A 57,671-nucleotide genomic window follows, 5' to 3' on the forward strand; every position below is an offset into this window, starting at 1 on the left:
TTCCAGCGGCAAACCCTCTCTTCCCCCTCCTTCGACCGAGGCCATGTTTTACCTCACAGCAGCCCCCGAGGACCCGGAAAATCGTGAGCAAGTCCTCGCACTCGGCGTCGAAGGTCGTCTCTGTTTCGATGGCCCCGGCTACCCTGTCGATCCGAAAGTCCACAAGGCCAACCTCAAGCAAGCCATGGACCGGGCCTACCGCCCCGATGGTGTCGCACGCCAGCTCGCAGCAATCGCCGCCGATACGGATCGATGCGAACAACTGGCCAGAATCCGTGTACCGACAATGGTGATCCATGGAACCGATGATTCCCTGATCCCCCTGGCGCACGGCCTCGATACAGCAAAATCAATCCCGAATGCACGCATGGAGGTCGTCGAGGGAATGGGCCACGCCCTGCCCGACAGCCTGGCCCCCTTGATCGCCGAGCTGATTCGTTCGCATACCGGAGACGTCGAGAGCCGAACAGCCTCTTAGTCGCTCGCAGTTTCCTGCAAAATTCGGGGGGATCTTTTTGCGTTCGCTCAACTCTCGGAATGATCTCGAGTGCCAATCTTGCGGGCGGGTGCGCCGGCCACGATCGAATAGGGCTCGGTCGAGGCCGTGACCACGGAACCCGCACCGACTACCGTCCCCTGAGCCAGTGAAACGCCTGGCGTGACCACCGCATTCGCTCCGATCCAGCAATCGTCGCCGATCTCGATTTTCGCCTTGCGGTGGCCTTGTTCGATGATTGGCAACGTTGTGCTCAGGTCCCATCGGTGCTGCGAACTTACGACAACGACATTCGGTCCGAACAAGACGTTATCGCCGATGACCAGTCCCCCTCGGCCATCGAAGGTACACCCTGTATTGATATGGTGATTTCGCCCCATCGAGATTCCGTAACTATGGATGAACTGGATTCCTCGCATCATGTAGCCAAAGCCACCGAGGCGCTGAAAAAGAACTTTGTAAAACAGGTAACGAAGAATGAATCCCAGCAAACTGGGGATCGGCCGCAGCAAAGACCCGAGCCATTCCTCGGCGTAGACCGTGACCACCTGACGCGGGGTCATGCTCCCGAGCAGCCTCTGAAACTGCCCGACCACCGTCGGCTTGTGCGGGCTTGTCATCAGCGGGCTCGCCTTGCGGTGACCAGGATCTCGCCGATCGGAAGAGGCCAGGCGTAACCGGCAAGTCGGCGAGGAAGAATCCGTGCGAGGCCACCCACGACCGGGGCCATCGCCGGCAGAAAGTGTCCCAATTGCTCGGCAGCGTAATCCATCGTCAAAGGCTTGTAGGACGGCTGAATCGAAATTTCCTCAAGTGAGGTCTCGGCCAAGAGGCGTCCGATCGTCGCCGGGGTGAAATAATGGATATGGTCCGGCGGCGCGTAGAAGAACCAACGGGGCCCCAGAATTCGTGCAGCAAAACTGGCGATATTCGGCACGGTGATCGCCATCAAGCCGCCTGGTTGCAGCCACTCGCTCATGCGGCGCACGAAAGGAACTGGATCGACCAAATGCTCGACCAGATCGAATGCCGTCACAACCGCGTAGTCCTTGTCTGGTTGGAAATCTTCGACGGCCGATCGGTGGACACGAAGCCCACGCGATTGCGCTTGCGCGACGGCCACGCGAGAAATCTCCAAACCTTCCGCATCGAGACCAACGGCGGAGGCTTCCGCAACAAATGCCCCGGTCGACGCGCCCACATCCAACCATGCCCCCGCGGGTGCTTGCGGCTGCACCATCGAGAATCGACTTGCAGCAATGCCTTGTCGGACTTCATGCGCCGAGGCAAAAGCCGCATATTCGCCGTCTGCGTAGCTCTCATCATGATTGGACTCGACCTCTGATGCGGTCGGCATCGGATCGATAGTGACGAGGCCACAATTGGCACAACGAAGAAAATCCCAGCCCTGCTTGGCAAAGAGCTTCTCGTCCTGAAGCTCCGCGCAAAGTTTGCAGGTCGCCGAGCCGACCGGAGTTTCGGAACAAAGCATCGGCAGCACCTTACCCGCGTTTCTCCGAGAAATCACTGCGAATTCTTTCAGAATCCCAAAACTTGATCGCCCCGGTCAAAATTCAGTCACCAACGTCGCTCCCACCCGGAGGGCGGACGGATCCGCCCCACAGGGATTCAACTATAGCGAATCGGCTTCCCTTTGGATTTCCCATGGTGCGCTACCGCATCGCGGAGGTCGGCCAGAAAGGGTTCGATGATCTTCTCATGCTCGGGGGAGACCATCATATGAAGCGCATCCGGGTCTTTTTGCCGATCCAAATGCCAACCTCGTTCATCCATGACGTCTCCAATCGCCATGATATCGAACACATCAGAGCGGAAGGCTTGGATACTGACCGGAGGGTCACCGACCATCGATAATTCGTCGATCGCCTCGATACCCGCGCGTAGTGCCTGCGCATTTCGGAGAGTTTTCCCCGCGAGGCGCATATACCCCTCCTCGCCCAGATAGTTCATGACCGCCCAAGCGGCCGCGATGGGTGCCGCAGGTCGCGCGCCGGCAAGTGCCGGCGAGCCGTAGAGCCCGCCAGGCCATTGATCAAACAAGAATATCTGGTGTCGCAACATGGATTTGTCACGATGCGAGATCACCGAAGCTCCCTTGGTCGAAAACCCGTATTTATGGACATCCGCCGAGATCGTGGTCACTCCCTCGACTCGAAAATCCCAGGGCGGCACGTCATGGCCGAGTTTCTCCAAAAACGGCAGCAGAAACCCCCCGACGCAGGCATCCGTATGAAAAGAAGCATCCGCATCCATTGCGATAGCTGCGAGCTCCGGAATCGGATCGATCATCCCGTGCGGATAGTTCGGGGCCGACCCCACGATCAGGATTGTCCGCGGCGAGACCAACCCACGAACGGCCTCGACATCGACCCGCAGATCTTCGGCCAAAGGTGCTTGTCGGAGTTGCACGCCAAGATACTCGGCCGCCTTGGCGAATGCCGGATGCGCCGACACCGGGGTGATCATCTCCGGATCCTCTACCCCTCGCTCCTCCCGCGCGCGATTCCTCGCGGCCTTCACCGACATGAGGATACTTTCAGTCCCCCCCGAAGTCAGAGTGCCCCCTGCCTCTTCCGGAGCGTGGAGAAGATCACGTGTCATCCCGCAAATCTCCTTCTCCATATTCGCCAGACTGGGGAAGCGAAATGGATTCAAAGCATTCTCGTAGACATAGAGTTCATTGGCCGCGCGGAGAACGGCATCCACATCTTCACCTGCCGGGTAGACAAGACTCCAGGTTCGGCCGCCCCGCCAATCCGCATCTTCGCGCTTGCGCGCCCGCATGCGATCGAAAATTTCCTCTGGATCAGAGCCCTGTATCGGTAACTTCATTTTCTACTCCTTGGTCAGAATGCCCGGCACGAATCTTCTGGAGATTATAGCCATGCTCGGCCGCCTCGAAAAAGGATCTCGAACCCGGTAGTTTCGAAAGCATGCGACTCATACCCTTTCTGCTCGCCTTGTCCCTCTCTTTCGCTCGACCTGCCGTGGCTGCTCCTGACTTCGCGGCTGCCGGGCTCACGGTGCGGGAACTACTGGGAGAACTCGTGGCCGCGGATACCACCAACCCGCCCGGCAATGAGGCCCGGATCGCAAGAATCGGGGAAAATCGACTCCTGGCGGCCGGGATCCCCGCGCGGCGGACAGAATTTGCCCCGGGGCGCGAAAATCTCGTCGCGCGACTCAAGGGAAATGGATCGGAAGAGCCCCTCCTGCTGATTGCCCATATCGATGTCGTAGGTGCCCGAGCCGAGGCCTGGGCGACCTCACCCCACGAAATGGTAGAAAAAGACGGATACCTCTATGGGCGCGGCGTTGCCGACGATCTGGGGATGGCCGCTGTCGAACTGGTGGTCCTCGAACTTCTGAAGACCAATCAGGTCAAACTGCGACGGGACGTGATCATGGCCTGGACCGGCGATGAAGAAAGCGGTGGCGCCGGCATTCAATGGCTTTTCAAAAACGAGCCGGACAGTATCCGTGCCGCCGGCGCCCTTAACGAAGGAGGTGGCCTGCGCCTCAACACAGCCGGCGTGCCGGCTCGAATCGATCTCCAAACCGCCGAGAAAATCTACGAAGATTTCACCCTCACCGTCGAGGGACCCTCGGGGCATTCCTCGGTGCCTTTGCCGGAGAATGCGATCTATCGGTTGGCTCGCGCACTGGTTCGCCTCGAGGCACATTCCTTCCCGCCACAGCTGTTGCCGGTGACGCGCGCCTGGCTTCAGGCCCGCGCATCGATTGAGGATGCCCCGACGGCCACGGCGATGCGAACGCTGGCAGAAGCCGAAGGTACCTTACCTCAGGAACCTCTGGATATGCTGATGAGCGATCCGCTCATCGCAGCGAGCCTGCAAACGACCTGCGTCGCGACCCTCCTGCAGGCTGGCAGTCGCGTCAATGCACTACCCGGACAGGCGTCGGCCAACCTCAACTGCCGTATCCTCCCCGATAGCTCACCCACCGCTGTACAGCAGGAACTGACCGCCGTGATCGATGACCCGAAAGTGAAGATCGAGGCGACTGGCAACTTCGGTTCCGGAGCCCCCTCACCCTTGGCCGGAGAGATTCCGGAAGCGATTATCCGCGTCAGCAAGGCCACCTGGCCTGACATCCAACTGGTTCCTTTCATGTCGCGCGGTGCGACCGACTCGCGCTTTCTTCGCGCAGCCGGGATTCCGTCCTACGGAATCAGTCCAATTCTGATCTCCGATGAAGATGGTAGCCGGATGCACGGCGTCGATGAGCGAATCCCGGCAAAAAGCCTCCAGCCAGCGGTGGAATTCCTGTACGCTCTGGTCGTTGATCTCGCCGGAGCGAAGGAGCCCTAGGCCCCTATTTTCAGGCTCTCGCCCGGAAGCGCGGTGCCCCTTGCCGGCCCCCCGGTCGACGCGCCTCGATCGCTCCACTCTCGTCGAGAAGGGCTCGATATTGCTCCAAAGTCCCTTTGGCTGAATGTTCCCAGGTCCAACGTTCCAACACGCGACGACGGCCGGCATGACGGATTTTCTCACGCAACTCGGGTTGGTCCATAGCAACACCGATTCGCTCCGCGAGCGCCAGGCTATTTCCCGGCTCGACCAGAAGAGCGGTCTCACCATCGGGGCCAACCACTTCGGGCAACGCGCCACCGGTAGTCGCCACCAGGGGCACCCCACAGCACATCAACTCTACAGCGGGCAGAGAGAACCCTTCGTAAAGCGAAGGGACGACACCCACCTCTGCTTCATTGAAAATTTCGATGAGGCGCTCGTCACTGACCCCTTTGATGAAAGTGACAGCATCCTGAATTCCCAGCTTCTCGATCGTGCGAGCCGCGGGACCGTCCGGCCTCAACTTGCCGATCACCACGAGGTCAACATCGCGGTCACGGCGCAACATTGCCAAGGCTTCCAGCAGGAACTTCAGCCCCTTCATCGCGGCATCAGCACTCGCGGTTGTCACCAGGCGACCCTTTTTCGGGGCTATATTCGGCAACGGTCGAAACAACTCCTGATCCACACCGACCGGAACCACATGCATCCGATCCATGGGAATCTTGTGGTCGCGATGGATATCGGCAAGCGAATTCTCCGAGACGGTGACCAGGCGCGAGATATCTCGAGCAACTCTCGTCTGCATATCCGTAAACGAGTACCAGCGGTCTTTGAAAAATCGCTCACGCCAGTTGCTCGCAGCCTCCCATTCCAGGCGACGGTCGACGGTGGTCGGGTGGTGAATCGTCCCAAGCACCGGGAGGCCGGCCCGCTGGAGGCCCAGCAGCCCCGAACCCAAAGATTGATTATCCTGCGCCAGATCGAATTCATTGATTCGAGGAATCAGGGCCTGACGAGCGCGCACACTGAAAGCCAGAGGCTCCGGAAATTGTCCGGTCAGGAACTTTCCGAACTCTACCCAGTCCCCCCAGGACTTCATCTGATGCGGTCGGGGCAGGCGCAGAGGGTGCTTTTCATTATAAAAGTCGAGGCTGGGCAATGCGTGCAGGGGCACACGCGGGTCAGTCTCCGGCCATTCCGGGCCAGAAAAAACCTCGACCGAGTGACCGAGATCCGTCATCGCACGCGTGAGCTGCCGGGTATAAACCCCCTGCCCGCCAACCGTTTTCTTGCCCCGATAGGTCAGAAAGGCAATGCGCAGGGGAAGATCCGTATCCATTCTCTGACTGTCGGGGTTAGCGAGGCTGCGGGCAACCCCGCGACCTCAGCGCCGCCGCGTGAGCCAGGCCACGAGAATGACGCCTGCACCGCCGATTCCGCACATGACGAGAAAGCGCGGCCATGGCCAGGAGCGGGCACCCGGCACCCGGGGCACCGAAGGCGCCTCGATCATATCCCCAACCAAAGTCGCCGTTGCCTGATCCTCAACCCGGGCCAGATCCTCCAAGGCCCAGGCCAGTCCCTCGCCGGAGCTCACTCCGACCATTGAAGACACCACCACATCCGGAGCGGGTGGTGTTTTCAGCAAACCGTCGACATACCCCGCACTGCCCATGCCTCCCGGAACCACAATACGAGACATGGTGGGGAAAACCGATTCGTCCGCGCGAACCATCAGGGGCAGCCCGGCGCGGGATCGGATCAGCTTGTCTCGATCCCCGACCGTCGCGACTTCTGCTGTCAATGAGCGTGGATAAGTCTCCAACAAGGCCGCCAAATGAAGATCGTCAGCACCCTCGGGAACCGCGATTGCCATCGGCGTCGCGGATGTAAGAAAGCAACCATTAAGCAAAAGGATGCCGATCTCGGTCAGAGAAATGACCGGCATGGGCCATTCCTTCGGTAGGGATTCGATCCCCAGATTTTCTCTGGCACGAGTCTCGGCGGGCAATCCTCCAAAACGGCGGACCGCCGCGAGGGTCCCCTCCAGTGCGGCTGTCACACCAGCCGTGCTGATCAATCCCTCCTCCTCGAGGTAGCGAGTGCCTGCCACCCAACGGGTATTCGGGTAGTTCCGGGCGAGACTCGACATCGACCAAAAATGGGTTGTCGAGCGCTGTCCCTCCAGAAGCCCCGCCGCGGCCAACGTCCGGGCCGCCTCGCTGATCGATACCAGCGGTGTTCCCTGATCGACTCGCGCACGGATCCACTCGATCAAAACCTCGGATTGCGCATCGAGAAAAAATGGCACCACTAGAAAGTCCGGGGCTTCCGGGTGAATTTCGGCCCAGCTTTCAAAGGAATAATCAGGCAGGACGTCCAGTCCACCTGTCAGAGGGGATATACGCCGCTCGGGCGCGACCGTCACCACCTCAAACGCCTCGGATGCCTGCAAAACCGCGTAGGGCAACAAGACATCCGCGGCCTCAGTGCCTCGGTTGCTGAGAAGAATCACCGCGACCGGACGATCCCCAATCGCAGGCGACTCGGTGAATTCAACAACCGGCGGAGGTGCGCCAGGGTACTGCACCATCCGCTGCATCGCCCCGAAGCTGCGCCAACCAGCGACGACAAGGATGGGCAGGATAAATCCCAGCACCAACAAAATCGGGCGAGCGAGTCGATTCATACTTCAACGTTGCGCGTGGCTGCTGCCGGCGCAAGTCCTCGGGTACCGCGGGAAAGCGGAAGAAGACTCGCACCGCGACCGTCCTCAATCCGTAGCGAGCAGCTCATCTCGGTTTCGGTAGCCGCGAAGCATGGGATCCTCGGCAAGCACAAAGCGAACCCGCCTTCTCTCCAGCGATGCATCAACAGCTTCCACGCGCAGAGAGTCGCCCAGTCGAAAGCGCCTGCCACCGCGTATCGAGGTGAGAATCTTCAATCGCTCATCGAAGCGAAACTGCCCGGGCAAATCGTCGAGAGCGATCAAGCCCTCGACGGGGTAGGAATTCAGCTCCACAAAAATCCCGAACTTCTCAACGCCGACGATCGTCGCCGACTCTTCTTCCAGCAGATGGTCGAGCATCAGTTCTGCCTTCTTCAAATCGACCATCGCACGCTCGGCGTCCATGGAGCGACGCTCGGCGTCCGAATTTTCACCGCAAAGCCTCTCCAGCTCCTCCGCACAGCTTTGGGCGGCCGAGATTTCTCCATCGAGGATACGGCCGATCTGACGGTGGACAAGAAGGTCCGGGTAGCGCCGAATCGGCGAGGTAAAATGACAATAGGAGGAGAATGCCAGACCGAAATGGCCTTCATTTTTCGTGGTATAGCGGGCCTGCTTCAGGCTCCGCAGAACCTGTCGCGAGAGGACGCGCGAGAGTCGATGCTCCGCCAGATCGTGAAGGGCGCGCTGGATATCCTTTGGCTGAATCTCGCCACTGTAGTGAATGCGGAGGCCCAGAGGTGCGAGAAGTTGGTTGAGGTCATCGATCGAGCTCGCATCCGGCGACTCATGAACCCGATAGGGCTGTGGAACACGCTTCGCTTCGAGGAACTCGGCAACTGCACAATTCGCCTCGAGCATCATTTCTTCGATCATCCGGTGCGCATCGTTTCGGGGTGCAAGCCGGGCGCCCACAGCTCGGCCCTCTTCCGAAAGATCCAGCAGAGCTTCGGGCAAGTCCAGATCGAGGGAACCCGCGTTAACGCGGCGTTGGTGCAAGCGCCGCATGAGCTCTCGCATCGATTGCAACATCGGCAGGATCGCCGCCAGTTGCTCCCGCTCTGCCTCGATTTCCGGCGTCGTTACTTCGGACAAGAGAGTCGCAACCTGAGTGTAGGTGAGGCGGGCCGCGCTACGGATCACGGCCCGATAGACCTGGACATCGAGTCGACCGCCGCGGCCGTCGTGCACCATTTCAGCAACCAGAACCAGTCGGTCACGATTCGGCATCAGAGAGCATAGCTCCGTCGAAAGCCGCTCCGGCAACATCGGGATCGCGCGGTCGGGGAAGTAAGTGCTGGTGCCGCGCGCAACCGCCTCCTGATCCAGCAACGAACCCGGGCGCACGTAATGCGAGACATCCGCGATAGCTACGCTGAGACGCGAAAGGCCTTCCGGCAGTTGCTCCAGATGAACCGCATCATCGAAATCTCGCGCGCTCTCGCCGTCGATCGTGACAAACGGAACGTTGCGCAAATCTCGACGACCCGGGAATTCCTTGGGGTCGGGATCACTGGGCAGCTCCGCGGCGGCTTGCTGCAAAGCTTCATCAAACTCCAACCTCAACCCGGCTTCGAGTGCGATATGCAGGACCTGCACCTCGGGGTCGGCGAGATCGCCGAGAATCCGAACGACTTCCCCCTTGGCACCTGTTCGAGCTGACGGCACCTCGGTCAAACGGACCAAAGCGTTGGAGCCTTCGGCCGCGGCGTCCAACTCGCGGCCGCCGACAATTTCCAGCATCGGTAAACGATCATCGTGAGGAACAACCCGAAACTTCGGAGCCCCCGAGCCATCCCTGCGAAAAACGCTTTCGACGCGACCAAGAATATGTTGGTTCGCCTGCTCCAGAACGGCGACGATCTGACCTGTGGAACGTCCGGTTTCCGGATCGAAGCGACGGACCTCGACGCGAACCTTGTCCCCGTGCAGAGCGCCGGCCTCCCCGCCGCGGGGCACGAAGACATCGCCGCCGATTTTCTCCCTGTCTTCGCCTGTCGTTGCCACGAAACCAAACCCGGCACGTGCGCGACTATAGCGCCCCTGCATGACCATCGGCTCGGACGACCCAGTCTCGCTGCGGGATCGGCTGCGGCGGCGCGGCACGCGCTTTCGAGCGACTTCCGTTGCCGCACGCCAGCGATTTTTACCAATCCGTGTCAGCTTTCCCTGAACCGCAGCTTTCGCCAATATGGATTCGAATTCCCGACGATCCCAGCGATCCATCCCCAGTTGGCGCGCCATTTCCTTCATCGTCAGAGATCGAGGAGCCTCGCGTGCAAGCACGTTCTGAAGGTCTTCTGACAGATTCCGGGGGGTTTTCGAGCGAGCCACCCTGCCATCTTAGCCTGCCACCGCGCATTCTGCTGCCCGCTCGCATCGCCAAGGCTCTGCGGGCTATAAAGCCTGCAATATGCACGTTTTGCTGCTCCTTTTTTTGCTCCTCCCGCAGGCGGCCTCCGGTGAGATCAGCCCGAAGGGCGACCCCGCGAGCGGAGGCTCGCTCACTCCGGTCGAAATCACTCGGATCGAGAAAGTCATTACCCTCAACCAGGAGCTCCTCGGCGCGCAGGATCGGGAGTATTGCCCCCGAGGTAAAGAGGCCTGCCTGCAGACTTTGCGAGGGGAGGTCCCCCGGCGGCTGATCCGCCCGTTTCGGATTGAGAGTCTTTGGCCCGAATCGAAAGCCGGCAGTGAATGGCCGACCCGCATCAGACCTCGCGACCCCCGGCGTTTACAGGTTCGGGTCCATTGGCAGCGTGGTGCGGGAACTGCTTCCCGGAGCGTGCCACTTCTGATCTTCAGCCGATCTCTGGCAGAGGGAACAGAAAGCTGCGTCTTTCCCATCGAGCACTGGGAATGGTCCGCCATGGATCGACCCGAACGCTTCGCGATGGCACCACAAGGAATCTGCGGCGAGAAGCAACTCAATGTGGTCGAGCTACTTTTGAGCCTGGATCCCGATCGACCGATCTGGGCGATTCGCTTTCTATCACCCGAAGAAGGTCAGAAATGGATCGACGGCTCCAGCCAGGACCTGCGACGGGAAGGGACCTGGACCGCCGGCTACCCCTACGCAAAATTCTTCTTTCTGGAATCCATGCGATGGTGGCGCGGCGGAGACGGCAAACCCTCAACCCGCTATAACGCCGCGGTTCGATTTCCCGACCTGCCGCTGCGCGACCTCCAACGCCTGTCCCGAAGCGGAGAGGCCTTCCTTGACCTCTATGAAGAAGGCGCTCAGGTCGAGTTGACCATCGTGAACCGCAAAGGATTGGAGGAGGCGCTTCGCTGGCCGATAGAGTTTCTGATCGACCAGGCGCCGGCTCACGCGACCCGCCCCGATCTGCAACCAGCACCCCCGCCGTCCCGAAGCAGGACAGATCCCGGCTGCTTGAATCGTGACCCGCACCTATGCAAAACCGGGAGCCCAAACTTCTAGCGCATCATCGACCAGAACGGGGACGCCGAGCTCTTTATGAGTTGGCGCTTTCATTGGATTCTCCCTTAGCTGGCCCAGCCGATATATTTCGTTTCCGTATAGGTATCGAGAGCAAACCGGCCGCCATCGCGTCCCTGCCCGCTCATCTTGAAACCGCCAAAAGGTGCTTGCGGGTTCGGCGGTGCACCATTGATCTGAACGGTACCGGTGCGCAAGGCACGTGCCACGCGCATCCCGCGGAGGGGGTCCTTCGTCCACACATAGCCGTAGAGGCCGAAATCGGAATCATTGGCAATCGCGATTGCTTCCGCTTCGTCCTTGAAAGGAATGGCGATAACGACGGGACCGAAAATCTCCTCGCGCGCCACCTTCATCTGATTATGCGCGTCGGTAATCAAAGTCGGTTCGAAATAATAACCCTTTTCCATGGAGGCAGGACGACCACCACCGCAAGCAATCGTCGCCCCTTCGGCGCGTGCCGATTCGACATAAGCCTCGATCCGTTCGAGTTGCGCTCTCGAGATGACCGGCCCGACCTGAATACCCTCTTCATAGGGCGATCCGATCTTGAGTTGACTGGCCGCGCCAGCCAACTTCGCCGTGAAATCGTCGTAAAGACTCTCTTGCACCAGAACCCGCGTACCGGCGATACAAATCTGCCCTGCGTGAAAGGCAAAGACGCTCATGGCGCCGCGCAAGGCGCCGGCGATATCACAATCGTCGAACACGATATTGGCAGACTTTCCGCCCAGCTCCTGCAAGGTGCGCTTCATGGTCCGCCCCGAAACCTCCTCGATCCGAGCCCCCACAGCGGTTGATCCGGTGAAGGAAACCATGTCGACATCCGGGGAGGTGGTCAGCGCCTCGCCCAGCTCCGGGGCAGGTCCGGAGATGAAATTGACGACACCCGGTGGCAGGTGTTCGGCCACAATCCTCGCCAGTTCGGTCATCCCGAGAGGATCCTGCGGGGGGGGCTTGATAACGACGGTATTACCGCAGGCCAAGGCAGGCCCGATTTTGCCCGCGCAATTGGTCATGGGGAAATTATAAGGGCTGATGCACGCCACCACCCCGAGAGGCTCGCGCACCACAATCCCTGCAGCCAATGAGGCGCTGGAACCCGCGACGGGCTCGCGACAAATCGGAGGCAGGCCTGTCGTATCCTCTTCCCGAGCGTGCTGGGCGTACATTTCGAAACGCTCGGCAACGTGCAGAATCTGCAGATGGAGAGCGTAGCTCTTCAGAGCACCCGTCTCCGCAATCGTCATTTCTTCCAGCGACGGCGCGGCCTTCCGGAAGGCTGCCGCGACGTTGGCCAACGCTTCACCTCTCTCGGCACCACTCATCCGGGGCCAGGGCCCCTCGTCAAACGCATGTCTCGCCGCGGCAGCCGCCGCCTCAACCTGCGCCACCGAGCAATTCGGGGCTTTCCCCGCGAGCTCTTCGGTTGCCGGGTTCAGGATATCGTAGGTACCGCCATCGGCCGGGATCCAGTCCCCGCCGACAAGAATATTGCTGAAATTTGGTGTCGCCATGCTTTTTCTCATAGCCTCGAGTCTCTTTTCGGGCAAAGGGTTCGATCAGTCGAATTAACGAATTGCGATTCGGAAAATCAATTTGCCAATTCCCAAGCAGCTGTTGTAATTCTGTGGCTCAAAGATTGGCTCCATGAATACACGCGCTGAACCAAAAGACCTGGAAACCGAGCACCCCCGAGAAGCCGCGCGGGAGGCCAAGGCGGCCCTCTATCGCGAACATATCCTGGCAATGGCGGAACAAGTCTTCGGCGAACAGGGCTACCAGCGCGCGAAGGTCCAGGATATTTCGCAACGGGCCGGCCTGTCGATGGGCTCGATCTACGCCCTTTTCCCGGGAAAGCAGCAGATATTCGATGACATCATGGAAAAGCGGCGTCTCGAATTTCTCGAAATCATTCGGGAACATACCGCGAAATACGAAGCTCCCCTTGAATGCCTCGAGGCGCTGTCGCGAGCATTTATAGGATATTTTCACGAACATCGTGATTTTCTCCGGATGCAACTCCAGCTTGGCGCTGCCTGGGCGGACGGAGCCATTCCGGCCAAGGCACGTCATCACTCGGAAGTGGCGGCTGAAATTCACGATCTACAGTTGCGTATCTTTCAAAAGGGCGTCGCAACCGGTGCCTTCATCGAGGAAGACCCCGCCTATCTGGAAACTCTTTTCAGCGGCATCGACCAGATCCACCTTGGTCATTGGCTTTCGCATGGCGGCACAGAAACTGTCGAGGAGCTCACCGAGCGCTTCCTGCGCATTCTGCGTCGTACTTTCGTCCGCACAGACAATTAGGAGAGAAAAATGGAATTTGGAATTTTTGTTCAGGGCTATGCCCCGGGAGAAAAGGCACACGATTCAGAGGCCGAACATGCGGCCATTCACGATGAAGCGGCCTACGCCCGCGCGGCGGACGAAAACAACTGGAAGTATTGCTGGGTCACCGAACATCATGGCCTGACCGAATACAGTCATATTTCCGCCAACGACGTCTATCTGGGCTTTCTTGCCGCCCAGACCAAAAACATCCACATCGGCTCGGGGATCTTCAACCTGAGCCCGCGCGCCAACCACCCGGTCCGCAATGCCGAGCGCGCGGCCATGTTGGACCACCTCTCGAACCGTCGCTTCGAATTCGGTACCGGCCGTGGCGCGGGCTCTCATGAGGTCGGCACCTTCAACATTGAGGACACATCGTCCACCAAATCCGAGTGGGACGAAGTCGCGCCGCAACTCATCCGGATGTTCAAGGAAAAGGACTACACCTTCAAAGGCGAACATTTCCAGATGGACAAGCCGCATAATATCCTCCCCAAGCCCTACCGGGGCACCCATCCGGCCATGTGGATGGCGTGCGGCAACCCTGCCACCTACGCCAAGGCAGGCAGCTTGGGCCTGGGCGCTCTCGGTTTCAACTTCTCGTCTGTGAGCCAGATGAAGCCGCAGATCGACGCCTACAAGGAAGCGGCCGAAAAATGCACGAATCCGATGGGGGAATACCAGAATAATAATGTGATGATCACCAATGCGGTGATCTGCTTCAAGGATCGCGATCGTGCGATCGCGTCGGCGTGCCAGCCCAACCGTAGCTACCTCACGAGCCTGGTCGGCCTCTATCACGATACCTTCCCCAAACCCGACGGCTTCCCCGTCTGGCCGGAGAAACCCATGCAGATGACGCCGGAGATGGCCGAGATGGCCATGGCGAACGGCGATATGCTCTGCGGCACCCCCGAAGATATCTGCGAACAGCTCTCCAAGGGCTATGCCAATGTCGGCTTTGACCAGCTGGTCTTCGGCATGCCCAATCACCTCAGCAAGGAAGAGACGCTGGAATGTATCGAGCTCTTTGGCAAGGAAGTCATCCCGAACTTCGACAAGGACCCGGTGCACCGCACCACACGCTTCCGGGAAGAAGCCGAGTCCCGGCTGGCGGCGGCCTGAAGCGAAGCCGCCCCCCCGGCAAGAGCCACTCACGAGCGCCGCGCCCTGAACCGCCCCGAAAGTGCCTGAGGGCGGACCGCGCCAGGTCAGGCAGGGTCAGAAAATAAAAAGGGCCACCGGAAAATCCGGTGGCCCTTTTGTCTGGTCTGATCCCGAAAGGATCAGAACGTCCAATCAGAACTGCGCGTTGTCGAGGAACGCACCACTCGGAGATGGCGGAGGACCGTCGCACTGCGCAGGATCGACCGCAGTGGCCGGATCACAACAGTTGCCTGTCGTCGTGTTACAGGAGCCACTATTGCAATCGGTATAATCCGTGCAGGTCTGGATCTCGCAATTGCCAGCGTTGCAGATCAGAGTATCCGAGCCACCCGCGACGCACTCGGCATCCGTAGAGCAGGAAGGATTACTGTCGATACCCCAAACAAATCCGGCGACGGCGATCTCGCCTCCGATACAGTCGGTTTTACCGATGAGCGTCGGCGATCCGTCACAACCCGACACAGGATTATCAGGATCGGGGCCGAGGTTGTTCAAGGTCGCGAAACCGAAGCTGACCGAGGTGCCGTAGAGAACCGAAGCCGAAGCATTCGTGCTCGCATTGGCCTTGTTCTTACCCGAGGACTGGAAGACAATCTTGCCCTTTTCCACCAGAATACGCTGCGTGACTTCGACAGGAATGACGCCCAGAACGTTCCAATTCTGGACAGCAACGGCTGTTACCGGCGAGCCTTTCGGACCGCACACACCTTTTTCGTCGTTCGGCGGGCAAGTCAGCTTGGCGTTACCCGCGATCTGCGTCACATAGCCACCTTCGCCGTCCTTGGTCGACGGGCCAGCCTTGACCTTCAACTTGCCGTTGCGATCGTCGGGGAACTCAATGGCGCCACTCGGCAGGGCCGAACGGACAAAGGTAGACTGCACCTTACCTGCAGGGTCTGCGGCACTCGCCACAGATGGCGCGGCAAAACCAGCTGCGGCGAGGCAAGCTAGTGAAATTTTCCAACTGGAATTCTTCATATCAATTCTCTCCTTAAGGGGGGTTGGACAGAAACATGTTCCGAACGGCCGCCTGCGAGAGGCTGCAGGCGCCCTGTTCCTCTCGATAGGTTGTCGCGCGGAAGAAGGGTTGTGGTCAACCATCAATGTCCCAAAAAATATCGCGACTCCATATCTCTTGCTCGATCATCCCACATAGCGAGACAAACCATCCCGCAGCGCGTCGCGTCATAGATTTCTCGGATCGCCCACCGTCAGCGTCCACCGTGCTGGCGCCCCCACCCCACCCCCAAGGACAAAAAAAGAGGCCCCCAGATTTCTCTGGCGGCCTCTTTGGTTAGGCCCGGAGTTCGCACCGGGCGTGTCTCAAATCAGAACTGCACGGTGTCCAGGAACGCACCGCTCGGGGACGGATCGGGACATGCGCCCGCGGCACCCGAAGCCGCATTCGGATCACAGCAGTTACCGGTGGTGGTGTTGCACTCACCCGAGTTGCAATCGCCATCGGTCGTGCAAGTCTGAATGGCGCAGTACCCGGTCGCGGTGTTACAGTACAAGGTCGGTCCAGCCAGCTCGCACTCGGCGTCTGTCGTACACGAGTTGCTCAAGTCGAAGCCGTAAATGAAGCCGGCCGACATGGCGTCGATCGCGCTGTAGCAGTCGGTCTTGTAGACTGTCGGGGCGCCAAGACAACCTGTGATCGGGTCCTCGTAGCCAGCGGCACGGTCGTTGATCGTGACATAACCGGTCGCAATCGGCGTGTTGTACACGGTGCTGGCAGCAACGTTGCCTGCGGCATTCGACTTGTTCTTGCCGGTGTTCAGGAAGACAATCTTACCGCCGGTGATGCGCAACTCCGAGACGTTTTCGATCTCGATGTTGGCCAGAACCTTCCAAAGCAGGACCAGCACGGCGGGCTGCGGGTTATCCTTGGGGCCGCAGAGACCTTTGCTGTCCGGGTTCGACGCACAAGTCAGCTTGGCGTTACCAGCAACCTGAACCTCGTAACCACCGAGACCATCCTTGTCGGCGCCGCCGAACTTGATCTTCAGCTTACCGGCACGATCCGCCGGCATCTGAATGTCCGAAAGTGAAGACAGCTGTCCGGGGACAAACGTAATTTGGCCCTTACCTGCGGGCTTCGCCATGGCCGGGGCCACAAGCGCGACGGACACCAAAGCGCCCAAAGCAATTTTTCCGATTTGCTTGTACATATTTGTTCTCCTTAAGGGGATAGGGGGACGATAACGTTGTCGTTCTGTGATGTGGCCCGCCCCCGGGCCTGACTGAGTCGATCACCGTTTTCGCCCGAAACGGACCCCGCGGTCAATCAATTAAGTTGTCTTCCTGTGCTCTGAATTCCGGAAAAATGAATTTCGGCCCACCGAGTGAGACAAACCGCTCATGCCGCATTGCGTTACGGGAAAGTGGCTGAGGCCAGAGGGACGGCTTGATTTCCAGAGATCTTTTTTCCTCCTTCATTCGAGACAGACTCTACGATAAAGGATCTCCAACATGCAGAGTTTCAGAAATAATTTTTCCGCACTTCGTTCCACCAGCTGGCTTGTCGGCCTGCTGATCCTCCTGGCTGGCTGTCAGAATAGCGAGACGCCCTCCGAGCAAGCCCCTGCAGCGAAATTGAGGCAGGGACCCGTCGACCGCCTGACCCTCGCGCTCATGGGAGACCCTGAAGACGAGGTCAGCCAGATGGGCCTGATCGCGCTTCAGGGCGATAGTCTTCCGGGCGTGCAAAAACTTCTCGCCAGCAATGATCCGGCTGTTCGGTTTGCGGGCGTCGAAATCCTCGAACAGATCGTCGCACCAGGTGCGATCGAGGTGCTGATCGCCTCGCTGGAAGATCCTGACGAATCCGTACGTCTGGAAGTCGTGGAAGCACTTGGCACATGGCAAAACGCAAAGGCGACCGACCCCCTTCTCGCTCTCTACCCGCATGAGACAGACAATCAGGTGAAGTACGAGATCCTGACCTCGCTGGGAGCTATCGGTTCGACCGAAGCAATTCCGGTCCTGCAGGCTGCAACCAAGGCCGATGACCCTTATCTGCGCATGTGGGGCATGGACGCGCTCTGCACCATGCGAGCGCCCCGGGCCACCCAACGCGCGCTCGAGCTGATCCGGGACCCCAACCGTTACACTCGGCTTCAAGTCCTGAAGTCCTGCAAGAATCTGATCGGGCAGAATACGCCGACCGGAGAACTTCTCGAGACGGTCCTTGTTGCCGATTCGTTCACGGAAGCCAGCTTGGGGCGCGCCATTCTCACCCAACAGATGGCAGGCACTTATGGTGCCCCCAACCGGGCGATTGTTCGCGAGGCAACACGCAAGCGACTCAGCGCAGAAGACAATATCATCGCCGCACTTCTTCTTGCCCAGATCGGAGACCCAGCGGCCATTCCCAGACTTCTGCAGAGCGCCGACGACCCGGACCCGCAACTCCGCCACAATATCGCCTACCGTTTGGGCCAACTCGGTGACCCGGAAACAATCCCTGACCTGATTGTGCTACTCGGGGACCAGAGCGATCTCGTGTCGGGAACTGCGGCCGGAGCCCTCCAGCAATGGGACAATACCTCATTCCCGGCCGCACAAACGGCGTTGCAAAACTATGCAGGACCTAAATTGCCACCGCCAACAGGCCCGCGTTTGCCGGCTGAATAGCTGGCGTTCGAGCTAGCGCAGAGTGAGAAACGAGGCGCGGGCCAGGTCCAGCGCCGAGTCCGGGAAGACTCCGAAATAAATCGTGCCGACAAGTGCAACCAGCAATGCGCCCACAAGATAAGGCTTCGGTTCGATCGCGGGAGGTTCGGTGACCGGGTCGCGCATGAACATCTCCACGATCACCCGCAAATAATAATATCCGGAGATGACGCTGGTCAGAATGAGAATAACAGCCAGCGGGATATAGCCGACCTGCACCAGGGCCTCGATGATGTAGAGCTTGCCGATAAATCCGGCCATCGGCGGGATCCCCATCAGGGACAGCAGGAAGATCACCATCACACCGGCGAGAATCGGTCGGCTCTCGGCCAGACCCGCATAGTCCGATATGGACTCCCTGCGGTTTCCGGGAACAGCCATGGAGGCCACCACCGCAAAAGCGCCGAGATTCATGAACGCGTACACGATCAGATAGAAGAGGATCGCCGCGCCACCACGAGGCGTTCCCGCAACCAACGCGGCCAGCACATAGCCTGCGTGGGCGACGCTGGAATAGGCCAACATTCGCTTGATATTATTCTGCGAGATCGCCGTAATATTGCCAACCACCATGGTCGCGGCAGAAAGCACCCACAAGGCGATCGACCAGTCAGCATGCATCGGAGCCAGAGCGGTGAGAAAAAGTCTCGCCATTCCGACGGCAGCGCCCGCCTTGATTCCCACGGCCATCAAGGCGGTGATCGAGGTCGGTGCCCCCTGATACACGTCCGGGGCCCAGAAATGGAAGGGCACCACTCCGACCTTGAACCCCAATCCGACAATCAGCAGTGCGATGCCGCCAAGGACGAGACCGCGGTCTGCCGCAGGCAAAGCCGCGGCAATTTCCGTGTAGGAGAAGGAACCGGTGGCCCCGTAGATCAGAGCAATCCCGTAGAGCAGGAAGGAGGAAGCCAAGGCACCGAGAATGAAATATTTCAACGCGGCTTCCGAGGAACGCTCGTCTCGCCGGTGCAATCCGGCGAGGACATAGGCCGGGATCGACATGATCTCAACGCCGATGAACAAGACGATGAGATCCTCCGCCCCGCCCATGATCATCATGCCGGCGACGGTGAACAAGACCAGAGGGTAGACTTCGCGGGCCTTGATGCCGAGATCTTCCAGATGGCTCAAGGCCATCGCCAGACTCACTCCCCCCGCCAGGCAAGCAATCAGGTTGGTCATCATGGCAACGCCATCGTTGGTAAAGACACCGCCGAAAGCGCTGCTGCCGTCTTCCCAGACATAAATGGAGACCGCGCTGGCAGCCGCCAAACCGGCTATCGAGAACCAGAATGGCGTTTGCGCGTCATGCTTCTCCCCGTTGAAGGCCTCGTTGAGGAGAATCCCCATGGCAAACAGGACCAGCGTCCCGACCGGAGCAATCGACTGCCACTCGGCAGCGCCATAAACGATTTCGATCATCGGACAGCCACCTTCGCTTCAGAGAGAAGATCCAGCTTCGGTGCCTCAATATATTTGGTCGCACCCGCCTGATGCAGGCGAGCCAGAAAAACATCCACCGTAGGCTCAATCCTGGAGAGGAACGGCTTGGGGTAAATGCCGATCCAGAACACGAAGAGCAGGATCGGCAGCAGGCTGAGAACCTCACGCGGACTGAAATCGCGCAGAGTCTCTTCCGCGTCGGTGACCACGCGTCCCAAAGAGCCGAAGACCACCTTCTTGTACATCGTCAGCATATACGCACCGCCGAGGACGACGCCCGACGTCGCAATCGCGGCGGCCCAGGGATGGGTTCGGAAAGAACCGAGCAGAATCAGAAACTCGCCAACAAAACTATTGGTCCCCGGCAGTCCGATCGAAGCAAAGGTCAGGATCAAAAAGATCACCGAAAAAGTCGGCGCTACAGACCACAACCCGCCATATTCGGCGATCTGACGCGTATGAGTTCGGTCGTAGATGAAGCCGATGGCGAGAAAGAGTCCGCCGGTCACCAATCCGTGGTTGACCATCTGGAGAACGCCGCCCGTAACGCCCATCGCATCAAACGAATAGATCCCGAGGATCACAAAACCCATATGACTGACCGAGGAATAAGCGATCAGCCGCTTCATATCTTTTTGCGGGTAGGCCACCATCGCGCCATAGACGATCCCGAAAACCGCCAGGCCGATCACCACCGGGAAGGCGTCCTCTGCCGCGAGAGGGAAGAGCGGGATCGCAAAGCGCAGGAATGCGTAGGCGCCCATTTTCAGGAGGATCCCTGCGAGATCGACCGAGCCACCCGTGGGCGCCTCGGTATGGGCATCCGGCAACCAGGTATGCAGCGGAAAGAGCGGCACCTTGATGAAAAAGGCGATCGCGAAGGCCCAGAAAAGCCACATCTGCTCGGTGTAGCTCAACTCGGTTCCGTAAAGGCTCATGATATCGAATGTCAGTTCACCCGATTCGCCGTGGACGAGGACCAGATAGAGAAGCGCCACCAGCATCAGCGCACTTCCGGTCATCGTATAAAGCACGAATTTGACCAACGCGTAGTGTCGACGTGGCCCGCCCCAAATGCCGAGAACGAAAGCCATCGGGAAGAGCATCAACTCCCAGAACAAAAAGAACAGGAAGAGATCGATCGCGACCAATGCTCCCAGCATTCCCCACTCGAGGACGAGGATGAAGAACATGAATTCCTTCGCTCGGTGTCGTATATCGGTCCACGAGCCGAGCAAGACAATCGGGGTAAGCATCGTGGTCAGCAGGATCAGCCAGATCGAGAACCCGTCGACGCCGACGGAGTAGGTAATTCCCAGGGAAGGCATCCAGGGAACACTTTCCACCATCTGCAAATGTCCGTTTGAACCATCAAACTGGGAAAGCAGAACGAGAGACAGCGCTAACGGCACAAGCGAAAACACGAATGCTGTCCGCTGCGCGATCTCGCGCGGTTCCGTGGGGAGAAAAAGAAGCACGAACCCGAGGAGAAGGGGCGAAAAAACAATCCAGGTCAGAATCGGGAAATCCATTATCATCAACCCCCGACCACCAGGTAGGTCCCGAGAAGGAATGCGGCGCCGAAGAGCAACCCCAGTGCGTAATGTTGCACATTGCCTGTTTGCACCCGCCGGATCACTCCCGAGAGAAGCGTTACGGTTGTCGCGACGCCATTCACGATGCCGTCCACGATGACCACATCGATCGCGGACCAGAGGAACCGAGAGGTTCTTTTATAAGGAGCCACGATCAAACCATCATAGATCTCATCGAGCCAATACTTGTTCCAGAGAACGGGATAGATCGGACGCGTCACGCCGTAAACGGTATCGAGAAGCGCAGGTCGCTTCACATAGAGCAACCAGGCCCAGAACATTCCGAAGAGGCCTACCCCGGTTGCGATTGCCATGAGAATCAAAACCTCGCCGGTGTGGTGACCTCCCCCGTGCATAAAGGGGTTGGAAGCCAGCGCTGGTGCCAGATAGTGACCGATCGCATCGCCCCAGAGAAGATGGAGCGGCATGCCGATCCAACCACCGAAGGTGGCCAAAACGGCGAGAATGATCATGGGCACCGTCATTTGCCAGCCCATCTCGTGCAGGTGCTCGGCTTTTTCCGGGTCGACATGACTCTCACCGGTAAAGGTGCGAAAGAAGGCCCGGAAGATATAGAAGGCCGTAAATCCGGCCGCGATGGTACCGAGCGCCCATGGTCCGACGAAACCTCCCATGTATGCGTTCTCGAGAACCATATCCTTGGAGAAGAAGGCAGCGAATCCGGGGAAGCCTGCGATTGCCAGACTTGCGATGAAAAAGGTTCCCGCCGTCTTTGGCATCTGCTTTCGGAGCCCCCCCATATGGGACATCCGCAATTCTCCATGCAGGGCATGCATCACAGCGCCCGCCCCGAGGAAGAGGAGACCTTTGAAGAACGCGTGCATCATGACGTGGAAGATACCGGCAGCAAAAGCGCCGACGCCGACGCCGAGCACCATGTAGCCAATCTGCGACACGGTCGAGTAAGCCAGAACCTTCTTCAGATCCTCCTGAACGATCGCCATGGTCGCGGCGAACAGGCAGGTGAATCCGCCAATCCAGGCAACCACATGAAGAGCGTCCGGAGAAAGGACGTAGAGGAAAGACAACCGGGCGATCAGATAGACGCCTGCAGTCACCATGGTTGCCGCGTGAATCAGCGCCGAAACCGGCGTGGGGCCGGCCATGGCATCGGGCAGCCAGACAAAAAGAGGTACCTGAGCGGACTTTCCGGTCGCGCCGAAAAGCATCAACAAGCAGACGGCCGTCGGCATCCACGGTATCGCCTGCGCCAGTGCTCCGGCATTCTGGTTGATGCTCTGAAGGTTCAAAGTCGGGACACCGATCTCGTAGAGTCCCCAGAAAAGCACGAACATGCCGATCAGAAACGCCGCATCGCCAATGCGGTTCACGATCATGGCCTTCTGGCCAGCATCCGCGTTCCCCATTTCCTTATGCCAGAAGCCGATCAGCAAATAGGAGCAGAGGCCCACGCCTTCCCAGCCGATGAAGAGAACCACCAGCGAGTCGCCCAGGACCAGAATCAGCATCGCGGCGACGAAAAGGTTCAAATAGGCAAAGAAACGCGAAACATCCGGATCGTCTTCCATGTAGCCGACCGCGTAGAGGTGGATCAGGGAGCCTACCCCGGTGATCAGGAAAAGCATCACACTGGTCAGGGCATCCAGCCTGAGAGTAAAATCGACAGTCAGCGGCCCCGCAGCAATCCATGTAAATACCGGGTCGATCAGAGCGCCCTCGCCCAGATGCTCGACCGGGAGGCTCCAGAGCATCCCGACGCCCGTCATGGCGATCGCAAACGCCGTGAACAGAACGCCCGGACCGATGAACTTGGAAGCGAGCGGCTTGTCGAGCTTCGCGCAGATGACATTGGCGACGAAGCCGGCGAGCGGCAACAGCACGATCCAGCGGAGCAGGGATGTTTCGAGTTCGGGCATTCTTCGATCTCTCCCCTATCCTTGCATGACGCGGATTTCGTCCGCGTTCAAAGTCTTGCGGCCCGCGAAGTTCACCAGGAAAATCGCAAGGCCCACAGCTGCCTCTGCCGCAGCGACCGTCATCACGAAAAAGACGACGACCTGCCCGTCGAGGTCCCACATCTTTCTGGCCAAGGCAACGAAGGTGATGTTCACACCGTTGAGCATCAGCTCGACAGACATCAGCATCACGATCACGTTGCGGCGAAAAAGAACGCCAAAAACGCCGATCGAAAAAACGACCGCAGCGAGCACAAGATAATGATCGACTGGTACATCCATGTTCAGGAAGCCTTGCGTCGCGCCATGACCACCGCGCCGACCACGGCGACGAGAAGCAAAACGCTGGTTAGTTCAAAAGGGAGCATATACGCCGAGAAAAGCTGACGAGCGACAGCGGCTGTTTGCCCGAAGCCCTCGGGCATCGGCTCGGCCATATTCGAGATTCCGGGTAATGTGCTCAGGGTGGCCAGCTCGATGACGAGAAGAAGGCAAAGAATTCCTGCCGAAATCCGGAGCGGCAATTGCCCGGCGAGAGGTTCTTCAGGTTCCACGGCCAGAAGCATGATCACGAAGAGAAAGAGGACAACGATCGCACCTGCGTAGACAATGACCTGCAAAAAGGCGACGAGAAATGCGTCAAGTGCGAGAAAGATGATCGCAACCTGAAAAAGCGTGAATACAAGGGCGAGTGCCGAGTAGACGGGGTTACGGTGCAGGACCGTTGTCAGCGCCCCTGCGATCGTCAGTACAGCGAGGATCCAGAACAAAACCATCAGACTGTGAACCCTTGCAGCGCGAGGATGAGAATCGCCGTGATGACCACATTCGCGAGGCCGAGCGGCAGCAAACGCTTCCAACCCAAATCCATCAACTGGTCATAACGCACCCGCGGGAGGGACCAGCGCACCAAAATCTGCACCCAGCAGAAGAAAAACAGCTTCAGCAGGAAGGCAACGATCTGCATCAGGGTCACCATCAGGGATGGTACATACACCTGCCAGCCACCAGGGAACTGGAAACCGTCCTGATAGAGATAGGGGACTTGCCAGCCTCCGAAGAAGAATGTCGTGACCAAAGCCGCGACAATGGCGATCTCCACGAAGTCCGCCATCATGAAAACCAATTGCTTGGAGCCGGAATATTCCGTGTAGAAACCGGCAACCAGTTCCGACTCGGCTTCGGGCAGGTCGAAAGGCGCCCGCTTGGATTCCGCCATCCCGGCAATGAAGAGGATCACCAGAGCCAGAGGCTGATAGAAAACACCCCAGGCCGGAATGACCCCCCACATCAGTTCGCCCTGCGCGCGAGCGATTTCCTGCATATCGAGGGTGCCGTAGGTCAGGACGACGGCGACGATCGCCAATCCCATCGAGACCTCGTAGGAGATCATCTGGGCTGTTCCGCGCACGCCGCCCAACATTGAATACCGGGAGTTGGAAGCCCAACCGCCGAGCACGACGCCGTAAACGCCCATCGAGACCATTGCGAGGATCAGCAGAATGCCGACACCTGTCTCTGCGGCTTGCAGATTAATCGTATAATCACCGAGAATCAGCACATCGCCGAACGGGACCACTGCGAATGTGAGGAAGAGCGGGATGATCCCGACGATCGGGGCCAGCCAGTGGAGGAATTTATCCGCGTCGGCCGGCACGATATCTTCCTTGTGGAAACCCTTGAGTGGGTCGGCCATGAAGGTGTTCACAATTCCCAAATTGAAGGGCAACAAACCTCCAAAGATATTCGCTCGATTGGCGCCAACTCGATCCTGAATCAGAGCCGAACCCTTCCGCTCGACCCACAAGAGGACCAGCACCATCTGCAGCATGATGACGAAGGCGACAATTACCTTCACCAGCGTGAAAATCACTTCCATAGCGATCGCGACCTCAGCTCATTCCCAAGCCAGCGCTCCGACGCGCCAGACGTAGGCCAAACCCACAGTAAGAATGCCGACAAACACTCCCATTTCGGCCAGACCGAACCACCCCAGATCGCGAAAAATCACCGCCCAAGGGTACATGAAGACCACCTCTATATCGAAAACGATAAAGAGAATGGCAACGAGATAAAATTTGATCGGGAAACGCATGCCACGGAGGGTTCCCACCGGCGGGTTGCCAGCTTCGAAAACCTCGAGCTTGGTTTCACTTGGATTTTGCGGTCCGATGATCCGGCTCGCAAAAACCATAATTATGGCGACCAGCGAGCAGAGCGCCGCGCTCATCAGCAATGCAACGTACGGGTTGATCAATGGCTCCTCCCGGCGTGTCGTCGTGCGGAAAAACCCCCCGATAATCCACGCCGAACGCTCCCGGTGAGGCTAGGGTTTGAACCCGGCCCTGTCAACGGTCTGCCTCCGGGGACTCGCGGCGGTCAAACCGAATACAGGTGGTCGGTAGGTGAATTTCGGGCGCATCCGCGCTAGCTCTGCGGCGGTGAGCAATCAAGTTCTGAAGGATCTGGCCGCAGCCTGCTGGCCGGGCGTGGAGATTTTGGCCGAAAGGCCCCTGACCGGCGACGCGGGCACGCGCAGCTACGTGCGCCTCCGCCTGCGTGGGACGCAGGCTCCCGCAACCGCCCTTGCCATGCTTTTTTCTGCCGACGGGTCGGCCCGAGCACCCGAGGAAGGAGACGGCCCCCCGCAAAGCGAGCTCCCATTCGTCAACATGCAGCGGTTTCTCCGGGAGCACGAGGTCCCGGTGCCCGAGATCTATTGGGTCGCCGAATCGGAAGGTTGCCTTTTACTCGAGGACCTCGGCGACCTACCCCTTGCCCAAGCTGCTGAAAAAGCTGAGGATTCAGAGAGGGAAGTGCTGATGAAGCAGGCGGTCTCGCTGCTCGCCAAACTCGCGACCGCCGATTCTCGGGCAAAGTCTGCCTGCTTCGCTCTGGAACAGACTTACGGAGCTGATGCGATTGCCCGGGAACTCCAAATTACCGCGACTCATGGCCTGGGCCATGCGCAGGGAGTGGGAATTCGGCCGGCGGGCGCCGACCCCGAGCTCGAGAGCGCTCTCGCTGCTCTCGGCAAGCGTCTGGAGAAGCAACCCCTCGGCCTGATGCACCGCGACTATCATGCCTGGAATCTCCATATCGACCCCACAGACCAGCTGCGCGTGATCGATTTTCAGGATGCCACGCGCGGCCCCCTGCTTTACGACCTTGCAAGCCTGCTCACCGACCGGGATACCGATCGGTTCGTCAATCCCGAGCTGGAGTCCGATCTGCTCGTTTATTGGCATGAGGAAATGGGCCGCTGCGGCCAACATCCATACCCTGACGGGAACGAGCTGAGAGAAGCCTATTTTGTGGCGGTCGCCTACCGAACCCTGCGAGTCATCGGTCGTTTTGGCGTTCTGGCACTGGAGCTCGAGAAACCGGGCTATTTCGAGCGTTATGCGCCGCGTATGGCCCAGCAGACCATGCGGGCTCTCGACAATCTGGGCGAGGAAGAACTCGCCGACCTCCTTTTCCAGAGGAGCCCGATTTTCTCATGAGCCATCCGCCCGCGCGTGCAATCATTCTCGCGGCCGGTCGGGGTTCCCGACTCCGGCCATTGACCGACACCGTGCCCAAGCCGCTGGTGCCGGCGGGCGGCAAGCCTCTGATCGAGCACGGATTGGCTCTCCTCAAAGCCCACGGAATTACCGACGTCGTCATCAATGTTCATCATTTGCGCGAGAAAATCATTGCGGAATTAGGTGACGGGGCGCGGCTGGGCATGCATCTGCAATACTCCGTCGAGGAGAAATTGCTCGATAGCGGAGGTGGCATCCGCCAGGCCGCACAGTTCATGGACCGCAACCAGACGGAGGCAGACAAGGATACGCCGCTGTTGGTCCTGAACGCGGACGTCGTCACCGATGTGTCCCTGACCCGGCTTCTGGCCGAACACCACCGAAGCGAGGCCAGTATTTCTCTCGTGTTACGAAACGACCCGAAAGCGGAGGCGTACGGACTCTTCGGAACCGACAAGGAAGGTCGGATCCGCCGCTTTCTCGGCAAGGGAGCCCCTGCAGCCGGCCTGGACGAATATATGTTCGCCTCGGTGCAGGTCCTCAAACCGGCGATCCTGCGAGAAATGCCTCCCGAGGGGGCCTTCAGCACCATGCGTGGCCTCTATCCCCAACTTTTCGCTGCCGGAGTTCCGTTTCAGGGATTTATCCACCACGGGCGTTGGTATACCTCGGATACCGCAGAAGACCTGCGGGCTCTCGAAGAGGGGCTAGGCCGCGAAGGCCCGATGATTTTCGATCCCACCTGAGCCCAACGAGGCTATTGCCCGGCTGAAGACTTTCGGGAAACCTGCCGAAGGTCCCTCGAGCGGGGCCCCTCGCCATGGGAATCACCTTCATCCAGAAAAGTACGCCGGAAAACCTGCCCGAGGACCCTCAAATCGCTCTCGTGCTCGCCGGGGGAGCGGTTACCGGAGGCGCCTTCAAATTGGGGGGACTGGTCGCGCTGGATGACCTTTTGAGCCGACGCAAGATTATCGACTTCGATATCTACGTCGGCCTCTCCGGAGGTGCATTGCTCGCCGCACCTTTGGCGGCAGGGATACCCCCGGCACAATTAATGGCAGCACTCGGCGGCGAGGGAGAGCTGGCCGAGTTCCGGTTGCGCGATTTCTATCGGCCCAATCTGGCCGAGATGTTGACCAAGCCGGTAGAATTCGTGACCGACTTCTTCAGCTATCTGCCGGGTGCATTTGCCGAAGTCCTGCTTCGCAGCCCGACGACATACCGCCGCTTGCAGGAACCCCTGCGAGCCTGCACAAGCGCCCCCAGTCGTGATGCTCTCGAGCGGCTGGCCTCCGAGGTCGTGCGTGGCTTGCAGACCAATCGAAGTTTCCCCTTCCCGCTCGACTACCTGCCTGCCGGAGCGTTCGACAACGCGGGGATCGAGCGCTTTGTGCGTCGCGGCTTCGCCGCTCGCGGCATCAGCAATAACTTCGAGACCCTCAGGCGCGAGCGCGGCAAGAGGCTCTACGTTGCCGCGGTAAATCTCGACTCGGCCCAACGAGTCGTCTTCGGGCCCGAAGAAGAGGAGCGTCTATCGATCTCCGAGGCGATTCAAGCGTCCACCGCCATGCCGGGCTTCTATAAACCGGCTCGACTGCGCGGGGTCGACTATGTTGACGGTGGCGTTCGCCGCACAGCCAACATCGATGTCGCGATCGAAAACGGAGCGAATCTGATTCTTGCGTATAATCCGTTTCGCCCCTTCAACAATCGTCCGCAAATGCGCGGAGGACGAATCGCCGACGGAAGCACTCTGAGCGATCGAGGCTTGTTCGTCGTGATGAATCAGGTCTTCCGAGCGCTCCTCCACTCGCGACTCCATCTCGGGCTCCAGCAGTACCGGGAGGACCCGGAGTTTCGCGGAGATATCCTGCTCATCGAACCGGGCGATAGCGACGAGACGTTTTTTCGGATGTTCCCCCTCGACTTCAGCGCGCGTCGCCGGGCCGCGGAACATGGCTATTCTTCCGTGGCGCGTTCGATCGAGGCGCACCGCGACTCCCTGACGAAAATCCTCAAACCCTATAGGGTCGAGCTGCATACAACCCCGACTGGCGAAGGTTTCTCCCGCATTCTGGGAGAGGAAGCTTTTGGCGCCACGGCGTCGGAATGGTGATTCCCGGGGGCTACGGGCGTGAAAACTAAGAAATTGCCGCAATTCGGCACCTATGGTAATTCTAATCGCGAGTCACCGGAGCCAAAGCCTTGGATCTGAAAATACAGAACGAGATTGCCGAAACCCAGACCCCCGAAGAAATCCTTCGGGGGGTGGCGGATACCTACGCTCCCGATGCGGTTTTGACGATGTCTTTCCAGCATGAGGGCGTCGTGATCGCCCATATGCTCAGAGAAATCGCACCCGAGACGCCGGTATTGTTCATCGACACCGGATATCATTTTGCGGAAACTTTGGCCTACCGCGACGAATTGGTCGACAAGTTCGGCCTCGAAATTCGAAATCTGACCTCAGCCATGCCGAGGGGCGAATTCCTCGCGACTCACGGCGACACATTGTACGAGACCGACCCGGACCTTTGCTGCAAGATCAACAAGGTCGATCCGATGCAGCTGGCTCTCAATGGCGTGTCGGCCTGGATCAACGGTCGTCGTCGAGATCAAGCCACAACACGAGCGGGCATGTCCATTCTCGAACGACTCGGCGGCGGGATTGTGAAGATCAATCCGCTGGCGAATTGGAAAGCCAAAGACACCTGGGAATACATGCAGAAGCATGAGATCCCGACGCATGCCCTTTTCGATCAAGGCTATGCCAGTATCGGCTGCGCGCCTTGCACGCGCCCCGTCCTCGCCGGCGAGGATGAACGAGCCGGCCGCTGGGCCGGGCGCGGCAAAACCGAATGCGGTTTGCACACCATCGGAATGGCGGAAGAAGAAACCGAAACTGCGGCTGCACCCGTCACTGAAGACAAGGCGACGCCTTCCTGAGCTTCCGCTCCGGCGAGACGGATCTCGCCAGGACCAGCACGCCGTAAGGATCGGCTCGGCGACACCGAAATCTCAAGACCTGCCTGAGAGGACCCGACGGAGGTAGGCCTCTGCCTTCTCGCGGCCTTCCGGATCCCGCAGCCCTGCCACCAAAAGATCCGCGTCGAGAAGCGATCCGGGCAGCCCGACCATCCCCGCGGTAATCGCCCTTGTTTGCCGCTTTGTGGACAGCAATGCGTATTGCGCCTTGTCGAGCAGTTCATCCGCCAGCTCCGAAACGGAGGCTTCGAGTTCACTGTCCGGGACAACCCGGTTCAGAAAACCGATATCCTTTGCCTCACTCGCGGTAAATTTACGGCACGTGAGGACCAACTCGCGAGTCATCACGGGACCGATATCCCGCACCAAACGGGGCATCCCACCCCAAGCCAGGGGGATTCCCAAATCGACTTCCGGGATGCGAAAGGAGGCCGTCGATGCGGCCACACGAAGGTCACATGCACTCGCGAGAACCACCCCACCCCCAATACAATGACCGTGAATGCTCGCGATGGTAACCGCACGGATCCCTTCAATTGCATCGGCCATCTCGCGACCGAGATCAGCCATCGCCCGCGGACCCGGCGCTCCCGGCGCCGCGTCGGATCCCACCAGCTGAACGTCGGCGCCCGCGCAGAAAGCCCTGCCGCGACCTGCCACAACAACCACTTTGAGCTGCGGTTGTTCATCAAGCCAGGCGGATGCCGCGATCAGGGATCGCAGTGTCGTCTCGCGCAGCGGATTCAAGTTTCCGGGTTCGTTCAGGAAAATGGTCGCTCGCGCGCCGTCGACGACGACTTCCAGATTTTCAAAGTTCCGCATGCCCGACTTGTAACAGATCGATCAGCGATCCCGGCATCCACACCGTCAGGAATCACAAGCGTCAGCAGGCCAGAAACCGGCGAAAGGACCCGCGGCAAGACCGGCTGCATTAAAGAGGTTCGCCCAACGAGGATTTACCTTCCATGCATAATTGACATACGCGGGTTTGGAGATCTCCGGATGAGAGACGACCAGAACATCACCGTCGACCATCGCATTCGCCCACACCCGACTTTCGGTGTCGGCCCCGACCTGGACACCCCGAACATCGGCGGCAGGCGAACCTCCGCGAAGAAGTCCTCCGGGCTTGAGGCCCTCCCCGGTCGAACCCTTGAAATGAATGCGGAGAACATCGCCTGTGCGCTCCGGGCAATCAAACACCGGCCCCGAGTAGGCAAAATCTTCCCCGTATACATCGTGACGCACCAAATCGACCAAGCGCTGCGCATAAACCTCACGGTCCGAAGGATGCGTGCCGCCAGGCAGATCTTTCGTCAGGGCCAGCCCCAACAAGGGGAGTTCCCGGGCCGCTGACAAATACGCGTCGTACATCAAACCCGCGGCGCGGGCTTCCGGCGGACGCGATCGCGGATACCCACGGACCAGTTCGTCCGAGGCGACACACTTTCCGTTGGGCAGCATCACGGCCGCAAAAAACAAGTCCTGATTCTCGAAGTCGATACGCCACGATTCGACAAGGTCCCGGAAGCGTTGCGCATACTGCGTGGAGCCTGACCCCTGATGGTCGGACTCCCCTTGCCACCAAAAGACACCCCGCGCGGCATAGGGCAGACAAGGCAAAATCCAGGCCTGATAATAGTCACCGATATCCTCCGGGAATTCCCCCGGGATACCGGTTCCGCTGCCGGCCCAGCGGCGAATCGCCGATCCCGGCACTGCGAGATTCACGATGCCAACCGGGACAGGCGCTCCTTCTTGTCGGGCGAGCGATTCCGCCAGACCTGTCGCAAGCCAGCCCGCCGTGTCGCCCGGCAGCGACTGCCAGCCCGCTCCATCTCGCTCATAACCATTGGCAAAGGCTCGAACCCGGGAACCAGCGACCGGGCCTGCGGGATCCGCGAATTCTTCATTCCAGGAGACGTCCGCCACGAATCGACCCGGGGCAAAGTTCGACTGTCCAGCGGCGGCAAATCGACCCGCCACCTCTCGCCATCCACGCGCGTGAAAGCGCTCGCCACGATACGTCCCGAAAGAGGATCACGAAGCTCCAGGCCCACCCGGCTGTCCGCTACGCCTTCCCCCCAAATCGGCAGGATCTGATCTCGTTGCAAAACCATATGATCGGATAAAATCGGCATCGAGAGGCGCCCCTGATCGCTCGATGCCAACCGAAGGTCCGCGGCCATCGCCGCGCTCGCCAAAGCGAGCAGGCAAAGAATCGTCAAGGAAGAAAACAACGTCCGGGCACAGCGCAGAAGTGGAGTCTTTTGTGTCATCGAAGCAACCTCCGGCCCGCGCCCGAATCGGCATAGATTCTGGCGTCAGGCCTGGCACTACGACGGCCGGGAGACCTCGGAATTCAACCCCTCCGACCTTGCTGAGCAGTTGCCATGTCGGGTGCCCGCGCAGAAAGAGCGCGCTACTACCGCATGACCAATGGCGAAGCCGCGTCAGCTATCCTTCAGCAACTGCAGGATAAGATCGCGAACCGCGACCTCTGCCTCCGGAAAACTGAGGGACTGTGCCTCGCGAAAGCGATCCCACGTCTCCGGGGCGGCCAGCAACTCCACTCCGGCGACCACATGCGGAGCCGCGGCAAGCAGTTCGGGGATTGCCTGCCGCAAATCCTTGCGGAGTTCCAGATTGTTCTCTGCCTCGAAAGTTCTCAGGACCGAGGATCGCCACAAATTCGATGTATTGGCGCGACGAAAGGGTGCCAGGTCCTCGAACAAACGCGAGCGCCGAGCCACCAGTTCCCGGACACGCTCCTGCACCGGAAGTCCCTCCCATGCCGGCATTCGACCCTTGCGGGCTTCCTCGCGAACCTGAGTCGCCAGCGCCGCAAACAAACTCTCCAGATCGTCAAAGTGGCGAAAAACCGTCCGACGCCCAACGCCGGCGCGCTCGGCCACCTGATCCGCCGTCGGTCGGCAATAGCCTTCGCGCACGAGTGCGAATAGAGCTTCGACCACGCGTTCGCGGTTACGGACGCGTCGTTGCGTGCGGCCGTCACTTGACGTGGATTTCGTTTCGATGGGCAGAGGCATCGGAGGGTGGGCCTGAAGTTTCCTGTCGAGCGAGGAAGAAGTCAAATAGGCGCAGCGACAGCTCGGAACTCAGATCAGTGCGTCCGGGTCCAGGTCCTCATCCCCGCGCAGTACCAGCAAATCCGTGCCGGCGCGTCTCACCAACCAACGCTGCACGGCGCTCGACCAGACGTCGTAGGGCTCTTCCAGCATCCCGTAGTGACCGCCCGATCGCTTCTGGTATTCCGCCTCAATTCCCTGTGCCGTAATCGCGACAAGATGCTCCGGGACCACGGGATCATCGGGCGAGGCCATGAGCAAGGTGGGTACCGCAGGCCGACCGGGTCGAATCGCCCGCCCGACCAGAGACCCCACCAGGCGAGCCCCTTCATTAGTCAAGGCATTCAGGAGTCGTGCGACGCCGGCATTCGATCCCACGTGAGCCATCGGGTTGGTGGGGGCAGGCGGCGGCAACTCTGCGTTACGCCAACGAGCGATCATATTCGCCAGACGCGGCTGGAGCTGCGGCGGTCCTACGAGGAGGGGGGCATCGGCCACCACCGCGCGCGGCAAGGAGCGTTCGGCCAAAGCGAGCGCAACCAGAGCACCAGCGTCGTGCCCGACCACAATCGGCGGAGTCTCGCAGTCCGAGAGAAAGTCCGCTGCCGACTGACACCATTGTTCGATTTCAAAGTCGCGCCCCTGCTCACCCGAACGCATATCCAGCAGATGACACCGCCAACCGCGGTGCGCCAGCCCCAAAGCTGCGGGCTGCCAGATATCCGGTGTCGTCCACAGGCCATGAAGAAAAACCAGATCCGCGCGATAGCGTCCGTTTTCCGGTTCGATGCATACGGTATCGCTCATTCCGAGATTTCCTGTTGGTCAAAGCGACACGTCGCATGGTCCTCGAGGCTCGATAATTCTCCACAAAGAAAACGGGCAGCGCCCGGTTCTTTCGCTGCCGCTCCCGGCACAACCGCGTGATGAGGTATCGCAAGCAACCGAATCGCCATGTTCATTTCTCCGCAGCGGGAGCCGTAGCGTCAAGCTCCGGTTGACCGACCAGGTATTGGTGGCTGCAAAAATCACAAACGACCTCCTCCACACGCCCCCCCCGAACTTCCTCCAGTTCTTCGGGCGACAGCGTGCGCACCGCTCCGACTGCCCGCTCGAGAGAGCAGCGGCATTGATAAAGAAGAGGGTCGTGTCCGAGCACATGAAGATCCATGCGATCAAGGAGCGCCATCGTCGCATCCGCCGGTGCCTCACCGGCTCGCACCAGAGCGGCGAAATCTGCCTGCTCCAGACACGCCGTGACACCCGCCAGATGCTCCGGCTCACAATCCGGCATCGCCTGAACGATCATCCCCCCGGCGCGGCTGATTCGACCGTCCGCTTCGGTCACTGTCGCCAGCGAGAAAAGGGTCAGTGTCTGCTCGGACTCGAGGCAAAATTGCTGCAAAGCGCCAGCTATACTCCCTCCGGATACAGGCAGTCGACTCTGGTAAACCTGCCCGCCACGGAATCCGTGGCGTGAGATCCGCAGCTCGCCATCCGTACCGATCAGAGGTTCGGCACTTGCCTGAGGATTCTTCACGCGCCCACGCACCTCCGGTCCCGGCCAGACATCAGCGACCAACTGGCCTGCACTGCCGTCATGATCAAAAGAGCACTGCACTCTTTCGACCGGACTCTGCGCCAGTTCCAGTAAGGCGACACCCGTGAGGAGATCGCCCAACGCCTCGGAAACAGCAGGTGCCGAGCCGGCAACACGAGCGGCCTCCTGCGCCATCGCGGTGCTGGTGGCGGTCAAAATCCGCACCGTGCCTTCGCCTGTCATCCAACGATCAATTCGATCCCTCATGCCGGACGGTCTTCGCAGACCTGAGGACAGATCGCCAGTGCCCACCACTTGCACCCCGCCACCGTTAATGATCGGAGAAGCAGATACCTATGCCAAGGAGGACATTATGGGACTGCTCGATGGGAAAGTAGCTATCATTACCGGCGCCGGAGGCGGCCTCGGTCGAACCCACGCATTATTGCTGGCCAGCGAAGGCGCCAAAATCGTCGTAAATGATCTGGGTGGCGCGCGTGACGGCACCGGCGACGGACTGGCCATGGCCGATCAAGTGGTTCGGGAGATCACGGACGCTGGAGGAGCGGCCGTCGCCAATCATGACTCCGTGGCCACTATGGCCGGAGGCGAGAATATTTGCCGCACAGCACTCGATGCATTTGGCCGGGTAGATATTCTTGTCAATAATGCCGGCATCCTGCGCGATCGTACCTTGGTCAAGACAGAGGAAGACGATTGGGACCTGGTGATCGCCGTCCACCTCAAGGGCACCTACTGCGTCACAAAGCCTGTCTTCCAGCATATGAAGGATCGCGGTGGCCCGGGCGTGATCATCAACACCACCTCCACTTCAGGCCTCCTCGGAAACTTCGGACAGTGCAACTACGGAGCTGCCAAGGCAGGGATTGCCGGCTTCACGCGAACTCTGGCGCAAGAAGGTGCAAAATACGGCATTCGCGCCTGGGGACTCGCGCCGGTGGCGTTTACCCGACTGACCTCCGACTTGATGGGCGGAGAAGAATCCGCAATGGCCGAAGCTCTCGATCCAGCAAAGATCTCGCAGGCAGTTCTCTACATGGCGAGTGATTTATCGGGCGACAAAACAGGGAAATTTCTGTTCGTGAGCGGCGCACGCGTAGCTGAGATGAAAATCACCGGCCCCACCGGCCTCCAGAAAGATGGCTTCTCGGCCCGGGATATCGCCGCAGCCGAAGACGATGTCTTCCTCCCCGAGGATCAGGGTTTCAACATGCGCGCCTGAGCCGCGAGGATCCGGCCCAAGGGCGCACTCCTGTTTGGAGTGCGCCCTTTTTTGTTTGACTTCACGATCGAAGCTTCCGGCGGTTCACTCCCCCGTTTCGGGATTCCGGAACGGCATCAGGCCCCATATCAGGTGCCCCCGCATCTCTATTGCGTGATGCGTAGGGGGTTACCGCCCCTTCCCAAAGCTCCAAAAATAGGATCGAATGAGGCTTCCGCTACACCAGCACCTTTCAAAACCCCCTCCAAGTTTTCGGCGGACACGGAACAACCAAAAACCAAGGGGAATTCGAATGTGGCAAAAAAAACGTGGAACCTCTGCCGTCAGGCATGGATTACTCGCCATTTGCCTGGCGCTGGTCTCGGCATGCGAGGGCCAACGCCCATGCCACGTCGATTATGAGATCACGGCCACATGGCCTTCAGGCTTTATTGCCAATGTTGAAATTTACAACGAGGGCGTGAGGGACCTGGAGTTGGAATCCGGCTGGAAGCTGAGCTTCGAGCGCATCGAGCGACTGGAAATTGTCAATCTCTGGAATGGTCTCCTGCAGGACGACACGGCCAAATTTCTAGTAACGAACGAGCACTGGAACTCGAAGATCCCCGCTGGCGGCTCGGTCGATTTCGGCTTTGAGGCCAATTTCGCCGGCGATCCTCCCGCCGACCCGCAGAACTTCCGCTTGAATGGACGTGCCTGCAGTTCCAATACGGCCCCGGAGCCAACAGGAAATCCGGGCGACAACCCCACCGCCACCCCCCCGACCAACGATCCGATAGCAACTCCGACCCCGACGAGTGCACCCATCCAAACGCCGGCGGCCACGGCCACGCCCCCGGCAGCGACGCCGGTTCCGACACCGGTTCCGACGCCTCCGTTCGTCCCGCCAACACCTGCCCCGACAAATTCGCCAGCGCCCACCCCACCGATAGCGGCAACGCCGTCGCCCACGCCGGCACCCACGCCGGCACCCACTCCCTCGCCAACGCCTTCACCGTCGCCAACGCCTTCACCCTCGCCAACGCCGTCGCCGACACCAACACCCGCAGCGACGCCAGACGGATTCACTGGACGAGAATTATACGAGATACACGCGTGCAATCTTTGCCACGGGGATGACGGTGCGGGAACGACGATCGCTCCGACTCTGGCAAATTGGTCCTCGCTCGAAACCTTGACCCAAAAAATCGACGCTTCGATGCCTCTGGGCAACCCCGGCGCTTGCGAAGGTAATTGTGCGAGCCGAATTGCGTCTTATATTCTGGGCGAATTACAACGAGCGACGGGAACGCTGGAGTGCAGCAGCGGCCCGACCGCTCTACCGAGGCGATTGCGACCGTTGACCCGGCGGGAATACATCGCCACCGTTAACGATCTATTGGGGCTGACCACTACCAACCCTCTGAATGATTTCCCGGTAGAAATTCGGATCGACGGCTACGACAATATGCCGGCGGCTTTCGAAATGACCGATCGGCACATCGACGCCTACCTGGGCGAAGCCGAAAGCCTCGCGGCGCGAGCCGTGATCGAGCGCAGGTCTGCCATCCTGCCCTGCGAACCGGCCAATGATCGCGAGGCGTGCGCTCGCGAGTTTGTCGAGGAGTTTGGGCAACGGGCCTATCGAAGACCTCTCGCGACAAGCGAAGTAAATTCCCTGTTGGCACTTTTTGCCGACGAGGACGAGCCCTTCGACATCGGTCTGCAGGATGCGCTTTGGGCGATGTTGATCTCGCCCCACTTCCTCCAACGCTCGGAGTTGGGCGTGCCCGATGGAGAAGGCAACTTTGCCCTGGACGGTTATGAAATCGCCAGCGCCATTTCGTATTTACTGATCGGCTCGATGCCCGACGATCTGCTCTTCGCAGCAGCGGCAAACGGTAGCCTGCAGACGACCGAGGGCCGCCGAGCTCAGGCCGAGCGCCTTCTCGCCGACCCACGTGCACGGGAGCAGTTGGGAATTTTCGCCGCCCAATGGCTCGGCGCGGATCCCCTTCTGGCCGGCGAGAAAAATTCCACGGCCTTCCCCAACTTCAACGAGGGAATTCAGGAACGACAATTCGAGGAACTCAACCGCTTCCTGTCACACGTCGTCTTTGATGCCTCGGGTTCCTTCGCCGAACTTTTCGACACCGAGACCGTCATGGCCGACCCGCTGCTGGCCGCGTACTATGGGGTCCCCATGCCCGCCGGTGAAACATTCGGGCCGATTCAGGTCGCAGACGGGTCACGCGGCGGGATCCTGACCCTTGGTAGTGTCCTTGCAGCTCACGCGCACTCGAACGATACCTCGCCCGTCCGACGAGGCGTCTTCGTTCGACGCCGACTCCTGTGCCAGGATCTGCCACCACCGCCACCCGAGGTCGATAATACCCCACCGGGGCTGGACCCGACCCTCAGCACGCGGGAGCGCTTTGCAGCTCATAGTACCGACCCCTCCTGCCAGTCCTGCCATCAATATATCGACGGTGTCGGATTCGGGTTTCTGAAGTTCGACGGTGCGGGTGGACCGATCGCCTTCGAGGGAGGTGCGCCGATCGACGACCAGGGCGAGATCCTGGGATTACGCAGTCTGGACGACCCCGAGATTTTGAGCTTCTCGGGCGCAACGCAACTCGGCGACCTGCTTGCCGGGAGTGAAACAGCCGAGAGATGTCTGGCTACGCAAGTATGGCGATGGTCGAGAGGCCAATTGGAGAGTTCGGAGCTTGCCTGTGAGATCGAAGCTCTCGGAACGGACTTCGTGGCGCAGGGAGGCAATGTGCAGGAACTCCTGCTGCGCCTGATCGAGCTCCCCTCCTTTACACGTCGCCATGAGGGCGAAGAGGTGAACCCATGAAGAACCGCAAATTATCCATGAACATGCGGCGGCGCGACTTTCTGAAGGCTTTGGGGAGCACAGGTGCGGCCTTGATGGCCCCACTCACTCTCGTCCGCGCCGCCCGAGCCGAGGCCGCGGCCAAAAAGGCGATCTTCTTCTACATCCCCGACGGCTGCATTCCCCAGCACTTCCACCCCACAGGCACCGAATTTGATTTCGCTTTGCCGCCGATGACCGAACCGCTCGCGGCGGTCCGGGAATATTGCACCTTCATCGATGGCCTCACCATGTATGAAGGTGGCCCCACCCATGAAGGCGGGATTCGTAAAGTTCTGACGGCGAATGCCGCGCAGTCCCTGGATGACTTTCTTGCCGACCGGGTGGGCGCGACCAGCCCGTTTCGATCGCTCTATCTCGGTGTGGGTGCGAATTACGAGAATGGCTCGGGAGGTTTTTCCTTCCTTCGTTCGGGAGTCCCGCAATCACCCGAGGACAACCCGCTGGCAGCCTATGCGAGGTTGTTCGGCGACGACGAGGCGCCAGCTGCGCTTGCCGAAGACCCTCGTTTGAAAATCCTCAACCATTCGATCGCAGAAGTCTCTGCCATGCAGACGCAACTGGGTCCTGTCGAACGTCAACGGCTGGAACAACACCTCGAGGCCCTGCAATCAGTAGAACGCCGCATCGAGCAAGCCGGAGCCAACGCCGGCAACTGCGGCCCCGCGCTGTGGAACCCCCAAGCGTTCACCGTCCCGTCCGGTTGGCATGGCTATCCCCCGCGTTACGACCGAGAAGAATTCTTCGAAACGGTCGGGGCCCTGCAGTTGGACCTGATCGTCGAGTCTCTGGCATGCGACCTTACCCGGGTCGCGTCGCTGCAATGGTCCCACCCGGTCAGCCCGACCCTCCTCTCGTGGACCGGCGCCACGCAGCGTCACCATGATGCCTCCCACTTCGGGAACCCGGATAGCCCCAGCGCTCAGGACTTTATTCTCAGTCAGCGATTCTTCACCGAGCAACTTGCCCAACTGATCCAGAAACTCCAGTCGCGCCCCGACCCCAGCGGCGATGGCACCCTGCTCGACCACACCCGCATTCTGCTATTCTCCGAGCTTGGGGACTCCAATCAGCATGACCACAAACGGATGCCCTTCATTCTGGCGGGAGCAGGGCGTGATTTCCCGGGCGGGCGCTTCCTGAGTTACGACGGGGAGGCCCACGCCAAGCTTCTCGTGTCGATCGCGAGTTCGATGGACCCTTCGGTCACCAGCTATGGTTATTCAGGCCACGGTTCAGGCGGCTTGCCCGGATTGTAGGCCTCGCGATGCCCGCGGACTTGTAGAGCCGATCGGAATCAGCGACGGTTTCTCCGGAGGTCTCCAACATGTCTGTGGCATATCGTATCTTCGGTTCCGAAAACTCACCGTACTCGACCAAAGTACGGTCGTACTTTCGATACAAGCAAATTCCTCACGAGTGGATCATCCGCACCGGTGCAACGATGGAGGAATACAAGAAGTACGCCCGCCTCCCGATCGTCCCCGCCGTTGCGACCCCCGAGGACGAAGCATTGCAGGACTCCACGCCTATTATCGAGGAGATCGAGCGACGCATCCCCGCACCCTCCATCCACCCGGCCGACCCGACGCTACGATTCCTGTCGGAACTGCTCGAAGAATTCGGCGATGAATGGGGGAATAAATGGATGTTCCACTATCGCTGGGCTCGGGAGATTGATCAAAAGACGGTTGCGCATCGTCTCGTCTCGGAAATGATGGCGGGCGCACCGGACGACCAGATCGAGACCATGGCCGTCAATGTGCGCGAGCGGATGAGCGGACGAGGCTTCGCGGTTGGCTCCAATGAGAAAACGGCCCCCCTCATCGAAGAGAGCTTCAAGAACGGGATCGGCTTGCTGGAAAAACATCTGGAAAATCGACCTTTTCTTTTTGGCGCCCAACCCTGCTTCGCCGATTTGGGCTTGGGGGCGCAGGTCTACCAGGCACTGATCGATCCCACCGCAGGCGAGATTCTCCGCACTCAGGCACCGTCCACAGCAGCCTGGAGCGAGAGCCTCCTGGATCCGAAGGACCACGGGGCCTTTGAGGACTGGTCCACTCTTTCGCCAACCCTCGCGCCGCTTTTGAGCAGCGAGGTGCGCTATTTTCTCGCATGGTCCAAGGCCAATGCAGAAGCGATCGTCGCAGGGGCGGACGAATTGACTCTGGATTACGATGGCAGGGTCTGGTGGCAGACCGTCGGCGGTCCGCAGAAGTACCACGCCAAATCGCTGGGGGAACTCCGTCGGAAGTATGCGAATTGCGCGGAGGTCCCGGAACTGAAAACCATTCTGGCCAGCGCAGGCTGCGAAGAATTCCTTGTCGCCTGAGGCCGAGGACGAAAGTTTTGAGAAGGAAGAGGATCCGGGAGGACTGGCAAAAAGCACCCGCCATCCGGTAGATTCCCCGCAGACCCCTTTGGCACTCCTCGGGGCGGGGAAATCGCCTGAGCCAAAGGGAGCCATGATTTTGGGGCGCTCGCAAGCCAGCGCCAAAATCCCCGGAAAACAATACGAATTTCTACGATGAAGGAGAATACCCTATGAAATTGGGCGTGAACGCAGCGGGCTTCGGTCCGAAGATCAGAATCGATATGGAGCGTATCCTCAAAGCCGAGTCCCTGGGCTTTGACTCTGTCTGGACCGCGGAGGCTTGGGGGAACGACGCCATCACTCCCCTGGCATGGATCGGCGCGCAGACGACCAAAATCAAATTGGGCACCGCCATCATGCAGATTCCCGCGAGGACTCCCGCGATGTGCGCCATGCAGGCCATGACGGTCGATCAGATGTCCGGCGGGCGTATGCTGGTCGGAATTGGCCCCTCGGGACCGCAAGTTGTCGAGGGTTGGCATGGTGTTCCTTACGGGAAACCCCTCAAGCGGACCCGCGAGTATATCCGCATCATGCGCCAGATCTTCGCTCGCGAAGAAAAGGTGACCTTTGATGGTGAATTCTATCAGATGCCCTACCACGGAGAGGGCTCCTCGGGGCTCGGTAAACCGCTGAAGAGCATTCTTCACGGCCGCGCAGACATTCCCATTTACACGGCCACGATCTCCCCCAAGGGAATCGCCACGGCCGCGGAAGTCGCCGACGGCTTCATTCCGATCTGGACCACCCCCGGTGGGCTGCAGACTTTCCAGGAGAGTATCGAAAAAGGCCTGGCCAAGGCAGGCGGCGGAAAAACCGCTGCCGACTTCGAAATCATGCCGACGATCATCGCCATCGTGAACGACGATCTGGAAGCCTGCCGCAATATGCTGCGACCCCAACTAGCCCTCTATATTGGTGGCATGGGTGCCCGTGGCAAGAATTTCTACAATGACCATATCACCCGCCAAGGTTGGCCAGATGCCGCCCGAAAAATTCAGGACCTCTACCTGGACGGCAAAAAGAAGGAAGCCGCAGCCGAGGTTCCCGATGATCTTCTGGACAGCGTAGCCCTCCTGGGGCCTCGCGACCGGGTGAAGGATCGATTGGATGAATGGAAATCGACGAATGCCTCCACCCTGATCCTGGGCGGCGATCCGAGCGCTCTGGAAACGATCGCGGAACTGACCTTCTAGAACCAACATTCCGGCGCGGCGATGTCCGCAATAGAAACGAGCAAAACAAAAATGCCCCCGGTCCGAAGACCGGGGGCATTTCCTTTTCGGGTAAATACCCGCACTCACCTGAGATCTGGTAGCTAAACCGCTTCCCTTTCGAGAAGCAGGGGAGCCGACGTCCGACTCCCAAGCCCGGTTTTTATCCCGGGTTACTCCAGCCTATCTGCGTTTTTTGGCAGCAGCCTTTTTCTTCTTGGGCGCAGCCTTCTTCTTCTTGGCAGCAGCCTTTTTCTTCTTGGGCGCAGCCTTCTTCTTCTTGGCAGCAGCCTTCTTCTTAGGTGCAGCCTTCTTCTTCTTGGCTACGGCCTTCTTCTTGGGCGCAGCCTTCTTCTTCTTGGCAGCAGCCTTTTTCTTCTTGGGTGCAGCCTTCTTCTTCTTGGCTACAGCCTTCTTCTTCTTCTTCGCTACGGCCTTTTTCTTCGGCGCAGCCTTCTTCTTCTTTGCAGCGGCTTTCTTCTTGCGAGCCGGAGCCTTCTTTTTCTTCTTGGCAATTGCCATCAGATCCTCCTTAGGTTCCCCTGATTTCTATCTTCACTCAGGTGAGCCGGGCGCCACTCCTCCACCCAACCACACAATAAACGGCATTTTACTCACGACAGGAGAAGCGTGTCAACAGGAAGAACAATATTTTAAAAATGGATTCGGCACGATGAACTCTAGCGATTCAGACACGCTGGAAGCCTCAAAATGGGAGAACTACGTTTTGCCTCGGCGCACGACTTTGCTGGAAACCACTCCTTTGCTAAAAGAGCGCATGCGCCACTTCCTCGAAGAGGTTCGAGCCTCATGGTTGGCGATCAGCATGTTTCTGGTCGCGGGACTCCTTTTCGTCTCGGCCGCGACCGGCGAGCTTGGCCTGGCCAAGGGTCTTTCGCTCGAGAACGAGCTCGCGGAAATCAACCAGGCCAGCTTCCATATGATGCAGGAAATCGACCAAACCCGAGAGCAAATCCGCAAGATCGAAGAAGAAGATCTCGCTCTGGAAAATCTCGCCAGGCGACGCCTGCACATGGTTCGGGACGGCGACACCCTTTACCGAATCGGCACAAAAAACTGACGTCCAAGGGATATCGGTCGCTTTTACCTGTTGACCGGGAGGCAGTTTCCTTGACAAGTTAGGCACTTGGCCGCTGCCGGGGTTGCCTCGTCTTCCCCTTCGCGCGTAGTGGTACAAACGGGGACGGGGCGCCCGCAAGAGCGCCCCGTCCTTCCACTATCCGGACCACATCCAACCCCACAACCACCGAGAGCCCCACACACCTCAGCCACCACAGCCTCTAATGCTCTTGATTCAACGGATGAGTCCGGATCGCCCCACCCGCCAAGGCCTTCCCGCGCGAGTCGCGGGTCTCTCAATTTCTATTCAGGAACAACCACTCGTCGTGCCGCATTCCGGGCAGCGATAACAGGAGCCGTTGCGGATCATGATCGCGCCGCATTCCGAACAACTCGGCGCGTCCGTCTGCTGCTGGAACGCGACATTCTCCGGCAATGCAGCCGCCACCGGCGGTGCCTCGGCAGGGACCACGGCTGCACCCAGCTTGATCTCGCCGCCTTCTTCGACCGCGGCACCGTCCTGAAAGCGCACACCAAGGAAGCGGAAGATATAATCCGTCAGGGACTTCGCGAACGGAACTTCCGGGTTCTTGGTAAAGCCGGATGGCTCGAAGCGAACATGACTGAATTTATTGACCAGCGCATCGAGCGGAACGCCATACTGCAAGGACATTGATGTCAGGGTCGCGATAGTGTCCATCAGGCCGGAGATGGTGCTGCCCTCCTTGGCCATCTTGATGAAGATCTCGCCCGGCGTTCCATCGTCGTAGAACCCGATGTGAATGTAGCCCTCGTGACCGGCGACATCGAATTTATGTCGAATCGAACGGCAGTCAGCCGGGATTCGTCGGCGCGCAGGGCGCGCCTCCGCTTCGGCGATCGCCTTGGCGGCGCTTTCCACATCCCCAATCGTCGGGAGTTTCGACGAGCTTTCCTCATTCGAGGTATTCAGCGGCTGGGTTCTCTTGCAGCCATCCCGATAGATCGCCAGGGCTTTGATGCCGAGCTTCCAGGCCAGCATATAGGCCTCTTCGACCTCCTCGACCTTGGTATCCGTCGGCATATTGACGGTCTTGGAGATCGCCCCCGACAAGAAGGGCTGGACTGCGCCCATCATCCGAATATGGCCCTCGGGGGCGATGGTGCGCGTCCCCTTCAGCGCCTTGAACGCACAGTCGAAGACTGGAAGGTGCTCATCCTGCAGCCCCGGCGCTCCCTCGATCGTGCCTTCGTTGTCGATATACTCAACGATTTCCTGAACTTCGCGGGAATCATAACCCAAACGCGCGAGTGCGCTCGGGACGGTGCCGTTCACCATCTTGAGCATACCGCCGCCGACCAGCTTCTTGAATTTCACCAGAGCGATATCCGGCTCGACGCCCGTAGTGTCGCAGTCCATCATGAAGGCAATGGTCCCGGTGGGCGCAAGGACGGTCGCCTGAGAGTTCCGATAACCGTGCTCCCGACCTTCACTCAATGCCTGATCCCACGAGGTTCGAGCCGAGTGCAGCAAGTCCAGAGGCACATGAGTCGAGGAGATCTTCATCGAAGCGGCTCGATGCTTCTCGATGACTCTCAAATGAGGTTCCTGATTCTCCTCATAGCCCTCATAAGCACCCTTGACCTTGGCCAGACGGGTCGACTGCAAATAGGCTTCACCGCTCAGCAGAGCCGTCACGGCGGCCGAGAATTCGCGACCGGCATCCGAGTCATACGGCAGACCGAGTTCCATGAGAACCGCGCCGAGATTGGCGTAGCCAAGACCCAACTGGCGGAAGCGGTGCGCTGTCTCACCGATCTCCGGGGTGGGATAACTCGATGAATCGACCAGAATATCCATCGCGGTGATCAGCACATTGACCGCGTGGCGGAACCCTTGCGTATCAAACTCGCCGGCTTCGTTGACGAATTTCATCAAATTGATCGAGGAGAGATTGCACGCCGAATCATCGAGGTGCATGTATTCGCTGCAGGGGTTCGAAGCGTTGATACGGCCTGTATTCGCGCAAGTATGCCAGTCGTTGATGGTCGTATCGTATTGCATTCCGGGGTCGCCGCAGAAGTGCGCCGCCTCGGCAATCTTGCGGAAAATATCCCGCGCCTGGTGCGTTTCGGCCACCGAGCCGTCGGTCACATTCCGGGTGTGGAATTCCTTGTCATCCTCGACGGCCTGCATGAACTCGTCGGTGACCCGCACGGAATTATTGGCATTTTGGAAGAAAATCGAGCTATAGGCCGGTCCGTCCAGCGAACCGTCGTAGCCGGCGTCGATCAGGGTCCAGGCCTTGCGCTCCTCTTCGGCCTTGCAAGTCACGAACTCACCGATGTCCGGGTGGTGGACGTCGAGGACGACCATCTTGGCGGCGCGGCGCGTCTTGCCGCCCGATTTGATCACGCCCGCGGACGCATCCGCAGCGCGCATGAAGGAAACTGGCCCGGAGGCCGTGCCGCCCCCCGCCAGCATCTCCTTGGACGAGCGAATTCCGGACAGGTTCACGCCCGAGCCGGAACCACCTTTGAAGATGACCCCCTCGCGGCGGTACCAGTCGAGAATCGACTCCATGGTATCCTGCACCGAAAGAATGAAGCAGGCCGAGCACTGCGGGTGTTCCTCGACGCCGACATTGAACCAGACCGGCGAATTGAACGACGCCTTCTGCTCAACCAGAATGTGCGCCAATTCATCAGCGAAAAGAGCAGCATCGCCTTTGGTTTCGAAGTATCCCTGCTCAAGACCCCAAGTGCGGACCGACTCCACGACCCGACCGATCAGTTGGCGAACGCTACTCTCGCGTTCCGGTGTTCCCATCGGGCCTCGGAAGTATTTCGAGGCAACGACGTTGGTGGCCAACTGCGACCAATCCGCCGGAATCTCCAGATCCTTCTGTTCGAAGACAACCGTCCCGCCTTCGCCGGCGATCGTCGCATCCCGCCGTTCCCAGACGAGATTTTCCATCGGGTCCACCGGCTGGCCATCTTCACCCAGTGTGAAGAGCCTTTCGATCTTTATGCCCTTGGCCGCCGCCGGCGACTTCGCCTCGGCATTCGGCTTGGACTTTTTCTTCTTCGGACTGGTCAACGTCGATGTTCCCACGGCCTTCTCCCCTCAAACCCTCCAGTGCCCCCACATGGCGCCGGAATCTATAGTGCTGGCTTTGGCGTCTCTTCACTTTCCTGTATGAATCTCAGCAGTCTCATTTCGCTCCCGAAAAATCTGGATTCGACACTCGAGCCCGTTATCTTGTGCGGGCGGCGGTTCTGCCACACAACATATGGTATTGTCAAACCTTTCGCACGGGATTCCGATGCTTTTCCCACAAAAAACTCAAGGCGCGATTCATTTAAATGATTGACAGAGTCGATACGATACTCGGGAAAGCATTGGCCCATGTGGGCCTCGGGCGCGCGAGCGACATCCGGCGGTTGATGGACGCATGGAAACAAACCGTCGGTGAGCGGATCGCGGCGCAGGCAACACCGCTTGCACTCAAGGGCTCCGAACTCGTGCTCGCGGTTCCTGATGCCGTCTGGCGTCAGGAACTCGCCTTGATGACTCCCGAAATTCGTGACCGAATCAACGCCATGCTGGGCCGAAAAGTTGTCGAGCGAATCCGCTTGGTCAGCCAGGGAGCGGTCGACCCCGGCGTCTCCCCTTTTCGCGCCAGACACCGCAGGCTCCCGGCCCCTGCGCCAGACTCGGCCGAAGACCACGCCCTGCCTGCCGGACGGGACGCCCCGCCGCTTTCAACGAATCTGCAGGAGGCCTTTGCCGCCCTTGAGCGTGCCCGGAACCGCCGCCTGAGCCAGGATCGCACATCCTCTCGCCACCCAACGAGAAAATAAACGCCCAAAGCTTCCCCGACAGTCGCCGCAGCCCGCACCAAAGTGTAGAGTCCCTCCATGGTCGATTCGCTCCTGCGCCCGCGAAAACGTCGCCGCCGAGGCCTGATCCCGGCGCTCTTTCTGATCAGCTTTGCCGTGATCGCCTTTTGGCTCTTACGAGGCGGGACAGCCAGCCCGACCGGCAGCCTGCAGGGAGTTCCCGAAGTGTTGGGCCAGAGCGGTCGGATCTCACTCTCTCTCGAGGCCCCGCACGCCGGATTGGCCGCGTGGCAGCTTTATATTCGCGACGCACGCGGCAACCGATACGTTCTCGCAGAAGAGACCTTGCCGGCTGGCGGCCTGCTCGAACCGGGCGTGCAACGCCGCGAGCGCGAGGTCGAAATTTCCCCGCAGGAACTCGGCCTGGCCGAAGGGACTGCCGAATTGATCCTTCAGGCAACAGGTCATGCCCCCCTGTCTCGCCTGAGCGACGGCGGTCTGGTGAGTCAGGCGGAGTTCGAGGTCGATCTGACCCCGCCGGACTTGCGCGTGCTGAGCGGGGCACACCGCATTTTGCAAGGAGGAACCGGCCTGATTCTCTACCAGACGGGCAGCGACGCGGTTCGCTCCGGCATGCTCGTCGGGGAACTCGATTTCCCCGGCAGCCCGGGCCCATTTACGGACGGCGAGCGGATGGCCAGCCTCTACTCGGTCCCCTGGAATGCCCCGGGGAATCTGGCCGCCCTGATCTACGCCGAAGATGCGGCCGGCAACCGCAAGACACAACGGGTCCCTCTGCAGATCCGAAACCGCAGGCCACGCGCCGAGGAAATTCGGGTTTCGGATAAATTCATCCGCACGAAAATCGAGCCGCTCCTGATCCGGTACGAGGAACCCGTCCCGGAGACCCCCGCGGAGGCCTATCTCGCCGTCAACCGGACGATGCGCAAGCAAAGCGAGATCGAGCTTCAGGCCCTGCTGGCAAGCTCCGCGCCCCAGCTACTCACCCCGCGCGCCCTTCAGCAACAACGTGGAACGCAGGTCGGCTCCCGTTTCGCCGAGCACCGAACCTACACCTACGAGGGCCAACCCATCGATGAACAAACCCATCTGGGCTACGATCTGGCTTCGGTGCGGCGCGCGCCGGTAGAGGCCGCGGGCGACGGCCAAATCGAATGGGTGGGGGAACTCGGTATTTACGGCAAAGTCGTCCTGATCGACCATGGACTGGGCCTCGCCACGCTATACGCCCACCTGAGCGAAATCGACGTCGAACCCGGCATGCGCATTACCCGCGGCGACGTGATCGGGCGGAGCGGCGAGACCGGACTGGCAGGTGGTGACCACCTGCACTTCAGCGTGACCTTGCGCGGACACCATGTCGACCCTCTGGAATGGTGGGATGCCCAATGGGTGGAGCGCGAGATTCTGGAACCGCTCCGGCAGGCCGGGGCTCAAGGCCCCTGACCGACGGCACCGACCGGATCGGCAGGATCGAGCCCGCTCCACTCATAGAGCCTTACGCCGAAGGGCACCCGGCGAGGATCCGCAAAAATCTCGGCCGCCCGAGACTGCGGCACAAAGGCCACCAACTTCTGAGTAGCCATCCCCGGGATCGCCACCCGGGGGAGCACATCACGGCCATCCACCAGCCGGAAGACACGCCGCCCATGGATCAGAGCGAGAAACGCAGCCGTCTCGGGTGTTGTATCCAGCAGGGCGAACTCGGCAGGATAAAAGGCCTCGACACCCCCGTAGACACGGAGGTTTTCGGCGGGGCGCCCGAGGGAGGGGTCGGCCAGAAGGAAGGAGCCGGGCGGAACCTGCTCGCGCACATAGTCGCTCGCCGCAAGCTGCTCGGGGCGACGAAAAGGTCCCCAACCTGGAGCTTTCACGAGCATCGGCAGCATCGCCAGCAAGGCCAAAGCGACGCTCGGCGCCAACATGGCCCAGCCCGCGGCATCACGGAACCAGGTCCGCACAAGACCCATCAGAACTGCCGAGGAAAAAAGTCCCACAAACACGCGCCCCGGCGGTGCCATCGACAGAATATGCTGATCTGATTGCTGCCATGAGAGCAAAAGAACTCCGAGGAGAATGGAGAGGGTTTTCCCGAACCAACCAAGAGCCGGGTTCTGAAAAAAGCGGGCCATGACCACCCCGCCGACCGCGGTAAGGCCCAGAAGACACAGACTCGCACCGGTAAGGTAGCGAGCATCCGGGTGGACCCAGCAGCTGTAGAACAAGATCGCGACAATCGGATAGGGCAGCAATGCCGCTGCGGCTCCCGGTGCGTGACGCATGGACCACAAGCCCCCCGCGAGCGTCAAAAGCAGCAAGGCGCCGAAGGAGCCCCAAAAAAGACGAAGGTTACCGGGCAAGGTGCTCGCCAAATGCGAAAGACGAAAACCACCCCCGGAGACAGCGACGGCCAGCTCTTCGGAAGCATACGCCGTGCCCGGCAGAACCCAGCTGAGCAGCTCGAGGAATTCGCCGCCCTGCGTGAAAGAGAAGGGGTGGCCCTGCGTCACGAAATTATAGGCCAGCAGGGGCAGCAGTCCGAGGCCCAGAGCCACGCCCCATAAAACCAGGGCACGGCGCGCGGGCGGCCGCCAAATAGCCACACCCGCCACGGAGGTCGCGTAGAGCAGCGCGTCCGGCCGGATCAATGCTGCCGCACCCAACGCCAAACCCGAGCCAAACGCTCGACCCCGCACAGCCAGAAGGACGGCCAGCAGGCCCAAACCATGCGCCGGGAGATCGCGTGCGACCGTGATCCCCCAGAGATGAATGCCCGCCGGCACAAGAAGCACCAACCAAAGCGACAAGACCCCGGCCCCCAGCGCCAGCAGGGGATCATGGCCGCGTAAAACCGAATCCAGCAAAACTGCCAGAATCAGCAGGGTGGCGAGATAGAGCAAAGGGTTCAGCCAATGCTCGGCCGCCTCGCCCCCTAACGCGCCCGCGGCAGCCAGCAGGAGGGGGAATCCGGGAGGGTAGCGCGAATATAGTTCACCATCGCGAAAGAAATAGGTCTGCTGCAAGGCGTCATATGTCTTCCAATGCCACTGGTGAGGAACGGTTTCGGTGAAAATGGTGGCATCATGGAAAACCGTTCCGGACCGCAGATCTCGGGCCATTGTCAGAAACGCGGCCTGATCGCTCGCCAGATACCAGTTGTTATGGCGGACCAATCCATAGGCCGAAACCATGAGCGCCAGACATCCAAGCACGAGGATCCCGCGCCGAAGACCCCTTTGCGAACTGCCGATGGCGGGGCTCAATTCCCCTTGAAGGCCGGCTTGCGACGCTCCCGAAAGGAATTGATCCCCTCTTGTGCATCCTCGGATCCAACCACCAACGCCTGCATGGTCGCTTCGTCATCCAGGCTGGTCTCCAGATCGACTTCGGTCCCTCGATTGAGCAATCGCTTGGAAATTCCGATGGCGAAGGTCGGCCCTACGGCCAGACGCTCGGCCCATTCCCGGGTCGCCGCCTCCAACTCCTCGACCGGCACGACCTTGTTGACGACGCCCAGATCCTTGGCTTCCTCCGCGGTGATCTGATCTCCGAAGAATACCAACTCCTTGGCTTTCGCCAGAGGCAGAATCCGCGGCAGGATAAAGCCGCCCATCGCATCCAGCGCAATCCCGCGCCGGGCAAAGACTTCGATGAAACGTGCGCCTTCGGCCGCCACGATCAAATCGCTGACAAAGGCGATATGGGCACCCAGCCCTGCGGCAGTTCCGTTGACCGCGCAGATCACGGGTTTCTCGATCTCCCAGATCGCCCGCAGCAGCTTCTGCGATCCGGTCCGCATCATGAACCGCGTTCGCCCAACCCATGGTGTCGGCGGCGCGCCCCCCGAAAGGTCGGCACCCGTGCAAAACCCTTTGCCCTTGCCGGTGATGACCAGCGCCCGGACGGCGGTATCGTCCCGGGCGGCCCAGATCTGCTCCACGATCTGGTCACGCATCTCCGAGGTCAGCGCTCCCATCTGCTCGGGGCGATTGAGAGTAATCCAGAGGACTCCATTTTCATTTTGAAACTCGACATCTGCCATACCGACAGGACTACCCTCCTCATCCCCAAGGCTTCAAGTGCAAGCCGGAAACGGCCCGGAGGAACCGCGCTTGAGGGCGGCGATGAAGGTCATTTGCGATTCTCGCAAAAACCCGGCGAAATGGCGTCCCGGGTCCGATGCTGGCGCCCGGAGTGGCAGGATCATGCGAGAATCGGACCGATCAGAAAAGATCCCCCCCTACAGGCAGCGGATCCCGGATCAAATCCGGAACCTCAAGGCACAGGTTCCCTCCGTTACCGACTTCTGGTGCGGCCGCGCCCTCGGGGACCGCTTTGCGGAAACCGTCCAATCCCGAACGGACGCCACCATGTTGATCGAGGAATCACGGCACTTCAGCTTCCTCGATATCCAAAAAGAGACCATGCAACTCGCCGCCGGGATGGCCGCCGAAGGCGTCGTTTCCGGTGATGCCATTGCCTACCAACTACCCAACTGGCGCGAAGCCGTGGTTGTGTTTCTGGCAACAGCGCACCTCGGCGCCCACGTGATTCCTCTCGTGCCGACGCTCGGGATTCGCGAATTGCGCGGCATCTTTCGAGAAACCTCACCCAGGCTGATTTTCGTAAACGGCAAGAGCCCTCAGGCTCGCAGGATGCGGGAGGAATTTGCGGAAACCGCAACGCGCGCCATTGCCGTTCGATCCGGCCCGGACAGCTCGCAAGACTACGAGAGCCTGCTGCAGCGAGGGCGCCCTCCCGTTCACGAGATCGATCCGCTGACAGCTGCCGCCATCATCTACACTTCCGGCTCGACCGCCGCCCCCAAGGGCGCTCTTCACCTCCACGAAACTCTCGGCGCCGAAATCGACAGCTTGCGCGAAGCTCACGCCCTGAACCCGAACGACCGCGTCTTGATGCCATCTCCTCTCGGTCATATCTCGGGGGTCATCCACGGGATTCTGACGCCAGCCCTGCTCGGGACGAGCGCAGTGCTGCAACCGCAATGGGATGCCGGAGCCGCACTCGAGGCGATCGACCAGCACCAAGTGAGCTATATGATCGGAGCACCTGTTTTCCTGCAGGAAATGCTGGCTCGCCCCGAGATCGAGCGATACGACCTTCGAACGCTCCGACTTTTTTCCTGTGGTGGCGCGCCGGTTGCCCGCTCCCTGCTGGAGGAAGCTCGACGAAAGCTCCCGCACCTGATCGCCAAACGCGTTTACGGCTCCTCGGAGTTTCCCACCATTTCCACCACCGGCGCCGGCGATGCGGGGCGCAGGGGGCAGGATTCCGAGGGCAAACCCCTGCGCGGCGTGACGATCCGCATTACGGACAGCCAAGGCAAGGACCTGCCTGCAGGAAACGAAGGTGAAGTCCGCGCGCGCGGCCCGGAATGTTTTCTCGGCTATACGGATGCGACTCTGGACGAGGCGGCTTTCGATGATCAGGGCTTCTTCCGAACCGGGGATCTGGGCATCCGCGACGCCGAGGGCTACCTCCGCATCTCCGGACGTCTCAAGGAGATCATCGTGCGCAAGGGCGAAAACATCTCGGCTCGCGAGATCGAAGAGCAAATCATCGCCTCCTGCCCGGAATTTCGGGAAGTCGCCGTCGTAGCCCTCCCCGACCCCGAACGTGGAGAAATTGCCTGCGCGTGTGGGCGTTATGTCGCCGGGGCACCGAGGTTGAGCCTGCCGCGGCTGAGCGAACGTCTGGGGCAAGCGGGGCTCTCGACCCGAAAACTTCCCGAAAGGCTTGAGGTTTTGGAAGATTTCCCGAGATTGCCGAGTGGCAAGGTCGACAAACGTCGTCTCGCCCGGAGCCTGCAAGATTCTGTGCCTGCCCCACTGGCAGGCCGACGGCTGCGTGGTTAGGTCTGCTTCATGTCCTTTCGTGACATTCCCTCATCCGAAGTCGATCGGCCTTACGATTGTTTCACCCACACCGCGGTCACCACCGCGGAGCTCGTTGGTTATGCGCGTTCTCTCGGAGTCGATGACCCTAATTATATCGACCCGGACGCGGCGAAGGCCGGACCTCATGGTGGCCTGATCGCCTTTCCAACCTTCGTTGTGAAACTACGCGGCGAGCACCACCTGCCCCCGGTCGTCGTCGCCGAAATGAATACCGCGACCTTCGATGGCGGCAAGGACATCGAACTGGGAGTCGCGGTGCGACCCGGAGATGAGATCACGACCACTTCTCGTATCACTCGCATGTTCGAGAAAACCGGGCGCAGTGGTTCGATGTTTTTTGTGACCTTCCGCAACCATCTGGTCAACCAGCGCGGCGAAATGGTCGCACTCATCGATTGCCGAAGCCTGCAGAAACTTCCCCTGCCGGAAAGCGAGGCCTGAGATGAACTACGACGAACTTCGGGAGGGTGATGAACTTCCCGTCGAAGCTCTGGCCCTTCCGTCGGATTTCGTGCGGGCGCACGCGGCGGAACTCGGCATGGAGGCTGGACGCTTCAGCTCACGCGAAGAGGCACTCGCCGAGGGCTTGCCCGATCAAATTCTTCCCGGGGTCATGTCCATGGGCCTGCTCGCCCGGCTGCTCCTCCGGAGCTGTCCCGGCGCCCGTGTCACCCGGATCGGCACCACCTTCCGAGGACTCGTCGTCGCCGAACAAAAAGCCAGTCTGCACGCGATGATCACCGAAAAGAACGAGCCGGAAACAACTTGCGAAGTTGATTTATGGCTGCAGACCGAGTCAGGCGAAAGAAACGTCGTCGGTACCGCAACTCTCGACTTTCGCTCCCTGGCCTGACGGCCGGAGAAGGAGAAACAGACGCCATGCACGTCCCGCTTCTGGTCAATGAATTCCTGCAACGCGCCGCTCGTCTCTACGGAGACAAGGAGGCGATTGTCGATGGTGATATCCGGCTGACCTACGCCGAATTTCAGGCGCGCGCCAACCAGCTCTCGCATGCACTCACGCGGCTCGGCATTCGCAAGGGGGATCGAGTCTGCGTGCTCAGCCCCAACTCCCATTTTTTCCTCGAGAGCTTTTACGCCACCAGCCAGATCGGTGCGGTGCTGGTGCCCCTGAACTATCGGCTCGTCGCCGAAGATCACGAATATATCCTCAACCATGCAGGCGTTCGGGCGGTCCTTGTGGATCGCGAATACACGGACGTGGTGGACAGCATCCGCGGGCAACTCAAGAAAGTCGAGCATTGGATCAGCGCCTCCCAGCCCTTCCACGAGCCCGCCGGCGACGGGTGGGTCGACTGGGACAACCTGATCGAAGCGGAGCCAACCACACTCCCGGAAGCGCCCGAACTCTCGGAAGAGGATCTGGTTTCGATCAACTATACTTCGGGCACGACCGCGCGGCCCAAAGGCGTGATGCTCACGCACCGCAATCTTTATCTGAACGCCTATAATCTCATCGCACATATGCGCATCGACCATCACGACGTGGAGCTCTGGACGCTGCCGATGTTCCACTGCAATGGATGGGGCGGCGTCTACGCGATGACCGGCATGGGCGGAAAACATATTGTGCTGCGTGCGGTCGATGGCGGAGAAATCTGGCGCCTGATCGCCGCGGAATCGGTCACATTTGCATGCATGGCACCAGCCGTTCTGCGCACCACACTCGACTACCCCGAGCGTGCGAAACACGAGGTCCGCACCAAGCCTCGCTTCGTCGTGGCCGGCGCACCCCCTCCTTCCGCTTTCATCGAGCAACTGGAGACCGAACTCGGTTGGGAATTCCTGCAGATCTATGGCCTGACCGAGACAGCACCCCTGCTGACCATCTCCAAACCGGACCACCACACCGAGCAAAAAGATTGGCCCCGTCGCGCACGAGCCGGCGTGCAGGGCCTTGGCGTCGAGATGGTTCTGCTCGATGATCATGGCACCGAAGTGCCCCAGGACGGCACCAGCGTCGGGGAAGTCTGCGCCCGCTCCAATGTCGTTTTTGCGGGATACTGGGAGCAACCCGAGGAAACGGCCAAGGCGATCCGAAACGGATTCTTCCACACCGGGGACCTCGGGGTTTGGGACGAGACCCGAAGTATTCATATCGTCGACCGCAAAAAGGACGTCATCATCTCGGGCGGCGAGAACATCAGCTCGCCCGAGATCGAAGACGTTCTCTTCCAGCACGAAGCCATCGAGGAGTGCGCCGTAATCGGCGTCCCACACCCCAAATGGGGGGAAACCCCCAAGGCATTGGTCGTTCTGCGGGCCGGCCAGACCCTTTCGGCCCCGGAGATCCTCGAGTTCTGCCGCAGCCGCCTCGCACATTTCAAATGCCCCACCGAGGTCGAATTTCTCGAATCTCTGCCCCGCACAGCCACCGGGAAATTACAGAAGTATCGCCTCCGCGAGCAGCACTGGGGGGACAAACGACGGGTGAACTGACGCTCTGAGGGCATTTTCCGACCAGAAGTTGCCGAAGTCAGCCAAACTGCCGCCCCTTCTGCCTTGAACCGGCGACAGCCCCGGCGTAGGTTCAAGAATGGTGGGCCCTGCAGGCTAGTTCCCCACTTGGAAGGTTTGGCTATGACCCAACTCGAGAGCGCGCTCAAAGGAATTGTTACCCCATCCATGCAACGCGTGGCCGAGCGAGAAAACCAGTCGCCGGATTTCATACGCCAGGAGGTCGCTCGAGGACGTTTGGTCATTCCGGCCAATATACGCCATCTCGCGGGTAGCGGTGGTGATGCGCCCACCGAGGCGATCGGCACCGTGCCGACCGTTGGCCGTCCGGTAACCGGCCATCCGGGCGCTCGGGCGGACGCCAAACTCTGGGTCAACCAGACCAGCGAGCAACGGCGTCAGGATCAGGAATCGAATACACGCCCCGCGGGAGAGAAGTCCCCCAATCGTCTGGACCCACTCGGCATCGGGCGCATGGTCACCACCAAGATCAACGCGAATATCGGAGCCTCACCTGTCTCCAGCAGCACCGATGAAGAAGTCGAGAAACTGCGCTGGGCGGAGCGGTTCGGCGCCGATACGCTGATGGATCTTTCGACCGGCGGCAACCTGGCCGACTGCCGTCAGGCGATCGTCGACCACAGTACGATCCCCATCGGGACCGTCCCGATTTACGGCATGATCATGGACCGCTCGATCGAGGAACTCGAATACGATCATATTTTGCGAGAAATCGAGTTCCAGGCCCAGCAAGGCGTGGACTACTTCACGATCCATGCCGGTGTCCTGCGCGACCACCTCTCCCTGGTCGGCAAGCGAACCACGGGCATCGTCTCGCGTGGCGGCTCCTTGTTGGCCAAATGGATGATCCATCGCGGTCGCGAAAACCCGATGTATGAACTCTTCGACGAGATCAGCGACATCATGCGGCAATACGACGTCACCTACTCGCTCGGCGACGGTCTCCGCCCAGGCTGCCTTGCGGACGCTTCCGATGCCGCACAACTGGCGGAATTGCAGACCCTCGGGGAACTCGTCCACCGGGCCAGAGACAAGGGCGTTCAGGTCATGGTCGAAGGGCCGGGACATGTGCCTATGGACCAGATCGGGTTCAATATGGAACTTCAGCAGAAGGTCTGCGACGACGCCCCCTTCTACGTTCTTGGTCCGCTGGTCACGGACGTCTTCCCCGGCTACGACCACATCACCAGCGCCATCGGCGCCACCGAAGCTGCCCGTCATGGCGCTGCCATGCTCTGCTATGTGACGCCCAAGGAACACGTCGGCTTGCCCAAGGAGCAGGACGTGAAAGATGGCTGCATCGCCTACAAGATCGCAGCGCATGCCGGTGATATTGCCCGCGGCGTCGACGGAGCGCGGCAATGGGACGACGATGTCTCCCGCGCTCGGGCCGCTCTCAACTGGCCGATGCAATTTGATCTGGCATTCGACGGGCCGACGGCTCGCGCACTCCATGATGAGGACCTCGAGGTCGACACCGATTTCTGTGCCATGTGCGGGCACGACTGGTGCAGCATGCGGATCTCAAAGGAAATTCAGGAGTTCGCGAGTGGCAAAGACGCCGGATTTCAACCCGAGCGTCGCGCTCAGCAAAGCCCCGGCGTGGATGCCAACGGACAGGAACTGCTCGAAAAGAGACGTACAAAGCTTCCGGTCGTCGAAGATCAGCACGCCTGTCACAGCGATGTAGCGCCGGGTGAGGAATCGGCCCGAGAGATCCAGTCTGAACTGAACGCGCCCGAGGCTTGATTTGGGACCTAGCCGGATCCTCGTCGCGCTCGCCATCGCGATCTCAGAACTGGCCATTCCCGGCGGCGCGAGCTCTGAAGCGGTAGATCCCGCACCCCGGGATACGCCCGCCGCGGTCAGCGAACAGATCCTCTGGGCCAGCCGGCAATTTCGGAAATTCGCGATCCCACTGAAGCTGCCCGGGCCCATCGCCACGAAACTGATGGCATGCGAGGGCGCCGCGAAGTCGCTCGATGCTTGCACAGTATCGCCGCTGGAGAATTGCGCTCTGGCCTTGGCCGAGGCCTTTACCGCCGCCGCCAGACTCCGCGACAGTGAGGCCCCCGCATCCGATCGGGCCAGCGGGGCGCGACTGGCCACCGAATGTGCCGAGGCAATGCACCTGCTGCACACTGCCGAAACCAGCTTCGCGCAAGGTCATTGCGAATCCCTGATCGACAAAGGCACGATTCCCGCCCGGGTCCGTCTTCTTGGGGACGGCCGCACACTTCGCCTGCAACCGATTCTTCCGCTGCGGATGGGCCGGCGCTATGCCCTTGAAGTCATCGGCGCGACGA

Annotated in this window: 50 protein-coding genes (2 of these 50 cut by a window edge); 24 read left to right on the top strand and 26 right to left on the bottom strand. The window is 60.0% G+C overall.

Annotated elements, in window-relative coordinates; all coding sequences use genetic code 11:
• On the top strand, positions 1-478 hold the 3' portion of the coding sequence (locus P8K07_06755) for an alpha/beta fold hydrolase (protein MDG1958219.1). 308 nt of this gene lie to the left of the window's left edge; only the last 478 of its 786 coding nucleotides appear in the window; the start codon falls outside the window, past its left edge; the stop codon is at positions 476-478.
• 47 nt (positions 479-525) lie between these two features.
• On the opposite strand, the gene P8K07_06760 is transcribed toward P8K07_06755, so the two are convergent.
• From P8K07_06760 to P8K07_06770, 3 genes are all read right to left on the bottom strand, one after another.
• Positions 526-1,116 carry an acyltransferase gene (locus P8K07_06760; GenBank protein MDG1958220.1) on the bottom strand — a complete coding sequence of 197 codons (591 nt, stop codon included), beginning with the start codon at positions 1,114-1,116 and terminating at the stop codon, positions 526-528.
• A complete protein-coding gene (locus P8K07_06765) occupies positions 1,116-1,988 on the bottom strand; it encodes a class I SAM-dependent methyltransferase (protein ID MDG1958221.1) in 873 nt (290 codons plus the stop codon). The genes P8K07_06760 and P8K07_06765 overlap by 1 nt, the downstream gene beginning before the upstream one ends.
• Positions 1,989-2,125: 137 nt before the next feature.
• Positions 2,126-3,349: an aspartate aminotransferase family protein gene (locus tag P8K07_06770; GenBank protein ID MDG1958222.1), complete on the bottom strand. Its 1,224-nt coding sequence runs from the start codon at positions 3,347-3,349 to the stop codon at positions 2,126-2,128.
• Between the two features lie 101 nt (positions 3,350-3,450).
• On the opposite strand from P8K07_06770, the gene P8K07_06775 reads away from it, so the two are divergent.
• Complete coding sequence (locus P8K07_06775) at positions 3,451-4,848, top strand: M20/M25/M40 family metallo-hydrolase (protein ID MDG1958223.1); 1,398 nt, start codon at positions 3,451-3,453, stop codon at positions 4,846-4,848.
• Between the two features lie 10 nt (positions 4,849-4,858).
• Here P8K07_06775 and P8K07_06780 read toward each other — a convergent pair whose 3' ends face one another.
• From P8K07_06780 to rnr, 3 genes are all read right to left on the bottom strand, one after another.
• On the bottom strand, positions 4,859-6,172 hold the full coding sequence (locus P8K07_06780) for a glycosyltransferase family 4 protein (protein ID MDG1958224.1): 1,314 nt from the start codon (positions 6,170-6,172) through the stop codon (positions 4,859-4,861).
• Positions 6,173-6,217: 45 nt separating this feature from the next.
• Complete coding sequence (locus tag P8K07_06785; protein ID MDG1958225.1) at positions 6,218-7,522, bottom strand: DJ-1/PfpI family protein; 1,305 nt, start codon at positions 7,520-7,522, stop codon at positions 6,218-6,220.
• 84 nt (positions 7,523-7,606) lie between these two features.
• A complete protein-coding gene (gene rnr / locus P8K07_06790) occupies positions 7,607-9,895 on the bottom strand; it encodes a ribonuclease R (protein ID MDG1958226.1) in 2,289 nt (762 codons plus the stop codon).
• Between the two features lie 79 nt (positions 9,896-9,974).
• Here rnr and P8K07_06795 point away from each other — a divergent pair, with 79 nt between their 5' ends.
• Complete coding sequence (locus P8K07_06795; GenBank protein ID MDG1958227.1) at positions 9,975-11,003, top strand: hypothetical protein; 1,029 nt, start codon at positions 9,975-9,977, stop codon at positions 11,001-11,003.
• Between the two features lie 65 nt (positions 11,004-11,068).
• Here P8K07_06795 and P8K07_06800 read toward each other — a convergent pair whose 3' ends face one another.
• A complete protein-coding gene (locus P8K07_06800; GenBank protein ID MDG1958228.1) occupies positions 11,069-12,538 on the bottom strand; it encodes an aldehyde dehydrogenase family protein in 1,470 nt (489 codons plus the stop codon).
• A 133-nt stretch (positions 12,539-12,671) separates the two neighbouring features.
• Here P8K07_06800 and P8K07_06805 point away from each other — a divergent pair, with 133 nt between their 5' ends.
• A complete protein-coding gene (locus P8K07_06805) occupies positions 12,672-13,331 on the top strand; it encodes a TetR/AcrR family transcriptional regulator (GenBank protein MDG1958229.1) in 660 nt (219 codons plus the stop codon).
• A 9-nt stretch (positions 13,332-13,340) separates the two neighbouring features.
• A complete protein-coding gene (locus P8K07_06810) occupies positions 13,341-14,480 on the top strand; it encodes an LLM class flavin-dependent oxidoreductase (protein ID MDG1958230.1) in 1,140 nt (379 codons plus the stop codon).
• Positions 14,481-14,654: 174 nt separating this feature from the next.
• On the opposite strand, the gene P8K07_06815 is transcribed toward P8K07_06810, so the two are convergent.
• Together P8K07_06815 and P8K07_06820 are read right to left on the bottom strand one after the other, a co-directional pair.
• A complete protein-coding gene (locus P8K07_06815) occupies positions 14,655-15,500 on the bottom strand; it encodes a hypothetical protein (protein ID MDG1958231.1) in 846 nt (281 codons plus the stop codon).
• A gap of 350 nt (positions 15,501-15,850) precedes the next feature.
• Positions 15,851-16,693, bottom strand: a complete 843-nt coding sequence (locus P8K07_06820) for a hypothetical protein (GenBank protein MDG1958232.1) — start codon at positions 16,691-16,693, stop codon at positions 15,851-15,853.
• Positions 16,694-16,994: 301 nt separating this feature from the next.
• Between P8K07_06820 and P8K07_06825 the strand changes: the two genes are divergently transcribed.
• Positions 16,995-18,158: a HEAT repeat domain-containing protein gene (locus P8K07_06825; GenBank protein ID MDG1958233.1), complete on the top strand. Its 1,164-nt coding sequence runs from the start codon at positions 16,995-16,997 to the stop codon at positions 18,156-18,158.
• A 12-nt stretch (positions 18,159-18,170) separates the two neighbouring features.
• Here P8K07_06825 and P8K07_06830 read toward each other — a convergent pair whose 3' ends face one another.
• From P8K07_06830 to P8K07_06860, 7 genes are read right to left on the bottom strand one after another with little or no spacing between them, the layout of a single operon-like run.
• A complete protein-coding gene (locus tag P8K07_06830) occupies positions 18,171-19,622 on the bottom strand; it encodes an NADH-quinone oxidoreductase subunit N (GenBank protein MDG1958234.1) in 1,452 nt (483 codons plus the stop codon).
• A complete protein-coding gene (locus P8K07_06835; protein ID MDG1958235.1) occupies positions 19,619-21,175 on the bottom strand; it encodes an NADH-quinone oxidoreductase subunit M in 1,557 nt (518 codons plus the stop codon). Before P8K07_06835 ends, P8K07_06830 begins: the two co-directional genes overlap by 4 nt.
• A 5-nt stretch (positions 21,176-21,180) precedes the next feature.
• Positions 21,181-23,136, bottom strand: coding sequence for an NADH-quinone oxidoreductase subunit L (nuoL, locus tag P8K07_06840; GenBank protein ID MDG1958236.1), 1,956 nt, complete (start codon positions 23,134-23,136; stop codon positions 21,181-21,183).
• 15 nt (positions 23,137-23,151) lie between these two features.
• Positions 23,152-23,457 (bottom strand): NADH-quinone oxidoreductase subunit NuoK, encoded by a 306-nt coding sequence (gene nuoK / locus P8K07_06845; protein ID MDG1958237.1) that lies wholly within the window; start codon positions 23,455-23,457, stop codon positions 23,152-23,154.
• Positions 23,458-23,459: 2 nt separating this feature from the next.
• Entirely contained in the window at positions 23,460-23,951 is a 492-nt protein-coding gene (locus P8K07_06850; GenBank protein ID MDG1958238.1) for an NADH-quinone oxidoreductase subunit J, read from the bottom strand.
• On the bottom strand, positions 23,951-25,054 hold the full coding sequence (locus P8K07_06855; GenBank protein MDG1958239.1) for an NADH-quinone oxidoreductase subunit H: 1,104 nt from the start codon (positions 25,052-25,054) through the stop codon (positions 23,951-23,953). The genes P8K07_06850 and P8K07_06855 overlap by 1 nt, the downstream gene beginning before the upstream one ends.
• A gap of 18 nt (positions 25,055-25,072) precedes the next feature.
• A complete protein-coding gene (locus P8K07_06860) occupies positions 25,073-25,405 on the bottom strand; it encodes an NADH-quinone oxidoreductase subunit A (GenBank protein MDG1958240.1) in 333 nt (110 codons plus the stop codon).
• Positions 25,406-25,616: 211 nt separating this feature from the next.
• Here P8K07_06860 and P8K07_06865 point away from each other — a divergent pair, with 211 nt between their 5' ends.
• From P8K07_06865 to P8K07_06880, 4 genes are all read left to right on the top strand, one after another.
• Complete coding sequence (locus tag P8K07_06865; GenBank protein MDG1958241.1) at positions 25,617-26,678, top strand: phosphotransferase; 1,062 nt, start codon at positions 25,617-25,619, stop codon at positions 26,676-26,678.
• On the top strand, positions 26,675-27,445 hold the full coding sequence (locus tag P8K07_06870; protein MDG1958242.1) for an NDP-sugar synthase: 771 nt from the start codon (positions 26,675-26,677) through the stop codon (positions 27,443-27,445). The genes P8K07_06865 and P8K07_06870 overlap by 4 nt, the downstream gene beginning before the upstream one ends.
• 74 nt (positions 27,446-27,519) lie before the next feature.
• The gene (locus P8K07_06875; GenBank protein MDG1958243.1) at positions 27,520-28,818 is read left to right on the top strand and encodes a patatin-like phospholipase family protein; all 1,299 of its coding nucleotides are present in this window, start codon (positions 27,520-27,522) and stop codon (positions 28,816-28,818) included.
• 89 nt (positions 28,819-28,907) lie between these two features.
• Positions 28,908-29,648, top strand: coding sequence for a phosphoadenylyl-sulfate reductase (locus P8K07_06880; GenBank protein MDG1958244.1), 741 nt, complete (start codon positions 28,908-28,910; stop codon positions 29,646-29,648).
• A gap of 72 nt (positions 29,649-29,720) precedes the next feature.
• Here P8K07_06880 and P8K07_06885 read toward each other — a convergent pair whose 3' ends face one another.
• The 6 genes from P8K07_06885 to P8K07_06910 form a co-directional block, all read right to left on the bottom strand.
• Positions 29,721-30,509 (bottom strand): enoyl-CoA hydratase/isomerase family protein, encoded by a 789-nt coding sequence (locus P8K07_06885; protein MDG1958245.1) that lies wholly within the window; start codon positions 30,507-30,509, stop codon positions 29,721-29,723.
• Between the two features lie 45 nt (positions 30,510-30,554).
• Positions 30,555-31,673 (bottom strand): sialate O-acetylesterase, encoded by a 1,119-nt coding sequence (locus P8K07_06890; protein MDG1958246.1) that lies wholly within the window; start codon positions 31,671-31,673, stop codon positions 30,555-30,557.
• A 467-nt stretch (positions 31,674-32,140) separates the two neighbouring features.
• Positions 32,141-32,737, bottom strand: a complete 597-nt coding sequence (locus P8K07_06895; protein ID MDG1958247.1) for a helix-turn-helix domain containing protein — start codon at positions 32,735-32,737, stop codon at positions 32,141-32,143.
• 69 nt (positions 32,738-32,806) lie between these two features.
• Positions 32,807-33,583, bottom strand: a complete 777-nt coding sequence (locus tag P8K07_06900; protein ID MDG1958248.1) for an alpha/beta hydrolase — start codon at positions 33,581-33,583, stop codon at positions 32,807-32,809.
• Positions 33,580-33,732, bottom strand: a complete 153-nt coding sequence (locus tag P8K07_06905) for a hypothetical protein (GenBank protein MDG1958249.1) — start codon at positions 33,730-33,732, stop codon at positions 33,580-33,582. The genes P8K07_06900 and P8K07_06905 overlap by 4 nt, the downstream gene beginning before the upstream one ends.
• A 2-nt stretch (positions 33,733-33,734) precedes the next feature.
• Positions 33,735-34,583 (bottom strand): Hsp33 family molecular chaperone HslO, encoded by an 849-nt coding sequence (locus P8K07_06910; protein ID MDG1958250.1) that lies wholly within the window; start codon positions 34,581-34,583, stop codon positions 33,735-33,737.
• 106 nt (positions 34,584-34,689) lie between these two features.
• Here P8K07_06910 and P8K07_06915 point away from each other — a divergent pair, with 106 nt between their 5' ends.
• The 5 genes from P8K07_06915 (at position 34,690) to P8K07_06935 (ending at position 42,007) form a co-directional block, all read left to right on the top strand.
• Positions 34,690-35,559 carry an SDR family NAD(P)-dependent oxidoreductase gene (locus P8K07_06915; protein ID MDG1958251.1) on the top strand — a complete coding sequence of 290 codons (870 nt, stop codon included), beginning with the start codon at positions 34,690-34,692 and terminating at the stop codon, positions 35,557-35,559.
• A 292-nt stretch (positions 35,560-35,851) separates the two neighbouring features.
• On the top strand, positions 35,852-38,398 hold the full coding sequence (locus tag P8K07_06920) for a DUF1592 domain-containing protein (GenBank protein ID MDG1958252.1): 2,547 nt from the start codon (positions 35,852-35,854) through the stop codon (positions 38,396-38,398).
• Entirely contained in the window at positions 38,395-39,696 is a 1,302-nt protein-coding gene (locus P8K07_06925; protein ID MDG1958253.1) for a DUF1552 domain-containing protein, read from the top strand. The genes P8K07_06920 and P8K07_06925 overlap by 4 nt, the downstream gene beginning before the upstream one ends.
• A 68-nt stretch (positions 39,697-39,764) precedes the next feature.
• Positions 39,765-40,769, top strand: a complete 1,005-nt coding sequence (locus P8K07_06930) for a glutathione S-transferase (protein ID MDG1958254.1) — start codon at positions 39,765-39,767, stop codon at positions 40,767-40,769.
• 212 nt (positions 40,770-40,981) lie between these two features.
• Positions 40,982-42,007, top strand: coding sequence for an LLM class F420-dependent oxidoreductase (locus P8K07_06935; GenBank protein ID MDG1958255.1), 1,026 nt, complete (start codon positions 40,982-40,984; stop codon positions 42,005-42,007).
• A gap of 201 nt (positions 42,008-42,208) precedes the next feature.
• On the opposite strand, the gene P8K07_06940 is transcribed toward P8K07_06935, so the two are convergent.
• Positions 42,209-42,547: a hypothetical protein gene (locus P8K07_06940; protein ID MDG1958256.1), complete on the bottom strand. Its 339-nt coding sequence runs from the start codon at positions 42,545-42,547 to the stop codon at positions 42,209-42,211.
• On the opposite strand from P8K07_06940, the gene P8K07_06945 reads away from it, so the two are divergent.
• A complete protein-coding gene (locus tag P8K07_06945) occupies positions 42,534-43,106 on the top strand; it encodes a septum formation initiator family protein (protein MDG1958257.1) in 573 nt (190 codons plus the stop codon). The two genes, P8K07_06940 and P8K07_06945, sit on opposite strands and share 14 nt — an antisense overlap.
• A 306-nt stretch (positions 43,107-43,412) precedes the next feature.
• On the opposite strand, the gene P8K07_06950 is transcribed toward P8K07_06945, so the two are convergent.
• Positions 43,413-46,199 carry a vitamin B12-dependent ribonucleotide reductase gene (locus P8K07_06950; protein MDG1958258.1) on the bottom strand — a complete coding sequence of 929 codons (2,787 nt, stop codon included), beginning with the start codon at positions 46,197-46,199 and terminating at the stop codon, positions 43,413-43,415.
• 251 nt (positions 46,200-46,450) lie between these two features.
• Between P8K07_06950 and P8K07_06955 the strand changes: the two genes are divergently transcribed.
• Together P8K07_06955 and P8K07_06960 are read left to right on the top strand one after the other, a co-directional pair.
• On the top strand, positions 46,451-46,948 hold the full coding sequence (locus P8K07_06955) for a DUF721 domain-containing protein (protein MDG1958259.1): 498 nt from the start codon (positions 46,451-46,453) through the stop codon (positions 46,946-46,948).
• Between the two features lie 57 nt (positions 46,949-47,005).
• Positions 47,006-48,394: a M23 family metallopeptidase gene (locus tag P8K07_06960; protein MDG1958260.1), complete on the top strand. Its 1,389-nt coding sequence runs from the start codon at positions 47,006-47,008 to the stop codon at positions 48,392-48,394.
• Here the strand turns inward: P8K07_06960 and P8K07_06965 are convergent.
• Together P8K07_06965 and P8K07_06970 are read right to left on the bottom strand one after the other, a co-directional pair.
• Positions 48,382-50,139, bottom strand: a complete 1,758-nt coding sequence (locus P8K07_06965; GenBank protein ID MDG1958261.1) for a hypothetical protein — start codon at positions 50,137-50,139, stop codon at positions 48,382-48,384. The two genes, P8K07_06960 and P8K07_06965, sit on opposite strands and share 13 nt — an antisense overlap.
• 68 nt (positions 50,140-50,207) lie before the next feature.
• Complete coding sequence (locus P8K07_06970) at positions 50,208-50,990, bottom strand: enoyl-CoA hydratase-related protein (GenBank protein MDG1958262.1); 783 nt, start codon at positions 50,988-50,990, stop codon at positions 50,208-50,210.
• Positions 50,991-51,153: 163 nt separating this feature from the next.
• Between P8K07_06970 and P8K07_06975 the strand changes: the two genes are divergently transcribed.
• From P8K07_06975 to P8K07_07000, 6 genes are all read left to right on the top strand, one after another.
• Entirely contained in the window at positions 51,154-52,824 is a 1,671-nt protein-coding gene (locus P8K07_06975) for an AMP-binding protein (protein ID MDG1958263.1), read from the top strand.
• A 9-nt stretch (positions 52,825-52,833) separates the two neighbouring features.
• Positions 52,834-53,307 carry a MaoC family dehydratase N-terminal domain-containing protein gene (locus P8K07_06980; GenBank protein ID MDG1958264.1) on the top strand — a complete coding sequence of 158 codons (474 nt, stop codon included), beginning with the start codon at positions 52,834-52,836 and terminating at the stop codon, positions 53,305-53,307.
• 1 nt (position 53,308) lies between these two features.
• Positions 53,309-53,719, top strand: a complete 411-nt coding sequence (locus P8K07_06985) for a hypothetical protein (GenBank protein MDG1958265.1) — start codon at positions 53,309-53,311, stop codon at positions 53,717-53,719.
• A gap of 26 nt (positions 53,720-53,745) precedes the next feature.
• Entirely contained in the window at positions 53,746-55,326 is a 1,581-nt protein-coding gene (locus P8K07_06990; protein MDG1958266.1) for a long-chain-fatty-acid--CoA ligase, read from the top strand.
• Positions 55,327-55,467: 141 nt separating this feature from the next.
• Positions 55,468-57,114 (top strand): phosphomethylpyrimidine synthase ThiC, encoded by a 1,647-nt coding sequence (gene thiC, locus P8K07_06995; GenBank protein MDG1958267.1) that lies wholly within the window; start codon positions 55,468-55,470, stop codon positions 57,112-57,114.
• Between the two features lies 1 nt (position 57,115).
• Positions 57,116-57,671: the beginning of a hypothetical protein gene (locus P8K07_07000; GenBank protein MDG1958268.1), read on the top strand. 1,430 nt of this gene lie beyond the right edge of the window; 556 of the gene's 1,986 nt are visible here — the first part of the coding sequence; its start codon is at positions 57,116-57,118; the stop codon falls past the right edge of the window.

The organism is Candidatus Binatia bacterium (genome assembly GCA_029248525.1).
Lineage (GTDB): Bacteria > Desulfobacterota > Binatia > UBA12015 > UBA12015 > UBA12015.

What these genes read in the sequence shown, in the direction of transcription:
- P8K07_06760 (MDG1958220.1), bottom strand. Translation starts at nt 1,116, where the DNA reads ATGACAAGCCCGCACAAGCCGACGGTGGTCGGGCAGTTTCAGAGGCTG.
- P8K07_06765 (MDG1958221.1), bottom strand. Translation starts at nt 1,988, where the DNA reads ATGCTTTGTTCCGAAACTCCGGTCGGCTCGGCGACCTGCAAACTTTGC.
- P8K07_06770 (MDG1958222.1), bottom strand. Translation starts at nt 3,349, where the DNA reads ATGAAGTTACCGATACAGGGCTCTGATCCAGAGGAAATTTTCGATCGC.
- P8K07_06775 (MDG1958223.1), top strand. Translation starts at nt 3,451, where the DNA reads ATGCGACTCATACCCTTTCTGCTCGCCTTGTCCCTCTCTTTCGCTCGA.
- P8K07_06780 (MDG1958224.1), bottom strand. Translation starts at nt 6,172, where the DNA reads ATGGATACGGATCTTCCCCTGCGCATTGCCTTTCTGACCTATCGGGGC.
- P8K07_06785 (MDG1958225.1), bottom strand. Translation starts at nt 7,522, where the DNA reads ATGAATCGACTCGCTCGCCCGATTTTGTTGGTGCTGGGATTTATCCTG.
- P8K07_06795 (MDG1958227.1), top strand. Translation starts at nt 9,975, where the DNA reads ATGCACGTTTTGCTGCTCCTTTTTTTGCTCCTCCCGCAGGCGGCCTCC.
- P8K07_06800 (MDG1958228.1), bottom strand. Translation starts at nt 12,538, where the DNA reads ATGGCGACACCAAATTTCAGCAATATTCTTGTCGGCGGGGACTGGATC.
- P8K07_06805 (MDG1958229.1), top strand. Translation starts at nt 12,672, where the DNA reads ATGAATACACGCGCTGAACCAAAAGACCTGGAAACCGAGCACCCCCGA.
- P8K07_06810 (MDG1958230.1), top strand. Translation starts at nt 13,341, where the DNA reads ATGGAATTTGGAATTTTTGTTCAGGGCTATGCCCCGGGAGAAAAGGCA.
- P8K07_06815 (MDG1958231.1), bottom strand. Translation starts at nt 15,500, where the DNA reads ATGAAGAATTCCAGTTGGAAAATTTCACTAGCTTGCCTCGCCGCAGCT.
- P8K07_06820 (MDG1958232.1), bottom strand. Translation starts at nt 16,693, where the DNA reads ATGTACAAGCAAATCGGAAAAATTGCTTTGGGCGCTTTGGTGTCCGTC.
- P8K07_06825 (MDG1958233.1), top strand. Translation starts at nt 16,995, where the DNA reads ATGCAGAGTTTCAGAAATAATTTTTCCGCACTTCGTTCCACCAGCTGG.
- P8K07_06830 (MDG1958234.1), bottom strand. Translation starts at nt 19,622, where the DNA reads ATGATCGAAATCGTTTATGGCGCTGCCGAGTGGCAGTCGATTGCTCCG.
- P8K07_06835 (MDG1958235.1), bottom strand. Translation starts at nt 21,175, where the DNA reads ATGGATTTCCCGATTCTGACCTGGATTGTTTTTTCGCCCCTTCTCCTC.
- nuoL (MDG1958236.1), bottom strand. Translation starts at nt 23,136, where the DNA reads ATGCCCGAACTCGAAACATCCCTGCTCCGCTGGATCGTGCTGTTGCCG.
- nuoK (MDG1958237.1), bottom strand. Translation starts at nt 23,457, where the DNA reads ATGGATGTACCAGTCGATCATTATCTTGTGCTCGCTGCGGTCGTTTTT.
- P8K07_06850 (MDG1958238.1), bottom strand. Translation starts at nt 23,951, where the DNA reads ATGGTTTTGTTCTGGATCCTCGCTGTACTGACGATCGCAGGGGCGCTG.
- P8K07_06855 (MDG1958239.1), bottom strand. Translation starts at nt 25,054, where the DNA reads ATGGAAGTGATTTTCACGCTGGTGAAGGTAATTGTCGCCTTCGTCATC.
- P8K07_06860 (MDG1958240.1), bottom strand. Translation starts at nt 25,405, where the DNA reads ATGAGCGCGGCGCTCTGCTCGCTGGTCGCCATAATTATGGTTTTTGCG.
- P8K07_06870 (MDG1958242.1), top strand. Translation starts at nt 26,675, where the DNA reads ATGAGCCATCCGCCCGCGCGTGCAATCATTCTCGCGGCCGGTCGGGGT.
- P8K07_06875 (MDG1958243.1), top strand. Translation starts at nt 27,520, where the DNA reads ATGGGAATCACCTTCATCCAGAAAAGTACGCCGGAAAACCTGCCCGAG.
- P8K07_06885 (MDG1958245.1), bottom strand. Translation starts at nt 30,509, where the DNA reads ATGCGGAACTTTGAAAATCTGGAAGTCGTCGTCGACGGCGCGCGAGCG.
- P8K07_06895 (MDG1958247.1), bottom strand. Translation starts at nt 32,737, where the DNA reads ATGCCTCTGCCCATCGAAACGAAATCCACGTCAAGTGACGGCCGCACG.
- P8K07_06900 (MDG1958248.1), bottom strand. Translation starts at nt 33,583, where the DNA reads ATGAGCGATACCGTATGCATCGAACCGGAAAACGGACGCTATCGCGCG.
- P8K07_06905 (MDG1958249.1), bottom strand. Translation starts at nt 33,732, where the DNA reads ATGGCGATTCGGTTGCTTGCGATACCTCATCACGCGGTTGTGCCGGGA.
- P8K07_06910 (MDG1958250.1), bottom strand. Translation starts at nt 34,583, where the DNA reads ATGAGGGATCGAATTGATCGTTGGATGACAGGCGAAGGCACGGTGCGG.
- P8K07_06915 (MDG1958251.1), top strand. Translation starts at nt 34,690, where the DNA reads ATGGGACTGCTCGATGGGAAAGTAGCTATCATTACCGGCGCCGGAGGC.
- P8K07_06920 (MDG1958252.1), top strand. Translation starts at nt 35,852, where the DNA reads ATGTGGCAAAAAAAACGTGGAACCTCTGCCGTCAGGCATGGATTACTC.
- P8K07_06925 (MDG1958253.1), top strand. Translation starts at nt 38,395, where the DNA reads ATGAAGAACCGCAAATTATCCATGAACATGCGGCGGCGCGACTTTCTG.
- P8K07_06930 (MDG1958254.1), top strand. Translation starts at nt 39,765, where the DNA reads ATGTCTGTGGCATATCGTATCTTCGGTTCCGAAAACTCACCGTACTCG.
- P8K07_06935 (MDG1958255.1), top strand. Translation starts at nt 40,982, where the DNA reads ATGAAATTGGGCGTGAACGCAGCGGGCTTCGGTCCGAAGATCAGAATC.
- P8K07_06940 (MDG1958256.1), bottom strand. Translation starts at nt 42,547, where the DNA reads ATGGCAATTGCCAAGAAGAAAAAGAAGGCTCCGGCTCGCAAGAAGAAA.
- P8K07_06955 (MDG1958259.1), top strand. Translation starts at nt 46,451, where the DNA reads ATGATTGACAGAGTCGATACGATACTCGGGAAAGCATTGGCCCATGTG.
- P8K07_06960 (MDG1958260.1), top strand. Translation starts at nt 47,006, where the DNA reads ATGGTCGATTCGCTCCTGCGCCCGCGAAAACGTCGCCGCCGAGGCCTG.
- P8K07_06965 (MDG1958261.1), bottom strand. Translation starts at nt 50,139, where the DNA reads ATGGTTTCGGCCTATGGATTGGTCCGCCATAACAACTGGTATCTGGCG.
- P8K07_06970 (MDG1958262.1), bottom strand. Translation starts at nt 50,990, where the DNA reads ATGGCAGATGTCGAGTTTCAAAATGAAAATGGAGTCCTCTGGATTACT.
- P8K07_06975 (MDG1958263.1), top strand. Translation starts at nt 51,154, where the DNA reads ATGCGAGAATCGGACCGATCAGAAAAGATCCCCCCCTACAGGCAGCGG.
- P8K07_06980 (MDG1958264.1), top strand. Translation starts at nt 52,834, where the DNA reads ATGTCCTTTCGTGACATTCCCTCATCCGAAGTCGATCGGCCTTACGAT.
- P8K07_06985 (MDG1958265.1), top strand. Translation starts at nt 53,309, where the DNA reads ATGAACTACGACGAACTTCGGGAGGGTGATGAACTTCCCGTCGAAGCT.
- P8K07_06990 (MDG1958266.1), top strand. Translation starts at nt 53,746, where the DNA reads ATGCACGTCCCGCTTCTGGTCAATGAATTCCTGCAACGCGCCGCTCGT.
- thiC (MDG1958267.1), top strand. Translation starts at nt 55,468, where the DNA reads ATGACCCAACTCGAGAGCGCGCTCAAAGGAATTGTTACCCCATCCATG.